The organism is Janthinobacterium sp. ROICE36 (assembly GCF_002869965.1).
Taxonomy (GTDB): domain Bacteria; phylum Pseudomonadota; class Gammaproteobacteria; order Burkholderiales; family Burkholderiaceae_D; genus Janthinobacterium.
Genome location: NZ_PEBS01000003.1, coordinates 1 through 57,671, shown reverse-complemented (window position 1 = coordinate 57,671; position 57,671 = coordinate 1). Strand labels below are relative to the sequence as shown.

50 protein-coding genes and 1 pseudogene (1 of these 51 running past the window's edge) are annotated in these 57,671 nt (G+C 62.4%); 33 read left to right on the top strand and 18 right to left on the bottom strand.

All coding sequences use genetic code 11. The features are described from left to right. The 8 genes from CSZ94_RS02160 to CSZ94_RS02125 all read right to left on the bottom strand — a co-directional run. Window positions 1-116: the 5' portion of a flagellar motor protein gene (locus CSZ94_RS02160; protein WP_102119998.1), read on the bottom strand. 631 nt of this gene lie to the left of the window's left edge; 116 of the gene's 747 nt are visible here — the first part of the coding sequence; the start codon lies at window positions 114-116; the stop codon falls past the left edge of the window. Next, window positions 98-829 carry an RNA polymerase sigma factor FliA gene (locus CSZ94_RS02155; protein WP_102119997.1) on the bottom strand — a complete coding sequence of 244 codons (732 nt, stop codon included), beginning with the start codon at window positions 827-829 and terminating at the stop codon, window positions 98-100. Before CSZ94_RS02155 ends, CSZ94_RS02160 begins: the two co-directional genes overlap by 19 nt. 44 nt (window positions 830-873) lie before the next feature. Next, entirely contained in the window at window positions 874-1,737 is an 864-nt protein-coding gene (locus tag CSZ94_RS02150) for a MinD/ParA family ATP-binding protein (protein ID WP_102120075.1), read from the bottom strand. After that, window positions 1,730-3,058 (bottom strand): flagellar biosynthesis protein FlhF, encoded by a 1,329-nt coding sequence (flhF, locus tag CSZ94_RS02145; protein WP_102119996.1) that lies wholly within the window; start codon window positions 3,056-3,058, stop codon window positions 1,730-1,732. Before flhF ends, CSZ94_RS02150 begins: the two co-directional genes overlap by 8 nt. A 254-nt stretch (window positions 3,059-3,312) precedes the next feature. Then, entirely contained in the window at window positions 3,313-5,409 is a 2,097-nt protein-coding gene (flhA, locus tag CSZ94_RS02140) for a flagellar biosynthesis protein FlhA (protein WP_102119995.1), read from the bottom strand. Then, entirely contained in the window at window positions 5,406-6,590 is a 1,185-nt protein-coding gene (gene flhB, locus CSZ94_RS02135; protein WP_102119994.1) for a flagellar biosynthesis protein FlhB, read from the bottom strand. The genes flhA and flhB overlap by 4 nt, the downstream gene beginning before the upstream one ends. A 139-nt stretch (window positions 6,591-6,729) precedes the next feature. Continuing rightward, the gene (locus CSZ94_RS02130) at window positions 6,730-7,728 is read right to left on the bottom strand and encodes a fumarylacetoacetate hydrolase family protein (RefSeq protein ID WP_102119993.1); all 999 of its coding nucleotides are present in this window, start codon (window positions 7,726-7,728) and stop codon (window positions 6,730-6,732) included. Window positions 7,729-7,816: 88 nt separating this feature from the next. After that, entirely contained in the window at window positions 7,817-8,527 is a 711-nt protein-coding gene (locus tag CSZ94_RS02125; protein WP_102119992.1) for a pseudouridine synthase, read from the bottom strand. Between the two features lie 257 nt (window positions 8,528-8,784). Here CSZ94_RS02125 and CSZ94_RS02120 point away from each other — a divergent pair, with 257 nt between their 5' ends. Beyond that, on the top strand, window positions 8,785-9,165 hold the full coding sequence (locus CSZ94_RS02120; protein WP_102119991.1) for a hypothetical protein: 381 nt from the start codon (window positions 8,785-8,787) through the stop codon (window positions 9,163-9,165). Window positions 9,166-9,543: 378 nt separating this feature from the next. On the opposite strand, the gene CSZ94_RS02115 is transcribed toward CSZ94_RS02120, so the two are convergent. The 4 genes from CSZ94_RS02115 to CSZ94_RS02100 all read right to left on the bottom strand — a co-directional run bounded on the left by CSZ94_RS02115 (window position 9,544) and on the right by CSZ94_RS02100 (window position 12,705). Beyond that, complete coding sequence (locus tag CSZ94_RS02115) at window positions 9,544-10,545, bottom strand: S49 family peptidase (protein WP_102119990.1); 1,002 nt, start codon at window positions 10,543-10,545, stop codon at window positions 9,544-9,546. A gap of 41 nt (window positions 10,546-10,586) precedes the next feature. Continuing rightward, on the bottom strand, window positions 10,587-10,964 hold the full coding sequence (locus CSZ94_RS02110) for a Rieske (2Fe-2S) protein (RefSeq protein ID WP_102119989.1): 378 nt from the start codon (window positions 10,962-10,964) through the stop codon (window positions 10,587-10,589). Continuing rightward, window positions 10,961-11,620: an HAD-IIIA family hydrolase gene (locus tag CSZ94_RS02105; RefSeq protein WP_096237515.1), complete on the bottom strand. Its 660-nt coding sequence runs from the start codon at window positions 11,618-11,620 to the stop codon at window positions 10,961-10,963. Before CSZ94_RS02105 ends, CSZ94_RS02110 begins: the two co-directional genes overlap by 4 nt. A gap of 89 nt (window positions 11,621-11,709) precedes the next feature. After that, window positions 11,710-12,705 (bottom strand): RluA family pseudouridine synthase, encoded by a 996-nt coding sequence (locus tag CSZ94_RS02100; RefSeq protein WP_102119988.1) that lies wholly within the window; start codon window positions 12,703-12,705, stop codon window positions 11,710-11,712. A 696-nt stretch (window positions 12,706-13,401) separates the two neighbouring features. Here CSZ94_RS02100 and CSZ94_RS02095 point away from each other — a divergent pair. The 5 genes from CSZ94_RS02095 to CSZ94_RS27865 all read left to right on the top strand — a co-directional run bounded on the left by CSZ94_RS02095 (window position 13,402) and on the right by CSZ94_RS27865 (window position 22,139). Next, window positions 13,402-16,467: an Rne/Rng family ribonuclease gene (locus tag CSZ94_RS02095; RefSeq protein ID WP_102119987.1), complete on the top strand. Its 3,066-nt coding sequence runs from the start codon at window positions 13,402-13,404 to the stop codon at window positions 16,465-16,467. Window positions 16,468-16,556: 89 nt separating this feature from the next. Continuing rightward, complete coding sequence (gene chrA / locus CSZ94_RS02090; RefSeq protein ID WP_102119986.1) at window positions 16,557-17,903, top strand: chromate efflux transporter; 1,347 nt, start codon at window positions 16,557-16,559, stop codon at window positions 17,901-17,903. 29 nt (window positions 17,904-17,932) lie between these two features. Then, entirely contained in the window at window positions 17,933-19,054 is a 1,122-nt protein-coding gene (gene moaA / locus CSZ94_RS02085; protein ID WP_102119985.1) for a GTP 3',8-cyclase MoaA, read from the top strand. Window positions 19,055-19,116: 62 nt separating this feature from the next. Next, window positions 19,117-20,964 (top strand): molybdopterin molybdotransferase MoeA, encoded by a 1,848-nt coding sequence (moeA, locus tag CSZ94_RS02080; RefSeq protein ID WP_258000730.1) that lies wholly within the window; start codon window positions 19,117-19,119, stop codon window positions 20,962-20,964. A 257-nt stretch (window positions 20,965-21,221) separates the two neighbouring features. Next, entirely contained in the window at window positions 21,222-22,139 is a 918-nt protein-coding gene (locus CSZ94_RS27865) for an MHFG family PEP-CTERM protein (RefSeq protein WP_258000729.1), read from the top strand. 9 nt (window positions 22,140-22,148) lie between these two features. Here the strand turns inward: CSZ94_RS27865 and rmuC are convergent, their stop codons facing one another. Both rmuC and CSZ94_RS02055 read right to left on the bottom strand, forming a co-directional pair. Then, a complete protein-coding gene (gene rmuC / locus CSZ94_RS02060; RefSeq protein WP_102119980.1) occupies window positions 22,149-23,537 on the bottom strand; it encodes a DNA recombination protein RmuC in 1,389 nt (462 codons plus the stop codon). Between the two features lie 4 nt (window positions 23,538-23,541). Beyond that, entirely contained in the window at window positions 23,542-23,937 is a 396-nt protein-coding gene (locus CSZ94_RS02055; RefSeq protein ID WP_102120074.1) for a group II truncated hemoglobin, read from the bottom strand. Window positions 23,938-24,070: 133 nt separating this feature from the next. Here CSZ94_RS02055 and CSZ94_RS02050 point away from each other — a divergent pair, with 133 nt between their 5' ends. From CSZ94_RS02050 to CSZ94_RS02040, 3 genes are read left to right on the top strand one after another with little or no spacing between them, the layout of a single operon-like run. Beyond that, window positions 24,071-25,327, top strand: coding sequence for an MFS transporter (locus CSZ94_RS02050; RefSeq protein ID WP_102119979.1), 1,257 nt, complete (start codon window positions 24,071-24,073; stop codon window positions 25,325-25,327). 23 nt (window positions 25,328-25,350) lie between these two features. Continuing rightward, complete coding sequence (locus tag CSZ94_RS02045; protein WP_180977328.1) at window positions 25,351-25,698, top strand: GIY-YIG nuclease family protein; 348 nt, start codon at window positions 25,351-25,353, stop codon at window positions 25,696-25,698. Between the two features lie 57 nt (window positions 25,699-25,755). Then, entirely contained in the window at window positions 25,756-26,205 is a 450-nt protein-coding gene (locus tag CSZ94_RS02040; RefSeq protein WP_102119977.1) for a MarR family winged helix-turn-helix transcriptional regulator, read from the top strand. A 22-nt stretch (window positions 26,206-26,227) separates the two neighbouring features. On the opposite strand, the gene cqsA is transcribed toward CSZ94_RS02040, so the two are convergent. Beyond that, a complete protein-coding gene (gene cqsA / locus CSZ94_RS02035) occupies window positions 26,228-27,475 on the bottom strand; it encodes an alpha-hydroxyketone-type quorum-sensing autoinducer synthase (protein WP_102119976.1) in 1,248 nt (415 codons plus the stop codon). A gap of 152 nt (window positions 27,476-27,627) precedes the next feature. Between cqsA and CSZ94_RS02030 the strand changes: the two genes are divergently transcribed. Both CSZ94_RS02030 and CSZ94_RS02025 read left to right on the top strand, forming a co-directional pair. Further along, a complete protein-coding gene (locus CSZ94_RS02030; protein WP_102119975.1) occupies window positions 27,628-28,926 on the top strand; it encodes a sensor histidine kinase in 1,299 nt (432 codons plus the stop codon). A gap of 3 nt (window positions 28,927-28,929) precedes the next feature. Further along, on the top strand, window positions 28,930-29,937 hold the full coding sequence (locus CSZ94_RS02025) for a response regulator (RefSeq protein ID WP_102119974.1): 1,008 nt from the start codon (window positions 28,930-28,932) through the stop codon (window positions 29,935-29,937). 8 nt (window positions 29,938-29,945) lie between these two features. Here the strand turns inward: CSZ94_RS02025 and CSZ94_RS02020 are convergent, their stop codons facing one another. Both CSZ94_RS02020 and CSZ94_RS02015 read right to left on the bottom strand, forming a co-directional pair. After that, window positions 29,946-32,477 (bottom strand): ABC transporter permease, encoded by a 2,532-nt coding sequence (locus CSZ94_RS02020; RefSeq protein WP_102119973.1) that lies wholly within the window; start codon window positions 32,475-32,477, stop codon window positions 29,946-29,948. Between the two features lie 27 nt (window positions 32,478-32,504). After that, window positions 32,505-33,536 carry an adenosine deaminase gene (locus tag CSZ94_RS02015; protein ID WP_102119972.1) on the bottom strand — a complete coding sequence of 344 codons (1,032 nt, stop codon included), beginning with the start codon at window positions 33,534-33,536 and terminating at the stop codon, window positions 32,505-32,507. On the opposite strand from CSZ94_RS02015, the gene CSZ94_RS27500 reads away from it, so the two are divergent. From CSZ94_RS27500 to CSZ94_RS01945, 15 genes are all read left to right on the top strand, one after another. After that, window positions 33,535-33,780, top strand: coding sequence for a hypothetical protein (locus tag CSZ94_RS27500; protein ID WP_146009713.1), 246 nt, complete (start codon window positions 33,535-33,537; stop codon window positions 33,778-33,780). The two genes, CSZ94_RS02015 and CSZ94_RS27500, sit on opposite strands and share 2 nt — an antisense overlap. Before the next feature lie 327 nt (window positions 33,781-34,107). Continuing rightward, complete coding sequence (locus CSZ94_RS02010) at window positions 34,108-36,030, top strand: PrkA family serine protein kinase (protein ID WP_102119971.1); 1,923 nt, start codon at window positions 34,108-34,110, stop codon at window positions 36,028-36,030. 73 nt (window positions 36,031-36,103) lie between these two features. Then, window positions 36,104-37,369, top strand: coding sequence for a YeaH/YhbH family protein (locus CSZ94_RS02005; protein WP_102119970.1), 1,266 nt, complete (start codon window positions 36,104-36,106; stop codon window positions 37,367-37,369). After that, window positions 37,369-38,970 (top strand): SpoVR family protein, encoded by a 1,602-nt coding sequence (locus CSZ94_RS02000; RefSeq protein ID WP_102119969.1) that lies wholly within the window; start codon window positions 37,369-37,371, stop codon window positions 38,968-38,970. The genes CSZ94_RS02005 and CSZ94_RS02000 overlap by 1 nt, the downstream gene beginning before the upstream one ends. Before the next feature lie 538 nt (window positions 38,971-39,508). Next, window positions 39,509-40,165, top strand: coding sequence for an energy transducer TonB (locus CSZ94_RS01995; RefSeq protein WP_102119968.1), 657 nt, complete (start codon window positions 39,509-39,511; stop codon window positions 40,163-40,165). A gap of 86 nt (window positions 40,166-40,251) precedes the next feature. After that, complete coding sequence (locus CSZ94_RS01990; RefSeq protein WP_258000727.1) at window positions 40,252-41,181, top strand: MotA/TolQ/ExbB proton channel family protein; 930 nt, start codon at window positions 40,252-40,254, stop codon at window positions 41,179-41,181. Window positions 41,182-41,186: 5 nt separating this feature from the next. Further along, on the top strand, window positions 41,187-41,615 hold the full coding sequence (locus CSZ94_RS01985) for an ExbD/TolR family protein (RefSeq protein WP_102119966.1): 429 nt from the start codon (window positions 41,187-41,189) through the stop codon (window positions 41,613-41,615). Window positions 41,616-41,720: 105 nt separating this feature from the next. Beyond that, window positions 41,721-42,152, top strand: coding sequence for an ExbD/TolR family protein (locus CSZ94_RS01980; protein ID WP_180977327.1), 432 nt, complete (start codon window positions 41,721-41,723; stop codon window positions 42,150-42,152). A 78-nt stretch (window positions 42,153-42,230) separates the two neighbouring features. After that, a complete protein-coding gene (locus CSZ94_RS01975; protein ID WP_102119964.1) occupies window positions 42,231-43,442 on the top strand; it encodes a tetratricopeptide repeat protein in 1,212 nt (403 codons plus the stop codon). A gap of 185 nt (window positions 43,443-43,627) precedes the next feature. Then, window positions 43,628-44,599, top strand: a complete 972-nt coding sequence (locus CSZ94_RS01970) for a bifunctional riboflavin kinase/FAD synthetase (RefSeq protein ID WP_102119963.1) — start codon at window positions 43,628-43,630, stop codon at window positions 44,597-44,599. 81 nt (window positions 44,600-44,680) lie between these two features. After that, the gene (ileS, locus tag CSZ94_RS01965) at window positions 44,681-47,581 is read left to right on the top strand and encodes an isoleucine--tRNA ligase (RefSeq protein WP_102119962.1); all 2,901 of its coding nucleotides are present in this window, start codon (window positions 44,681-44,683) and stop codon (window positions 47,579-47,581) included. Between the two features lie 94 nt (window positions 47,582-47,675). Beyond that, on the top strand, window positions 47,676-48,185 hold the full coding sequence (lspA, locus tag CSZ94_RS01960; protein ID WP_102119961.1) for a signal peptidase II: 510 nt from the start codon (window positions 47,676-47,678) through the stop codon (window positions 48,183-48,185). Between the two features lie 17 nt (window positions 48,186-48,202). Next, a complete protein-coding gene (gene coaBC, locus CSZ94_RS01955; RefSeq protein WP_102119960.1) occupies window positions 48,203-49,423 on the top strand; it encodes a bifunctional phosphopantothenoylcysteine decarboxylase/phosphopantothenate--cysteine ligase CoaBC in 1,221 nt (406 codons plus the stop codon). A gap of 34 nt (window positions 49,424-49,457) precedes the next feature. After that, a complete protein-coding gene (gene dut / locus CSZ94_RS01950; protein WP_102119959.1) occupies window positions 49,458-49,907 on the top strand; it encodes a dUTP diphosphatase in 450 nt (149 codons plus the stop codon). Window positions 49,908-49,917: 10 nt separating this feature from the next. After that, window positions 49,918-51,021: a M48 family metallopeptidase gene (locus tag CSZ94_RS01945; RefSeq protein WP_102119958.1), complete on the top strand. Its 1,104-nt coding sequence runs from the start codon at window positions 49,918-49,920 to the stop codon at window positions 51,019-51,021. Between the two features lie 145 nt (window positions 51,022-51,166). On the opposite strand, the gene CSZ94_RS27860 is transcribed toward CSZ94_RS01945, so the two are convergent. Beyond that, complete coding sequence (locus tag CSZ94_RS27860) at window positions 51,167-51,307, bottom strand: hypothetical protein (protein ID WP_180977326.1); 141 nt, start codon at window positions 51,305-51,307, stop codon at window positions 51,167-51,169. A gap of 100 nt (window positions 51,308-51,407) precedes the next feature. Here CSZ94_RS27860 and CSZ94_RS01935 point away from each other — a divergent pair, with 100 nt between their 5' ends. The 7 genes and pseudogenes from CSZ94_RS01935 to CSZ94_RS28430 form a co-directional block, all read left to right on the top strand. Then, window positions 51,408-52,415, top strand: coding sequence for an XdhC family protein (locus tag CSZ94_RS01935; RefSeq protein WP_102119956.1), 1,008 nt, complete (start codon window positions 51,408-51,410; stop codon window positions 52,413-52,415). 68 nt (window positions 52,416-52,483) lie between these two features. Further along, window positions 52,484-53,401, top strand: coding sequence for a DNA-3-methyladenine glycosylase family protein (locus CSZ94_RS01930; protein ID WP_102119955.1), 918 nt, complete (start codon window positions 52,484-52,486; stop codon window positions 53,399-53,401). A gap of 57 nt (window positions 53,402-53,458) precedes the next feature. Then, window positions 53,459-53,824: a COG4315 family predicted lipoprotein gene (locus tag CSZ94_RS01925; protein WP_102119954.1), complete on the top strand. Its 366-nt coding sequence runs from the start codon at window positions 53,459-53,461 to the stop codon at window positions 53,822-53,824. Between the two features lie 21 nt (window positions 53,825-53,845). Then, a complete protein-coding gene (locus CSZ94_RS01920) occupies window positions 53,846-54,373 on the top strand; it encodes an RNA polymerase sigma factor (RefSeq protein WP_102119953.1) in 528 nt (175 codons plus the stop codon). A gap of 2 nt (window positions 54,374-54,375) precedes the next feature. Beyond that, on the top strand, window positions 54,376-55,149 hold the full coding sequence (locus tag CSZ94_RS01915) for an anti-sigma factor family protein (RefSeq protein ID WP_308410529.1): 774 nt from the start codon (window positions 54,376-54,378) through the stop codon (window positions 55,147-55,149). Between the two features lie 144 nt (window positions 55,150-55,293). After that, window positions 55,294-57,438: a xanthine dehydrogenase family protein molybdopterin-binding subunit gene (locus CSZ94_RS01910; protein ID WP_374703554.1), complete on the top strand. Its 2,145-nt coding sequence runs from the start codon at window positions 55,294-55,296 to the stop codon at window positions 57,436-57,438. Window positions 57,439-57,523: 85 nt separating this feature from the next. After that, window positions 57,524-57,671, top strand: a pseudogene (locus tag CSZ94_RS28430) (IS5/IS1182 family transposase); the annotation flags it as partial.

The window sequence follows — 57,671 nt, the reverse complement described above, 5'->3', positions numbered from 1 at the left end:
ACGATGGCAAAGGCGGCCGGCTGCAACAGGGAGGCCATCTTGCCGCCTTCCAGTGCCTGGCCGACCAGCAGGCCCGCCAGCGCCAGCGCCAGCCCGATTACGCTGGACCAGTCCACGCCTGCTCCCTCAAGGTTGCGCGCAGGCGCGCGACGGCCTGGGTATGCAGCTGCGAGACGCGCGATTCGGAGACGCCCATCACCGCGCCGATCTCCTTCAGGTTCAGCTCTTCTTCGTAATACAGGCCCATGAGTATTTTCTCGCGTGGCGGCAGCGCGTCGATGGCATCGATCACGGATTGCCGGAAATCGGTATCGAGCAGGGATCGCAAGGGGTCGCTGTTCTCGTCCACGCAATGGCGGTCGAGGAAGCTGTCATTGCCATCCGGGTCATGAAAGTCTTCGTAGTACAGCAACTGGTGGCCGCCGCCGTCGCCCAGCATTTCCTGGTAGTCGGGCAGCGACATTTTCAGCAATTTCGCCACTTCCGACTCCGTCGGTGGGTGGCCAAGGCGCTGCTGCAGGGTGCTCATCGCCTCTTCGATCTTGCGCATGTTCTGGCGCATGCTGCGCGGCAGCCAGTCGCTGGTGCGCAATTCGTCGAGCATGGCGCCGCGGATGCGCAGCACGGCATACGTCTCGAACTGCGCGCCATGCGTCTCTTCATAGCGGGTAATGGCGTCGAGCAGGCCGATCATGCCGGCCTGGATCAGGTCATCGACCTCGACCGAAGGCGGCAATTTCGCCTTCATATGGTGCGCCAGACGCTTCACCAGCGGAATGTGCTCCGTCAGCAAATAGTCCTTGTTCGATTTCCCTTTGACCGTGTACATAGGCTGCTTATTGTTTTAACTGCTATCGTGTGCTGATGATGGAATCAGGCGCTGAATTGGTGCAAGCTCCCCGTCTGGTACAAGGTGCCACCGAGCACCGGCGCCGCCGAACGGGCCAGCCGCTCGGCCAGTCCGCGAAACGCCACCGAGGCCCCCGCCAGCGGAAAGGCATCGACCACGCTACGGCCCAGACGCGCCGCGCGGTGCAGATACTCATCGGCAGGCACCGACCCCATCGAGGTCAGTTTCACGGCCAGGTAGCGGCTCGCCGCTTGCGCCATATTATCGTATACCACTTTTGCCTCGGATTCGGAAGCGCCAGTGACCAGAATGCCAAACGGACGGCGTCCCAGTTCCTGGCTCAGGCGCTTGATCAGGCAGTACGCGGCCTTGATCGAGGTGGCGCTGGTCGACACTTGCACCACGATGTCGGACGAGGCCATCAGCGGTACGGGGAAGCAATCGCCCGCGTCGGCCACGACGCCGTCGACCAGCACGATGCCGCTCTGGCGCGCCAGCACTTCAAAAGTCTTGCCCAGGCGGCGCAGTTCTTCCTCGCCCGCATAGTCCATGCTGTCCATCAGATAGTTGCGCGTGCCCAGGCTGGCCAGGCCAAAGCCTTGCGGCACCTGGTGGATAACCTGGTTCAAGGCGCACTGCTGGCGCGCCACGTCGCGCAGGCTGGCACCGTGCGCCAGTCCCAGGCGGGCAGCCACGCCATCGCTGCCGCCGCTGGCGTCGAGCAGCAGCACGTCATTGCCGCCGTAGGCCAGCGAGGCGCCCAGGTTGACCAGCATGGCGCCCTTGTCATCCTGCGGCGTGGCCGAGAGGAACGTCATGACGCGCGGCTGCGGGCCGGCCAGCATGCGGCGCAAGCCTTCGGCCTGGTCGAAATCGAAATTAGCCAAGGTGCACCCCGCGCGCTTCATTGTTGCGGGCAGCCGCCTGCGCCATCAGCAGCGGCAGTTCGGCATCGGAAAACTGCGTCGCCGCCGCATCGCGCTTGAGCTTGAAGGCGCGGTCGATCAGATAGCCGCGGTCGGCCAGGTACAGGTCTTCCGGCACGCGCTGGCCGTTCGACACATAAAACAGGTTCAGCTTCTGGCGGATCACCACGTCAAGCACATTGCCGATCGAGGCCGCCTCATCGAGCTTGGTCATGATGCAGCCGGCCAGGCCGCTGCCCTGGTAGGCGCGCACCACTTCGTTCAAGGTTTCCTGCGTCGCCGTGGAATTCAGGCACAGCAAACGTTTCACATCGGCGCCGGCGCCCGACAGCATGGCCACCTGTTCCGTGACCATCTGGTCGCGCTGGCTCACGCCCACCGTATCGATCAGCACCGTATGCTTGTTTTTCAATTCTTTCAGGGCGATGCGCAAGTCCGCTTCATCCTTCACCGAATGCACCATCACGCCGAGGATCTTGCCGTAAATGCGCAGCTGTTCATGCGCGCCGATACGGTAGGCATCGGTGGTGATCAGGGCCAGCTTTTCCGGGCCATGGCGCATCACGCAGCGGGCCGCCAGCTTGGCCGTGCTGGTGGTCTTGCCGACACCGGTCGGACCCACCAGGGCAAACACGCCGCCCTGCTCCAGCATGGCGTCTTCATTGGCCACAGTATTCAGATTACGGCTGAGGACGGTCTTGATCCAGCGCATGCTTTGCGCGCCATCGAGGCCGGCGGGCAGCTTGTCGATCAGGTAGCGCGCCAGGCTGGCCGAAAAACCGGCGGCCAGCATTTCGCGCAGCACCACGGCTTTTTGCGGCTCGCGCTGCTGCGTCGAACCCCATGAGATTTCCGCCAACTGGGTTTCCATCATGCCACGCATGGCGCGGATTTCATTCATCATGCCGCTCATCTCGGCGGCGGCATTCTCTTTGACGTGCGCCAGCGCGCTGGCCATCATCTGCTGCATGCGGGCCATGTCCACTGGCTCGGAAGTAGCCTGACGCGGCGCGGCCGGGCGTGGCGCAGCCGGGCGCTGGGCCGGGGCGGCCTGACGCTGCGGCGTGGCGAACTGGGTCTGCAACTGGGGACGGGGCTGGGCCATTTCGGACGCGGCCGGCGGCGAGGCCAGCGAAGCGGCATCGTCATTGGCCAGCGCGAGGATTTCCACCACGCCATCGGCCTGGCGATTCGACAGGATCACGGCATCAGGGCCCAGCGCTTCGCGTACCTTGCGCAGCGCATCGCGCGACGAGGCGCCCGTAAATTTCTTCACATTCATGACCGGCCTCCCAAGGCGGGGGTGGCGCAATATTGGCTGAACTGTGTGACCATCGTCGACTCCTGTTGCTTGGGTGCTGTCTTCCTCATGGACACAGATCACCCGGACAGTTTCCATTATTAGCGATGCCTGGAGGAAACGATCGAAGGAACAGGACGGGAAAGTACCCGTTATTCAGTTTGCCAGCAGGAAATTGATGTTTATTTTGACCAAAAGCAAGGGCTGGGGTCAGACCCCGATGCTAATGAAGATAACTATTGCGCGCCCACCAGCGCCGTGACGCGAATGGTCTTGGTTTCCGGCACTTCCGCATGCGACAGCACTTTCAGCTGCGGCAAAGCGCGGCGCAGGAAGCGCGACAGCAAGGCACGCAGCGGCGCCGGCACCAGCAGCACCGGCGTCAGCCCCAGCGCTTCCTGTTGCTGGGCAGCCAGGCCTGCCTGGTGCGCGATGGTATCGGCCAGGCCCGGCTCGATGCCGGCGCCGTCGCCGCCGTTGCCCATGGCTTGCATCAGCAGACGTTCCAGGCGGCTGTCCAGGGTCATCACGGACAGTTCGGCCGCGCCGGGGAACAATTGCTGCACGATGGCGCGACCCAAGGAAACGCGCACCAGCGCCGTCAGGTCGTTCGGGTCTTGCGTATTGACCGTATGCTCGGCCAGGGTCTCGATGATGGTGCGCATGTCGCGGATATGCACGCCCTCGGCCAGCAGGTTCTGCAGCACCTTCTGCAGGGTCGACAGCGACAGCATCTTCGGCACCAGGTCTTCCACCAGACGCGGCGCATCCTTGCCCAGGTGATCGAGCAGCGACTGCACTTCCGCGCGTCCCAGCAGTTCGGAAGCGTGCGAGGTAATCAGATGATTCAGGTGCGTGGCCACCACGGTGCCCGCATCGACGACCGTGTAGCCCATCGATTGCGCCTGGTCGCGCAAGCTGGCGTCGATCCAGGTGGCGGGCAAGCCGAACGCGGGGTCGCTGGTGGCCAGGCCCGGCAAGGTGCCGCTGGCCATGCCCGGATTAATCGCCAGGAACTGCCCGTTGAACGCTTCGCCCACGCCCACTTCCACGCCCTTGAGGGTGATGCGGTAGGCGGACGGTTTCAACTCCAGGTTGTCGCGGATATGCACGGGCGGCGCCAGAAAGCCCACTTCCTGGGCAAATTTCTTGCGGATGCCCTTGATGCGCTTGAGCAATTCGCCGCCCTGCGTCTTGTCGACCAGGGGAATCAAACGATAGCCCACTTCCAGGCCCAGGGTGTCGACGGGCATGATGTCTTGCCAGCTGGCTTCTTCCTGTTCGGGCGCCACGGTGGCTTGCGGCACTTCGGCCGGCTGTTCGGCCGCCGCTTTTTCCTGCCTGCGTTTCTTGCTGATCAGATAGGCGGAGCCAGCCAGCAGCGAGGCCAGCAGGAGGAAGACCATATTCGGCATGCCGGGAATCAAGCCCATGCCGCCGATGATGCCGGCGGTGATGTACAGCACTTGCGGCTTGGCGAACAGCTGGCCCACCAGCTGCGTGCCGATGTCCTGATCGCTGGCCACGCGCGAGACGACGATACCGGCCGCCGTGGAAATGATCAGCGAAGGAATCTGCGCTACCAGGCCGTCACCGATGGCCAGCAAGGTGTAGTTTTTGAGTGCGTCGGCAAAGCCCATGTCATGCTGCAGCAAGCCCACCAGCAAGCCGCCGATGATATTGATGACGGTGACCATGATGCCGGCGATGGCGTCGCCGCGCACGTATTTGCTGGCACCGTCCATGGCGCCATAGAATTCCGCTTCCTGCGCCACTTCCGTGCGGCGGCGGCGCGCTTCGTCTTCGCCGATCAGGCCCGCGTTCAGGTCGGCATCGATGGCCATCTGTTTACCGGGCATGGCATCCAGCGCGAAGCGGGCGCCCACCTCGGCGATACGGCCCGCACCCTTGGTCACCACGGTAAAGTTGATGATCGTCAAAATGATGAACACCACGATACCGACCGTGTAATTACCGCCGATCAGAAAGTGACCGAACGCCTCGATCACTTTACCGGCCGCGTCGGCGCCCGTATGGCCTTCCGTCAGCACCACGCGCGTGGACGCCACGTTCAGCGACAGGCGCAGCATGGTCGACACCAGCAGGATGGTCGGGAACGCCATGAAGTCGAGCGGCTTGACCGTGTACAGCGCCGTCAGCAACACGATGATGGACAGCGCGATATTGAAACTGAAGAAAATATCGAGGATGAAAGCCGGCAACGGCAGCACCATCATCGCCAGCAGCATGATGATGATGATAGGCGCGGCGATGCCTTTGCTGGCGTTGCTGCTCATTCCGCTGAGCCAGGCTGGCAATCTCAGGCCGTTCATGGTGTACCTCCTTTATTCTTGTCTGCTGCGGCTTTGCTCTGCGATGCGGGGTCGAGCGGATCGAGCTCCGGCGGCACGTCGAGTTTTTTCGGCTTGTCGGGCCGCTGGCCGTGGCCACTGCTGTAACTGCGCAGCTGGAACACATACGCCAGCACTTCGGCCACGGCGCCATATAGCGCCGCAGGAATCTCGTCGCCGATGTCCGTGTGCTTGTACAGCGCACGCGCCAGGGCCGGTGCTTCCAGGATGGCGACCTGATGTTCGCCCGCCAGTTCGCGGATCTTCGCCGCCACCTCGTCGATGCCCTTGGCCACCACCTGCGGCGCGCCGCGCGAATTCTCGCCATACTTCAAGGCCACCGCGTAGTGGGTAGGATTGGTCACCACCACGTCGGCTGTCGGTACGTCGGCCATCATGCGGCGGCGTGACATTTCATGCTGCATCTGGCGTATCTTCGCCTTGATCTGCGGATTGCCATCCGACTCCTTCGATTCCTGCTTGACTTCCTGCAAGGACATTTTCATCTTGTTGGCGTAGTGCCACATCTGGTAGGGACCGTCGATGGCGGCGATCAGGCCCAGCGCGCCCACGATCATCAGAAAGGCCGTGATCAGCAGGCTGATCAGATGAGCCGAACCGGCGCGCAAGGATTCGACCGACAGGCCCAGCACGGCGTCTTTCTGATGTTGCATCACCATCCAGGCGACGACGCCGACGACGATGGTCTTGGCGACAGCCTTGAGCAATTCCACCAGCGCATTCTTCGAAAACATATTGCCCAGGCCGCGAATCGGGTTGAGCTTGCCAAAATTGGGGGTAAAGGCCTTGGAACTGAACAGCCAGCCGCCCACCAGCACGGGCGAAGCGAGGGCGACGAGCATGATGGCCAGCGCGTACGGCAGGCAAGTCAGCAAGACCGAGCCCACGTCGTAGCCGATGCGCAACATCATCGCGTCGGGATGGAGGATCTGCTCCCGGTCCAGGGTCAGGCCGGAGACCATGACGGCCGTCAGCCGCCGCACGATGGCGTCGCCGGCAAACCACAGGCAGCAGCCGGACGCCATCAGCACCGTAAACGTGGCCACTTCACGCGATCGCGGAACGTCGCCTTCCTCACGCGCCTGCTCGAGGCGCTTCGGTGACGCGGCTTCGGTCTTTTCTGCGTCGCTGTCTTCCGACATCAATCAACTCCGGTGAAGTCCTGCAGCCCGATTAGGCGCAATACGGACTGGGCATGACGCATTATCGGTTCAATTACCGCAACGCCATCAAGGGAAAAGGAGGGCAATTGCCCTGCATTTCCCTTTGCCTATCAGAAACTTAACGGGACTTGCGCGCTTCGGCTTGCTTTACCGTCTGTTCAATGGCGCCAAACAGGGATTTACCGTCATCAGCCAGCATGTCCAATCGAACAACATCGCCAAACAGCAGGAACGGCGTGCTGGCGACGCCATCGGCGATCATCTCCTGGTTACGTCGCTCAACGATACTGGAAAACCCCTTCTTGACTTCCTTGTTGGCGACGCCGCCCGCGCTGACCACGCTGCCGGCGCGCACGTTGCGCGTCTGGCACAAGTGGGCGAGCAATTGCGGGTAATTGAAGGCCATGTCGGCGCCCGCGTGGGGCTGGCCCGTCAATTTGCCGTTCAGGCTGCAACGCAGGGCGTAATGCACCTTGCCGCCGCGCCAGGCGTCGCCCAGTTCGTCGGGCGTGACGGCCACGGGCGAGCAAGCCATGGCCGGTTTCGCTTGCAGGAAGCCGTAGCCACTGGCCTGCTCGTCGGGCACCAGGCTGCGCAGGGTAATGTCGTTGACCAGCATCAAGAGCTTGATGTTCAGGTGCGCCTGGTCCGGCGTCGAGCCCATGGCCATGTCGTCCGTGATGGCGGCGATGCCCGCTTCGTAATCGATGCCCCACTGCTCATGTGCCAAGGTGATGTCGTCGTGGGCGCCGAGGAAATCGTCGCTGGCGCCCTGGTACAGGCGCGGCGCCTCGCGCAAGTTGGCGGGCGCCTGCAGGCCAGCGGCCTTGCAGGCGCGCTCGATTTGCTGCAGGTACGAGGCGCCAGCCACGCGCAGGCTGCTGCGCGGCAAGGGTGCCATGCAGTTCGCCGTATCGAAGTCGAAGGCGCGATGACCGCGGCCACTATTGATGGTCTGGTACAGCAAGTCCAGCTGGGGCGCGATGAAACTCCAGTCGTCGAGCGCCTTTTGCAGGGTCGAGGCGATGCCATCGGCCAGGTGGGCGGTTTTCAGGTCGCGCGAGACGACAGCCAGCTGGCCGTCGCGCGTGCCATCCTTCAGGGTAGCTAATTTCATGTGCGGGAAACTTCGTCAAATGCAGGCAATGGAGGCTAAAGACGCCAAAAAGCCGGGAAGTCCCCGGCTTTGGCGCTCAGCAAGAGGTTCAGGCCAGCAATGCCAGCTGTTCAGGCGTGAGGTAGCACCACTCGCCTTCGGCAATGCCCAGCGACTCCAGCGTCAGGCTGCCGATGGCGGAACGGTGCAGCGCGCTGCAATGGTTGCCGGCGGCAGCCAGCATGCGCTTGACCTGGTGGTATTTGCCTTGCTCGAGCACGATTTCCAGCTGGAATTCTCCGCGCTGAATGCAAACCAGGGCGGCCAGTGGGGCCGCTTCGTCGTGCAATTGCACGCCAGCCAATAGCTGCGCCACCAGTTCATCGGTCACGGCTTCTTGCGTCGTGGCCTGGTAAATCTTTGGAACGTGACGCTTCGGCGACGATTGTGCATGGATAAATGGCCCATCGTCGGACATCAACAGCATGCCGGTCGTATCGTGGTCGAGCCGGCCGACGGGCTGGACTTCGCGCCAGGTGAACTGTTCCGGCAGCAGGGTCAGCACGCCTGGGTGATGGCTGGGCTTGCGCGAGCATTCGAAGTTGGCGGGCTTGTTCAGCGCCAGGTACAGGTGCGCGCGGACCACCCACTCTTCTTCGAAAACGTGCAGCACCAAGCCTTCGGTCTCGACGGTGGTGCGGTAATTGGTCTGGGTGACGCCATCGATGACGACATCGCCATCCTCGATGAGGGAACGACAATATTTACGGGTGCCAAAACCCTGCGATTGCAGGATGCGGTCTAGGGATAATTTACTCATGGGCGTGACTTTACCAGAAGCGGCTGGCAGCGTGAAGCGGCGGCGCGCGCCGGCAGCAGCTGGCGGTGGAGCGTGCGCCAGCCTTGCGCATGCATAGATATGCCGAAGCACAAGGTGAGATTTCGATATAAATGGCCAATTCCTTTGAGATATATCAAGCGCTCGAAATATCGCATTGATAGACTGAAACTTCGTTAGGAATCCGCCTAATGTACTTTAGGAATTGTGGCAGTCGCCACCCATCATAAGGACATCGTATGAAGCATATCGATACCATCGCCTTACAAGGCAGCATCGCCGACATGCGCAAGCGCATCGCTGTGGAACAGGCGGCCATGCACAAGGTCAGACTCGGCGTGGCGCGCTGGCGCAACGCCCCTGCGCCGCAGGATGCGGACGCGCCGCCAGCGCCATCCCGCCAGACGCGTTGGCATGCTGAGGCGCAATGCCATTTCATGTGCTGGCTGGAACAGGGCGGCTTTGCCCAGGCGGATGCGGATGCGGCAGTCGACAAGGAGAGCGCACCCGCCATGATGGACACGCCGCCAGATAGCCGCAACAGCAGCACAGCAACGGCGCCGGCCCGGCAAGCTGCCATCCCACCCCTGCCCGCACACTGTAACGGCTGTGCCGCCTGAGCGCGCCGTCCTCAAACCAGCCATGCCCTGCCCCCGCATGCCTATATTACCCCCCAGACACGCAGTCACCGCCCGCGCCGCCAGCACACCCAGCGATAACGACGCACAAAAGGAAACGGCGGCATTGCGCCGCCGTTCCCAAGCCCCAACGGGACTTTTGTGAGGAATGTAAATTCACTCAAAACCACATCTGCGATGCGGCGAGTAGTTCCAAGACTTACCAATCAAGTTAGTACTGACAACATAGTTGATATATCGCCCCTCCTTGAAAAGAACTACGCTTTCACTATAGTCCAAGCAGCCCCTTTTTCAAGTCAATTTACCACCTTATTGAAAATCATTCTCGACTGACTTGCCTGCCTGCCAAGAGTGATATCCTCAACGCAATGCCGGTTGTGACTGCTGCACGGCCGCCTTCATGGCGCCGGCGCCCATGGCGGCGCCAAACTTCTTCAGCACCCGTTCCGGCAAGCCTTCATGTTGCGTGTAGTCGACGATGTCTTCCGCCTTGACGACGTCGCGCGCCACGCTGTCGACCGTGCCGAAATCGTCGGCCAGACCCATTTCCACGGCTTTCGCGCCCGTCCAGTACAGGCCGGAGAAGGTATCGGCCGTTTCCTTCAGACGCTTGCCCCGTCCCGCACGCACCACCTCGATGAATTGCTGGTGAATTTCATTGAGCATGCCTTGCGCATACGCCTTGTGTTTTTCGCTCAAGGGGCTGAACGGGTCCATGAAGCCCTTGTTTTCGCCCGCCGTCAGCAAACGGCGCTCGACGCCGACCTTTTCCATCACGCCCGTAAAACCGAAGCCATCCATCAGCACGCCGATGGAACCGACCACGCTGGCCTTGTTGACGTAGATGCGGTCGGCGGCGGCGGCGATGTAATAGCCGCCCGAGGCGCACATTTCATCGACCACCACATACAAGGGCTTGTCAGGATAGCCCTTGCGCAGGCGCTGCATCTCGTCGACGATCATGCCGGCCTGCACGGGACTGCCGCCCGGACTATTAATGTGCAGCACCACGGCCACGGAACCGGCATCGGAAAATGCCTTGTCCAGCGCGGGGATGACGACGGCGGCCGAGCCGCTGCCTTCGGACTCAATGCTGCCGCTGATGTCGATCAGGGCCGTGTGGCGCCCCAGGGTCTCGCTGTCGTCGGCCGTGTTGTAGTCATAAAACACCCACAGGGCGAACAGCACGATCAGCAGGCTGAACACCTTGAAAAAGATGCTCCAGCGGCGGTGCGCGCGTTGCTCTTGCAAAGTGGCAAATACCAGCTTTTCCAGCACGTCGCGCTCCCAGCTCCCCGCAGGGGCGCCGTGGCCGGCGGCTGGCGCGCTGCTGTCCAGCTTGTCGTTCGTGTTATCGCTCATGGTTCACTTTGTTTAAATTGCAATAATGCCTGTACCCGGCATCAGGCCGGCAGCGGCTGGACATACTCATCGGCTTGCCAGTACAGCTGGCCATCGCGCTCGCTCACTGGAATCGGGCGCAAGCGGCCACCCTTGCAGGGACCGCCCGCGCACAGGCCGCTCTCCGGCACATAGATGGCGCCATGCGTCGAACACATCAGGTATAAGCCGCTGGACTCGAAAAACTCGCCCTCGGCCCAGTCCAGTTCGATCGGTACGTGGGCGCAGCGGTTCAGGTAGCCATATGCCTTGCCGCCGCGGCGCACGACAAAGCCGGTGGTCGCTTCGCCACCGGCCGAGACGGGAAAACGCACGCCCTTGCCGCCATCGGCCACCGCATCGGCGGCACAAATGAATACGTAGCCAACATCGCTCATCATGCGTGCTCGCTCAGCCATTGGTGCAGATCGGCCACCGTGGCGGCCGAATACAGGGGATTACAAGCCTGCAACTGCTCCACCGGATGCGCCCCATACTCTACGGCAATACCGGCCGCGCCTGCATTGCTTGCCATCAACAAATCATGACTGGTGTCGCCGATCATCACGGTGCGGCGCATATCCTGCCCCAGTTCGCGCGTCAGCTCCTGCAGCATGGCCGGATGGGGCTTGGAAAACGTTTCATCAGCGCAGCGCGTCGCATCGAACAGCGACAGCAGCTTGACGGCATTCAGCGAACGGTTCAGGCCGACACGGCTCTTGCCCGTGGCGACGGCCAGAAAGTACGCTTGCTGCGAGAGTTCCTGCAGCATTTCCTGCACACCGGGAAACAGGGTCAGCTCATGGTCGCGCGACAGATAGTGATAGCGATAGCGTTCCGCCATGCGCGCATGGTATTTCGGCTCGACATCGGGCATCACCAGCTGCATGGCTTCCTGCAAGCCCAGGCCGATCACATGCGAGGCCAGCAACTCGGTGGGAATTGGCAAGCCCAGGTCTTTCGCCGACGCCTGGATGCACTTGACGATGGTCGAGGTACTGTCTATCAGGGTACCGTCCCAATCGAAGACGATCAGATCAAATTGCTTTCTTGCCATGTTTCCCGACGGCAAAGCCGCCGGCTCCTTGAGAATGAATGATGGCGACTGACTACCTTGTGAGTAGTGTCCCCGCACGCGATGCAGAGCTATCGTGCGGCAACGGCCAATGGTTTGCCCAAGCTTACCAAGAAACGCTCGCATTCGGCAGCCAGCGGCGCATTCAGGGTCACCGTCTTGCCCGTCTCCGGATGCGTAAACGTGATCTGGTGCGCATGCAGGAACATGCGCTTCAGGGCGCCGCGCGTGCTGTCGGCTTTCAACAGGGCACGGTTGAGGGCAAAGTCGCCATATTTATTGTCGCCCGCAATGGGGAAACCGGACGAGGACAGATGCACGCGGATCTGGTGCGTGCGGCCGGTCTTCAATTCCGCTTCCAGCAAGGCGAAGTTGTGATATTTATGCAACAGTGAAAACACCGTGTGCGACGCCAGGCCATCGGCCTGCACGGCCACCCGGCGCTCGCCTTCGGCCGTCGTATATTTATGCAGCGGCAGCTTGATATGCTGGCGCGCATTCTTCCAGTCACCCGCCACCAGCACCAGGTAGCGCTTGTCGGTGGCGCCGTCGCGCATCTGCTCGTGCAAATTGGTCAATGCCGTGCGCTTCTTTGCCAGCAACAACAAGCCGGATGTGTCGCGGTCCAGGCGGTGTACCAGTTCCAAAAACTTGGCGTCGGGGCGCGAAGCGCGCAATTGCTCGATTACGCCGAACGAAACGCCCGAGCCGCCATGCACGGCCACGCCGGCCGGCTTGTCGATGACGAGCAGCTGCGCATCTTCAAAGATGATCGAAAATTCAGCGGCCGGCGCGCCCGTGGGGGCCTTTTCGGCCACGCGCACGGGTGGAATGCGCACCACATCGCCAGCGACGAGACGGTACAACTGATCGATACGGCCTTTATTAACCCGCACTTCTCCCGATCGCAAGATCCGGTAGATGTGGCTTTTAGGCACTCCCTTGCACACTCTTAATAAGTAGTTGTCGATGCGCTGGCCTGCTTCTTCCTCGGCGATCGTTACGAATTGGGCTTGCGGCTGAACCGGGGGTGTTGAAGGGGGAACAACATCTTTTTGACTCTTCATTTACTATGTCTTCCCAGAAATCTCTCTAAGTCCTTCATTTTGAATATATAATTGTTTTTGCTGCGGCCCTGGCTGCTGCGAGTGTAAGAATAAAAGCACATTTTACACAGGGGCGTCTCCACCGGCCTCGCCAAATTGCAAATTCGGTGGAAAAAAATGTATATGCACCATCCCTGCGCGAATCAAGGTTGCACCGTAGTTGTAATCGGATAACGCGTGGAGATGCTGAAGAGAGTGTGGGATTATAAGGATAAGTACCCGTTAGCGCGACTTATCGAGTCGGGCTCGCGGGTTGATGAAGTTGATAACGCTTGCCGTTTTCGCCAAACCCCGTATGCGGCCAAATACTGAGGGTTGTCGATGATAGGCTGAGGCCAAGCCTCGCCATCGCGATCCCTGTAATGAGCCGGCTGACGATTTGGCTCTGAATTTGCTGACCACCTGCATTCTCTGCCCCCGATGTAGTTCATTCTCGTTCGGGCTGTTTCAGATGAGTTGCAGGTGTCCTGTGCACTCGGCATGACGATTGACCTCACCGCGCCTGTTGCGGCCGTAACGTATACCTCGTACGCGTTGTTGCTCCGCACGCTAAGGCATTTCCCCCGCCAACACTCCCGTTCTCGCATATATCCCTGTACTTTCGCCGCTTCCCCGGAAGCGGCTTTGAGATGGCCTACGGGTCGCGGAGTTATAAAAATGAAACGCATGTTGTTTAATGCCACGCAGCAAGAAGAACTGCGCGTAGCGATTGTCGACGGACAAAAACTGATCGACATCGATATCGAGACAGCCGGGCGCGAACAGCGCAAATCCAACATCTACAAGGGCGTCATCACGCGCATCGAGCCTTCGCTCGAAGCGTGCTTCGTCAGCTATGGCGAAGACCGCCACGGCTTCCTGCCCTTCAAGGAAGTTGCCCGCACGTATTTCCGCGAAGGCGTCGACGTACGCAATGCTTCCGTCAAGGAAGCGCTGCGCGAAGGCCAGGAAATCATGGTCCAGGTCGAAAAGGAAGAGCGCGGCAACAAGGGCGCTGCCCTGACCTCCTTCGTCTCGCTGGCCGGCCGTTACCTGGTATTGATGCCGAACAACCCGCGTGGCGGTGGCGTATCGCGCCGCGTGGAAGGTGAAGAGCGCCAGGAATTGCGCGAAACCATGGATAAACTGGACTTGCCTGCTGGCATGTCCGTGATTGCCCGCACCGCCGGCATCGGCCGCAACGTCGATGAACTGCAATGGGACTTGAATTACCTGATGCAACTGTGGCGCGCCATCGAAGGCGCCGGCAAGTCGGCCAACGGCGCTTTCCTGATCTACCAGGAATCGTCGCTCGTCATCCGCGCCATCCGCGACTACTTCCAGCCCGACATCGGCGAGATCCTGATCGACACCGACGAGATCTACGACCAGGCGCACCAGTTCATGAGCCACGTGATGCCCGACATGGTGCACCGCGTAAAACGCTACAGCGACGACGTGCCGCTGTTCTCGCGCTTCCAGATCGAACACCAGATCGAAACGGCGTACAGCCGCACCGTGCCGCTGCCATCGGGCGGCGCCATCGTGATCGACCATACCGAAGCGCTGGTCTCCGTCGACGTCAACTCGGCCCGCGCCACGCGTGGCTCGGACATCGAGACGACCGCCTTCAACACCAACTGCGAAGCGGCCGAAGAAGTGGCCCGCCAGTTGCGTTTGCGCGACTTGGGTGGCTTGATCGTCATCGACTTCATCGACATGGAAGTGGCAAAGAATCAGCGCGAAGTGGAACAGCGCCTGAAAGATGCGCTGCACCATGACCGTGCCCGTGTACAAATGGGCAAGATTTCCCGCTTCGGCCTGATGGAACTGTCGCGCCAGCGCCTGCGCCCTTCGCTGTCCGAAGGCTCGCACGTGACGTGCCCGCGCTGCTCCGGCACCGGACACATCCGCGATACCGAATCGTCCGCCCTGCAGGTGCTGCGCATCATCCAGGAAGAGGCGATGAAGGAAAACTCTGCCACCATCCACGTGCAAGTGCCGGTGGACGTGGGCGCCTTCCTGCTGAACGAAAAGCGCGGCGAAGTACTCAAAATCGAGAACCGCCACCGCATCGCCGTGATCCTGATCCCGAACAAGCATCTGGAAACGCCGCACTACAAGCTGGAACGCATCAAGCACGACGATCCGCGTCTGGAAGACAGCCAGGCCAGCTACAACCTGGCCGAAAGCGCTGAAACCGACATGGCTTACAGCAAGCGCCAGAAGGAAGAAGCCAAGCCGCGCCAGGAAGCCGTCGTCAAGACGATCACCCCTGACCAGCCGGCACCGCTGGTCGAGCGCAAGCCCGTCGAAGCCAAGGCTGCCCCGGTGGCCGCACCTGCCGCACCACAAGGCTTGATCGCCAAGATCATCAGCTTCTTCACCGGCGCCCCGGCCCCCGTGGCACCGGCACCTGCCCCTGTCGCGCCAGTCAAACCGGCCGGTGCCGACCGTGGCGACCGCAACAGCCGTGGCCCGCGTGGCCGTGGTCGCAACGGCAAGCCTGGCCGCGAAGAACGCGAACCGGGCCAGGCCCGTCCAGCCCAGGACGACGCTGCCAAGGAAGCGGAAGCACTGGAAAAGGCGGCCCGTCCGCCACGCCCACCACGTCCGCCACGCGAACCGCGCGAAGCCGGCGAAGCAACGGCGGCACCCCGTGAACGCGGTGAACGTCCGGAACGCGCCGAGCGTCCGGAACGCGCAGAGCGCCCGGAACGTGCCGAACGTCCGCCACGCCAGCCACGCGAAGGCCGCGAACCACGCATCGACAAGACTGTTGTTGCTGAAGTGAAAGCGGATGAACTGGCCCTGCTTGGCGCCAGCGCCAGCGCAGTGCATGTCATCGTGCCGTCAAACGGCCCTGAATCCGACGCCGCACCAACGAGCTTGCTGAAAGCACCGGCGAATGCCGGTCCTGAAGGCGAAGAGATGGAAACCGACGTGGAAGGCGAAGAACCGCGCCGCCGTCGTCGTCGTGGTGGCCGCAACCGCAACCGCCGTGACCGCGAAACGGGCGAGCTGATCGAGTCGGCAAACGGCGAGAACGAAGGCCAGGACGCGCCAGTAATCAGCTTTACGGTCGCTCCGGCGCCGGAAGCTGCCTTTGACGCAGCCCCGGTCGCCGCCGTGGCTGCGCCAGTGGAAGCTGCCATCGTGGCCGACGTCGTGGAAGTGGTGGAAGTGGCCAAGGTCGTGGACATCGCCAAGGTCGAAGAAGCCGCGCCAGTTGCTGAAGTGATCGTACCGGAAGCCAATGTCGAAGCGGCTGCCGCACAAGCTGAACCAGCCGCTGCCGAACCGGCACCCGTTGCCGAGTACAGCTTTGCCGAGCCAGCAGAAGCGGCGCCAGCGGAAATCATCGTCGACGCCGTGCCCGTGGTAGAAGCTGCGCCGCTGGTGGAAGCCAACGCCGTGATCGAGGAAGCGCCAGTAGCTGAAGCAGCACCTGCCGTGGTGGAAACCGCACCCGTGGTGCTTGCTCCTGCACCAGCGCCAGCAGCGGTAGTGGCGCCTGCTCCTGTAGCCACTCCGGCTCCAGCGCCGGTGCCTGCGCCACTGGACTTGAGCGCAGTGCTCGGTTCGGCCGGCCTGACCCTGGCGGCCACCGATCCGGAAAAACTGCGCCTGGCGCAGGAAGCGGCAGCCAAGGCCGTCGCCCCGGTACGCAAGCCGCGCGAACGCAAGCCATTGCCGCCGCAATCGGATGAGCCGTTGATCCAGGTCAACACGCAACGTCCATAAGCGCGCCGGGTTCGCCCAGCCGTCCATGATGAAAGGGGGAGCTCAGGCTTCCCCTTTTTTACATCCACTCTCTTTGCCAGCCAGCCGCCATGCACGAGAACGCCAAACTTCCCCGTCCCGCCCCCGTCAGCCTGCGCGGCGCCTTCTGGTACTGGCTCAAGCTGGGCTGCGTCAGCTTTGGCGGGCCGGCCGGGCAAATCGCCATGATGCATGGGGAACTGGTGGAAAAGCGGCGCTGGATTTCCGAGCAGCGTTTCCTGCACGCCCTCAATTACTGCATGCTGCTGCCGGGGCCGGAAGCGACCCAGCTGGCCATCTACATCGGTTGGCTGATGCATCGCACGCGCGGCGCCCTGGTGGCGGGCCTGCTATTCTTGCTGCCCTCGCTGCTGCTGCTGATCGTCCTGTCCTGGCTCTACATGGCGTATGGCCACGTGGCCGCCATCGCGGGCGTTCTTTACGGCATCAAACCGGCCATCGTCGCCATCGTGCTGGCGGCCGCCTGGCGCCTGGGCCGGCGCACCTTGCGCAGTCCCGGCCTGATCGCCATCGCGGCGGGCGCATTTGTCGCCATCGCCGTGCTACAGCTGCCATTTCCGCTGATCGTACTCGCCGCTGCCCTGCTGGGCATGGCGGGCGGGCGCTGGCTGCCGGCCCACTTTCATGCTGGCGCCACGGGGCATGGCGGCGCGGCCCGCTACGGCGCCGCCCTGATCGATGACGACACGCCCACGCCGCAGCATGCGCAGCTCAGCTGGCCGCGCCTGCTGGCCACCTGCGCGCTGGGCCTGGCGCTGGCCTTTCTCGCCTGGCTGGGCCTGGCGCTACTGGGCGGGATAGACCAGCCGCTGGCGCAGATGGGCGTGTTTTTCAGCAAGGCCGCCCTGCTCACGTTCGGCGGCGCGTATGCCGTGCTGCCCTACCTGATGCAAGGCGCCGTCGACCACTACCACTGGATCACGAGCGCGCAAATGATGGATGGCCTGGCCTTGGGCGAAACCACGCCCGGCCCTTTGATCATGATCGTCGCCTTCATCGGTTTTGTCGGCGGCTGGAGCCATGCCGCAGGCATCGCGGGTGAACAGCTGTGGCTGGCAAGCGTGTGCGGCGCGCTCGTCGCCAGTTGGTTCACCTTCCTGCCTTCCTTCATCTTCATCCTGGCCGGCGCACCGCTGGTGGAAGCGTCGCGCGGCAATTTGCGCCTGAGTGTGCCCCTGACGGCCATCTCGGCGGCCGTGGTGGGCGTCATCGCCAGCCTGGCCCTGTTCTTTGGCCGCCATGTCTTCTGGCAAACAAACCCGCTGCCGCACTGGGACTGGCTGGCCATCGCCATCGCGCTGGCGGCCGGCGTGGCGCTGCTCAGGTTTCAAGTGGGCACCATCAAATTGCTGCTCGCCTGTGCCATCTTCGGCCTCGTGCTATCGTATCTGCCTTGAACGACTTTACGTAAACGGCATCACCTTTCATGGCTGACAAGATCATCTACCTCGCCGAGGCGCGCAATGGGGCACCGGCGATTCCCGCGCAGCTGGAAAACCCCAGCGGCAATGTGGCCGACAGCCTGGGCCGGCCCCTGCACGACTTGCGCATCTCGATTACCGACCGCTGCAATTTCCGTTGCGTGTATTGCATGCCGAAAGACGTGTTCGACAAGAACCACGTGTATCTGCCGCACACGGACTTGCTGTCGTTCGAGGAAATCACGCGCATCGCGCGCCTGTTCGTCGCGCACGGCGTGGAAAAGATCCGCCTGACGGGCGGCGAGCCGCTGCTGCGCAAGAATATCGAAAAGCTCATCGCCATGCTGGCTGCCCTGCGCACGCCATCGGGCCAGCCGCTGGACCTGACCCTGACGACCAACGGGTCCTTGCTGGCAAGAAAGGCGCAAGCGCTGAAGGATGCGGGCCTGAACCGCGTCACCGTGTCGCTCGACTCGCTCGACGACGCCACCTTCAAGCGCATGAACGATGTCGATTTCGCCGTGGCCGACGTGCTGCACGGCATAGCTGCAGCGCACGCGGCGGGCCTGGGGCCCATCAAGATCAATATGGTCGTCAAGGCCGGCATGAACGAGCAGGAAATCGTCCCCATGGCGCGCCACTTCAAGGGCACGCCGTACATCTTGCGCTTCATCGAATACATGGACGTGGGCGCCTCGAACGGCTGGAACTTGCAGGAAGTCATTCCTTCTGCCGAAGTCGTGCGGCGCATAGCCTTGCATATGCCCTTGCTGCCCATCAACCCCAACTACATGGGCGAGACAGCGGCGCGCTGGCGCTACGCGGATGGCAGCGGTGAAATCGGCCTCATTTCCAGCGTCACGCAAGCGTTCTGCGCCGACTGCAGCCGCGCCCGCCTCTCGACCGAAGGCAAGCTCTACACGTGTCTGTTCGCCAACAGCGGCCACGACTTGCGCAGCCTGCTGCGCGGCGGCCGCAGCGACGCGGAAATTTCCTCGGCCGTGGCGCAGCTGTGGCGCGGCCGCGCCGACCGCTATTCGCAATTGCGCACCAGCCAGACGGATTTGACGGGCGGCGCGCTTGAGCACGGTAAAAAGAAAGTGGAAATGTCGTATATCGGCGGCTAAATCGGGCGCGGCCCACACCCGCCGCTGCTACCATGGCGTATGCATCCACATTTTCGCCTCTCATGATCAACAAACACGATATTACCGGCCTGATCCTGGCCGGCGGGCTCGGCACGCGCATGGGCCAGCACGACAAGGGCATGCTACCCCTGCATGGCCAGCCCCTGGCGCGCCACGTGCTGCAACGCCTGGTGCCGCAAGTGGGCCAGCTGGCCATCAGTGTGCACGCCGATGCTGGCGCTTACGCGCGCTTCGGCCTGCCCGTGTGGCCGGACGTGCTGCCTGGCCAGCTGGGTCCACTGGCCGGCTTGCACAGTGGCATGCAGCACGCCAACACGCCCTACCTGCTGAGCGTGCCCTGCGATTCGCCCCTGCTGCCGCCGGACCTGGCGGCGCGCCTGGCCGCCGGCCTGGCCGACAACGATGCCGACCTGGCCATCGCCGTCACCGAAGAGACCGACCCGGCGACGGGAGTGACCGTGCGCCGCCCCCATCCCGTCTTTTGCCTGGTGAAAACATCGGCCCTGCCCCAACTGGACGCCTACCTGGCCGCAGGCGAACGCCGCATGCGCACCTGGCACGGCGACTTGAAACTGACCGAAGTGCTCTTCGAGAACCATGACGCATTCGGCAACATCAATACCCCGGACGAGCTGGCCGCCCTGCAAGCGCAGGGCCTGTCCGTGCCGGTGGCGCAGGCCATCCTGGCCGACAGCGTCACCCCCGTGGCCGAGAGCGAAACCTTGCCGCTGCCGCAAGCGTTCGAGCGCATCCTGGCCGCCGACATCATCTCGCCCATCAGCGTGCCCGCGCACGACAATTCGGCCATGGATGGTTATGCCTTGCACGGCGCCGACCTGGACGGCAGTGCTCCGCTGACGCTGAGCATAGTCGACACCATCCTGGCGGGCCGTCCCGGCACGGTCAGCGTGCAACGCGGGCAATGCGCGCGCATCATGACGGGCGCCGTCATGCCGGACGGCTGCGACAGCGTGGTGCCGCAGGAACTGGTGAGCCAGCTTAGCGAACACGGCATCACTTTGGCGCCGGACTGCATCCGCCCCGGCGACAACCGCCGCTTCAAGGGCGAAGACTTGATGCAGGGCCAGCCAGCCCTGCTGCAGGGCAAGCGCCTGGGCCCGGCCGAACTGGGCTTGCTGGCCTCGCTGGGCATCGCCACGGTGCCCGTGCGCCGCCGCCTGCGCGTGGCTTTCTTTTCCACCGGCGACGAATTGCGCTCGATCGGCGAGCCACTCGCCGCAGGCTGCATCTACGACAGTAACCGCTACACCCTGCTGGGCATGCTGACGCGCCTGGGCTGCGAGGTGCTTGACCTGGGCATCGTCAAGGATGCGCCGCAAGCGCTGGAAGCGGCCCTGCGCGGTGCCTGCGTCAGGGCCGACGTCATCATCACCTCGGGCGGCGTGTCCAGCGGCGCGGCGGATTTTACGCGCGAAATCCTGGCCCGCCTCGGTGACGTCGCCTTCTGGCAGATCAACATGCGCCCGGGCCGCCCCATGGCCTTTGGCCAGATTTCCAGCGGGGGCGACTCGGCCTTGCTGCTGGGCCTGCCAGGCAACCCGGTGGCCGTGATGGCGGCGTTTTATTTCCTCGCGCGCCCGACCTTGCTGCGCATGATGGGCGCCGATGCGGACACGGCCAGCCTGCCCCTGCTGCAAGTGGCGGCGCAAGCGACTATCCGCAAGAAACGCGGCCGCACGGAATACCAGCGCGGCATCGTCGAACGGGGCGCGGACGGCCGCCAGCACGTGCGCGTGACGGGTGCACAAGGCTCCGGCATCCTGCGCTCGATGACGCAAGCCAATTGCATGATCGTGTTGCATGCAGCACAAGGCCACGTGGCAGCCGGCGACCTGGTCGATATCGTGCTGTTCCATGGATTGATGTAAGCCCCCCGTCCTCCCCCTCAACGGCCCGCCTTGCGCGGGCCGTTTGCATTTCCCCCATTGCAATCAATTCCCCGGCGCGGCAAATGTTCACTTATCGAGATAGAAATATTAATCATTTCCCATTAAAACAAATCAATAAACACAACACTAATTGTAATAATTTTATTTATTAGTTGATATTGAAGTTTCTTCGGTGATAACATTCGAACTCATACAAAAAGTTCAATTTTGATATTGTTTTCACGAGGAAAGTAATAATGAGACACCGTTCATGGATCGCGGGCGCCGGCATGCTAGGAGCGGCTTGCCTGCTTGGCATGCTGTCACTGGCGCCGCTGCCCGCCTATGCCAAAGGGGCTCCACGGGCTGACGTACTGGAACACTGCAACTGGAACCGCCCCGGCGTCGACCCGTTCATGGGCGATGTGGTGGCCGCCGTGGACAGGTACACGGACATCGCGCCGCAAGTGCGCGAAGAGTTGAAGGCGCGCATGCGCGCGCGCCAGTATGATGAAATCGTCGTGATCAGCCGCGACGCCATCCGCGGCAAAGGCAATTACAACACGCGCATCAGCGACATGCATTTCGGCCCGGGCCGCGTGTGCCGCAATGTCACGCGTGCAGGTTGGAGCGAGCAGATGCAGGAACGGGGACTCGTGTATTGCGTGCAGGGACAATGTATTCTCGTGCCGACGATCTGCCGCAATGTCAGCCGCATCACGCAGGCGCCCGCGTCGGCGCCGCCGGCGGCAGGCGGTGCAGCTCCTGGCGGCGCCGCACCCGTTGCCGCCGCGCCCGCCGCCCCGGAAGCGGCAGGCGTGCCCCTGATCGACAATCCCGACGCCTTGCGCGGCGGTTCCTTCACGGGCGGCGTCATACCGCCGGCCGTGGCCAGCATGCCCTTCCTGCCCTTCGATTATGTACGTATCGCTGGCGGCAGCGCGCCGCCAGCCGGCATGGGCGGCGGAGGAGGAGGTGGCGGCGGTGGAAGCCTGCGGCCGGACAAGGGCAGCAGCATCATCGTGCCGCCCACCGTGATCCTGCCAACCTTGCCCCCCACCGATATAAGTGTTCTGCCGGCCGTGCCCGAGCCACAGACCTGGGCCATGCTGATGGCGGGACTGGCGCTGGTCGCCTTTGCCTCGCTGCGCCGCAGGCAAGCGCCAGCGGCCTGAACGACAATCCTACTCGCCGTCGCCCGCTTCGCCTGGCAAGCCAGCATCTGCCGTTCCCAGCAGCAAGGCGGCCGCTTCGCCCGGCAAGGCTTCCACGGATTTCAATTTGCGCGCCATCTGCCGGCTGCGCACTTCCGCGCTTTCGATATTCTTCGCCGCCTTTTCCAGGGTCAGCCGGGTTTGCGACAGCACATCGCCGAACTTGCCGAACTCCGTCTTGACGGCGCCCAGCACCTGCCATACTTCCGACGAACGCTTTTCCAGCGCCAAGGTGCGGAAACCCATCTGCAAGCTGTTGAGCAAGGCCGTCAGGGTGGATGGTCCGGCGATGCTGACCCTGTGCACGCGCTGCAATTCGTCAGCCAGTCCCGGGCGGCGCAGCACTTCCGCATACAAGCCCTCCGTGGGCAGGAACAAAATGGCGAAGTCCGTGGTCTGCGGCGGCGCCAGGTATTTCTCGGCGATGGTTTTCGCCTCGCCCCGCACGGCACGCTCCAGCTCGCGGCCAGCCAGGGACACGCCGTCCGCATCGGCCCGCTCGGCCGCTTCGACCAGGCGTTCGTACTGTTCCTTGGGAAACTTTGCATCGATAGGCATCCACACGGGCGGCCCGCCGTCGGAGAGGCCCGGCAGTTTCAGGGCGAATTCCACGCGTGCGCCGCTGCTCGGCACCGTTTCCACGTTCTTTGCGTACTGGTCGACCGTGAGTACCTGCTCCAGCAGCATTTCCAGCTGCACTTCGCCCCACGTTCCCCGTGTCTTGACGTTGGTAAGTACCCGCTTCAGGTCGCCCACGCCCAGCGCCAGCTGTTGCATCTCGCCCAGGCCCTGGTGGACTTTTTCCAGCCGCTCCGACACTTGCTGGAACGAGGCGGAAAGCCGCGTCTCCAGCGTCGCATGGAGTTTCTCATCGACCGTCTTGCGCATCTCTTCCAGGCGCGCGCCATTGTCGGCCTGCAAGTCGCGGATCTTGTTTTCCAGCGTGGCGCGCACTTCCAGCATGCGCTGCGCATTCGATTCCGTCAGCTGGGCCAGGGTTTGATTCGTGCTGTCGGCAAAGCGCGCCAGGCTTTGCGCCTGTTCTTCGCGCCCGACTTTCCCCTGCGCCTGCATTTGCGTGCGCAGGCTGTCGAGCTGTTGCAGGGTTGCCGCCTGGAATTGCGCCAGGCCGGCGGCCAGGTCCTGCCGCGTCGCCTGCGCCGACGCCTGCAACTGCAGCCGCACTTCGCGTTCGACGCGGTCGATGCGTTCCAGGCTTTGCTGCTGGTGCTGCTGCACCAGCGCCAGCGTGGTGGCGCCATCGCCGGCAGCGCCACGCGGACGCAACAGCAGCAAGATCAACAGGACGATGGCGACGGCAGCGGCGCCCAGCAGGCTGTAAAACTCGATTGGGCTCATGGGATCAGTCAGGTTTGTTGCGCATCCAGTCGGCTGTCTGATAGAACGATTCCATCAGGCGCACGCGCAGGGACTCTTCGATGCCCGTGTCTTCCATGGCCCAGGCCATGGCGCGCAACCACTGGTCGCGCTCACTGGTGCCGATGGCATAGGGCAAGTGGCGGGCGCGCAGGCGCGGGTGGCCGAATTTCTCGATATACAAATCCGGCCCGCCCATCCAGCCCGTCAGGAAGAAATACAGCTTGTCGCGCGAACCGTCCGTGGATGGCGGATGCATGACGCGGATGCCGGCAAATTCCGTTTCCAGTTCCATCAAGTCATAAAAACGCTCGACCATTTCGCGCAGCACGGGGGCGCCGCCGATGGTTTCGTACAGGGTGGGGGCAATGGTATCAGTCATGGCCGCCATGATAGCGCAAGCGTCGGCGCGCCACGCGGCCCTGGCTGCCATTGCCACAATAAATGGCAGTATACTTGACTACTCAAGCTTATATCAACTATTATGCCATTTTTAAAACACGGACAAGACGACCATGCCAAGCGCTATCGACACTCCTTTGCTGCGCAATAGCAACTTCCGCTGGCTGCTGGGCGGCGGCCTGGTCTCCATGCTGGGCGACCAGTTCAGCATGCTGGCCCTGCCCTGGCTGGTACTGAGCCTGACCGGCGATAGCCTCAGCCTGGGCATCGCCGTGGCCCTGATGGGCGCCCCGCGCGCCGTGCTCATCTTGTTGGGCGGCACCGTCGCCGACCGTTACTCGCCCCGACGCGTGATGTTGCTGAGCAAATATGCGAACGCCGCCATCCTGCTGGTGCTGACCGGGCTGCTGATGCTGGACCAGGCCAGCCTGGCGCTGGCGTATGCGGCCGCGCTGGCGCTGGGGATCGCGTCCGCCTTCGGCATCCCGGCCGGCACGGCCATTCTGCCGCAGGCCGTGCCGCTGCAATCGTTGCAAAAAGCCAATGGCTTGCAGATGGGCGCGCGCCAGTTGTCCTTGCTGGCCGGCCCCCTGCTGGCGGCGCTGGTGCTCGGCGCTCACGATGGCGCGCAGCAAACCCCCATGGCCGCGCTGGCCGCCGCCTTTGCCATCGATGCGCTGACGTTTCTGTTCTCCGCCTGGACCTTGCGCCAAGTCAGCCTGCGGCCCCTGGCTGTGACGGCGGTGCAAGGCATGTGGCGCGACACGGCGGCGGGCCTGGCCATGGTATGGCGCGACATGCCCTTGCGCAGTTGCTATGCCTACTGGGCAGTGGTGGCGTTCTTTGTCATGGGACCGCTGCAAGTGGCCTTGCCCGTGCTGGCCAGCGAACGCCTGCACGGTGCTGCAGCGCTGGGACTGCTGATGGGCGCGCACGGCGGCGGCACCCTGGCCGGCATGCTCGCATCAAGCCTGGGCGGCGCCTGGCTGCGCCGGCGTTTCGGCGCCAGCCTGCTGCTCGTCGATGCGGTGGTGGGCTGCCTGTTGATGGCGCTGGGACAAATCAGCACAGCCTGGCAAGGCGCAGCCCTGCTGGCGGTCACAGGCATGCTGAGCGGCTACTTGCAGGTCGCCATCTTTACGTGGATACAGCGGCGTGTGGCGCCCGCCATGCTGGGCCGGGCCATGGCCCTGTTCATGGGCATCTTCCTGGGCCTGGCACCGCTGTCGGCGGCGGCCACGGGAGCGCTGCTACGCCAGTTGAGCGTGGGCGAGCTGTTCTGCGGCGGCGGCGCCCTGCTGCTGGCCGCCGCCGTGGCAGCGGCACTCTTCACCGCCATCCCGCGCATCGCCGGAGCAGAAACGCTTTGAACGAACCATTGGAGAAATACAAGATGGACAAGTCACGACAGGCAACATTGAAAGCACACTACCGGCAACAGCCGCCGCCGCTGGGCATCATTGCCCTGCGGCACCTGCCCAGCGGACGGACCTTGCTCGAATGCAGCCGTAACGCGCCCGCCATGCTGAACCGGCACCGCTTCGAACTGAACCTGGGCAAGCACCGCAATGCCTTGCTGCAGGCGGACTGGCGGCGCGACGGCGCGGCGGCCTTTTCCTGCGAGATCATCGACAGCGTCAGGCTGCTTGATGATCCCGCCTTCGATGCGGACGCCGAGCTGGCTGCCCTGCTGGCGCTGCACTGCGCACAGTGGCTGGAACAGGGCCAGCCACTGTATTGAGCAGGATTGCTTTACACTTGCGCACTCAAGCACTGCGCAGTCAACACAAAGAAAACCATGAACGATCACACTCCCCCGTCGCCGGACAGCGATGGCGCGCTGGACTTTTTCCTGCGCCTGGCGCGCGCCCAGGCACTCATCGTGCGCCGCTTCGACAGCGCCCTGGGCAATGTGCATGGCCTGAGCTTCAGCGACTATCAATTGCTGTATCAGCTGCAGCGCGCACCCGGTGCGCGCCTGCGCCGCATCGACCTGGCAGAACGCCTGGCGCTGACGGCCTCGGGCGTCACGCGTTCCTTGATGCCGCTGGAAAAAATCGGCCTGGTGGCGCGCCAGGCCGATGTACGCGATGCCCGCGTCGGCTATGCCGTGCTGACTGCCGCCGGCCAGGAATTATTGGAACATGCCAGCGCCACCGCGCATGCGGTGGGCCGCGAATTGCTGCAGGATGCACCGGCAGAGCAGCTGGCAGCGCTATCGGCCATCCTGGGCCGGCTGGCCGGCTGACACCGCCAGCCCGCGCCGCCGCTTACACGAGCGCCAGCTTGCGCAGACGCCGCGTCGATGGCCAATGTTCCATGCCCGCTTCGGCGCGCACTGCCGCGCAGGCGGCCAGCAGCCTGGCGATGCCTGCCTCGTCGAGTCCCGCATTGAGGGTAAGGCGCACGAGGGCGCGGTTCTTCGCCGTCGCCGGGGCGCAGAACATGGCGCCGTAAATGCCCTGCCGCTCCAGCGCCTGGCGCAGGGCCAGGGTGGCCGGTTCGCCGCCCGCTTCCAGCGCCACGATCTGCTCCGTGCCATCGCTGACGTTGTAGCCGAGCGCGCTCAAGCCCTCGCGCACCTGCAGCGTGTGGCGCCGCAAGGTCGCGCGGCGCGCGTCGGCGGCCATGATGAAATCGAGCGCCGCGTCCAGCCATGCCAGTTCGTGGGCCAATAGGCAAGAGCTGAAGATGGCAGGGCGCGATTCTGACAAGAAATAGCCCTTGAAGCGGCTGGAACAACTGATGAAGCCGGCCCGTCCCGCGAAGGCCTTGGCCAGCGATGCGGTGCGGAAATGCACGCGGTGGCCCAGGCCCAAGGCCTCCACCAGGCCCGCTCCGTGCGGGCCATGCGTGCCCAGTGAATGGGACTCGTCGACCACCACCACGCAGTCGCTGCGCTCGGCAATCTCCAGCAGTTCCAACAGCGGCGCCAGGCTGCCGTTGGTACTGTACAGGGCATCGACGACGATCACGCCGCGGCCATGTTTTTCCACTTGCCGCCGCAGGTGCGCCATGTCGTTGTGCAAGAAGGCGACGGCCTGGGCCTGCGCCGACAGCACGCCTTCCCACAGCGAGGCATGGGCTTGCATATCCAGGTAGACGGGGATGCCGGGGCCGGCGATACACTGCAGCAAGCCGACATTGGCCGCCATGCCGGACTGCGCCAGGATGCCGTCCTCGCAGCCCATGAAGCGGGCCAGCCGGCTTTCCAGACGGTGCTGTTCGCTGCCTTCCTGCAAGTACACGGCCGACATCAGCAGGCCGCCCGCATTCGCCTGCAGGGAAGCCACCTGGGCCGCCACCAGCGCCGGCTCGGCGGCGATGGAAAGATAGTCATTACCCGCCAGAAAAATGGCATGGGCGGGGGTCGGTTGCCAGGCATGGGGATGCTGGCCGCCCAACAGTTTTTCAATGCGCGTGATGTGATGCGCATCCATGCGCCGCACGATGTAGTCGGGCAGGCAGTGTTCGGCACGGTCGAGGGATGGGGCGTGCAGGCTGGTAGCGATAGTCATGGGTTTTCTCCTGGGGTAAGGTTGGCTGCGGATTAAAGCCTTGACCGTGTTGCCAACCCATCCATTGACGTATATCAATGTCTGGCGAGATAACCGTACAAGCAAGAAAAATTACGCGATGATCATGTTCTGAAGAGGATCAAGGTAGAGTCATGACGCAGCGATGGCAAGGAGGATGGACACACTGGCGCAGGCGCCTGCTCCATTCGCTGCTACATGAACGCGTGCCGCATGAAAACCTGGCCAGCCGCGTCGCCATGCTGGCCGTCGTGGGCACGGTGGCAATGCCGCTGTACTATCTGCTGTGGCAATTTTTTTTCCCACAAGCCTATGAAAACCTGACCCTGCGCCTGACAGGCGTGGGCATCTGCGTGGCCGGCCTGTTTGCGCGCCGCTTCTCGGTCCGCTGGCTGTCGCGCTACCTGCTGTTCGCGCTCAGCTACATCCTGCCCTTCTTCTTTAGCTTCATGTTTCTGATGAATCATGCCTCGTCCATCTGGAGCCAGTCGCTGCTGATCGGCCTGGTGGTGCTGTTTCATTTCGACACGAGACTGGCCTGCCGCGCCTACCTGATCGGCACGGGCGCCGCCTGCCTGGCCGTCATCCTGCAAGGGGAAGGCGCCTACCTGCTGCAGCGTGAAGTGCTGCAGCAATTGCCCGTGCACTGGTTCACCATCGCCGCGCTGTCCGTGGTGAAGGTAGGCAGGAAGGTGCTGGAACGGGAACGGCTGGCGGGCATGGCGGCCGGGCTCGGTTCCGTGGCGCACGAACTGCGTACGCCGCTGACCAGCGTGGAAGCGAATGTGCGGGGCATGCGCCGGCTGCTGCCGCAGCTGGCTGGCCAGGCGGACGACATACCGCCGCTGCAGGATGCCCTGTCGCGTATCCAGTTCGAAGTGCGCCACATGCAGCACATGATCGATTTGTTCCTGATGAGCGCCAGTGCCGTGAACCGCAACCTGCAGCCCAGCCAGACGCTCCCGATGCTGGCGATGGTGGACGCCGTGCTCAAGCGCTACCCGTTTACCGGCAAGCTGCAGCGGGCCAGCGTCACGGTGGATGTGCGCGCCGACTTCCAGTTCGCCGGCCAGGACGAACTGTGCGTGGTGATCCTGCTGAATCTGCTGAGAAATGCGCTGAAAGCCATCCAGCGGGCCGGCAAAGGCCGCGTGCGCATCATCATCGACGGCGCCCGCCCTGTGCCCAGGCTGCTGTTCATCGACACGGGCTGCGGCATCGCGAAGAACCGCCTGCCGTTGATCTTCGAGCGTTTTTATTCCTATCCCGTGCATAACGGCAGCGGCATCGGCCTGGCACTGTGCCGGCAGATCGTCACCGCCTGGCAAGCGCGCATCCGCTGCGTATCGCGCGAGCATGCCTATGCGATCTTCATCCTGGAATTTCCCCAGCCCCTGCCTGCCCGCTTCCAACCCTCTTCTCCCGCAAGGTGACGCATGCAACTGCCCGTCTACACCCATCCGACCCTGACCGTATTGATCGACGACAGCGATTCCTTCCTGAAAAGCCTGGCGTTCCAGCTCGATCCCGGCCTGGCGCGCAAGACTTTCCACGACACCAGCAGCGCGCTGCACTGGCTGCGCCACAGCACGCAACTGGGCGAAACGCCGCTGCACGTCAATTTCGACACGCAAAACCTGCCGCCCGACCAGTGCAATGTGGCACTCGATCTCGAACGCATCTGGCGCATCAGCGGCCAGGCACAGCGCTTTGCCGTGCCCTCCGTACTGGTGGTCGATTATTCGATGCCGCAGATGAATGGCCTGGAATTCTGCCAGGCCGTGCGCGACTTGCCGTGCAAGAAGATTTTATTTACAGGGGCGGCCGATGAAAAAGTCGCCGTGACAGCTTTCAACCGGGGCTTGATCGACCGCTACATCAAGAAGAGCGACGACGATGCGCTCGATATCCTGGAACAGGAAGTCCATGCCCTGCAACGCGAATTCTTCCTGCAGCAGTCGGACACCGTGCGCGACTTGCTATTGCTGCACGACTATGCTTTCCTGCAAGACGAAGCCTTGGCCGCAGTTGTGCACGAGCTGTGCCAGCACCATGGCTTCGTCGAGTTTTACATCTTTCCCAATCCCAGCGGCATCCTCTTCTTCACGCGCGATGGCCGCGCCAAGCTGATGATCATCGAAACGGAACGCAGCCTGCACACGCAGTACGAAATGGCGCGCGACAGCGACGCACCGGAGTCCTTGCTGCTGGCCCTGCTGGAAATGCGCGTGATCCCGTATTTTTCGGACGCCGACAGCGATGGCATGTATGCGGCGCACATCGGCGAAAACTGGTTCCGCTATTGCGCCGCGCCCACCATCTGCCTGGGCCGTGTGACGTATTTCTGGGCCCTGTTCGACGTGCCGCCGCACCAGCTGGGGCAGCCGGTCATGTCCTACGCGCAATTTCTGCGCGCGGGCGCGGGCGACAGCGTCAACGCGTAGTAGACAACTCAGCCTTCCCGCAAGGTTTGCAGCGGTGGATGTTTCAAGACATTGCGCAAGCCCAGCCAGCCGCCGGCGATCGCGCACAGGGCGCCGGCCAACAGGCCGAAGGCCCACACGCCCGGTGCGAAGCTCCAGGCGAACTTGAACTGGTACGTGGCCAGGGCCCAGCCCATGGCGGCCGCGCCCGTGGCCGCCAGCAAGCCGGCCAGGGCGCCGACGAGCGAGAATTCGATCAGCTGCTCCTGCGCCAACTGGCGCCGCGTGGCGCCCAGCGCCCGCAGCAGTCCCGCTTCGCGCGTGCGCTCTTCCTGCGAGCCCATCAATGCCGCATACAGCACCAGCAAGCCCGACGCCAAAGTAAAGGCAAACAGGAATTCGACGGCCGTGACCACCTGGTCCAGCACGCCCTGGATTTGCTTGAGCACGCCGCCCACGTCCACCACCGTCAGGTTCGGGTAATCGCGCAGCAAGGCGTTGCCCAGGTCCGCCTGCGCCGGCGGCAAGTGAAACGCCGTGATCCACGTCTGCGGCGTGTCCGCCATGGCGGCCGGATTGATGATGACAAAGAAATTGACGCGCATCGAACCCCATTCCAGCTTGCGTAAACTGGTGATGGCCGCTTCGACGCTCTGGCCGGCGATGTCGAAGCGCAGCTTGTCACCCAGTTTCAGCTTCAGGGTCTTGGCGATGCCCTCTTCCACCGACGCCTCAAACGGCGCACCGGCCGCATTGCTGAACCACTTGCCGGCCACCAGCTTGTTTTCCTCCTGCATGGTAGCCATCGTCGAGAGGTTGAATTCGCGGTCGGCCAGGCCCTTGGCGCGGTCGTCCTGGTAAGTTTCTTCCGTGATGGCCTTGCCATTCACGGCCACCAGGCGCCCGCGTATCATCGGATACAAGGGCGCGTTGGCCACGCCGGCCTGCGCCAGGCGCGCGGCGATCGGGTCTTTTTGCTCGGGCAGGATATTGATCATGAAGCGGTTCGGCGCGTCCGGCGGCGTGGCGTTGCGCCAGGCCAGCATCAAGTCGCCGCGCACCACCGTCAGCAACAGCAAGGCCATCAGGCCCAGGGCCAGCGACACCACCTGGATGACGGTGGCGCCCGGACGACGCTGCAAGGACGTGACGGCGAAGCGCCAGCCCTGGTGATTGAAAACGCCGCGCAAGGATTTCAGCGACTTGATGCCCAGCCAGCCGCACAGGGCGAACACGGCGAAGCCAGCCAGGAAGCCGGCCGCCGTCAGCAGCGCCAGTTTCACGTCGCCCGCCTGCCACAAGAGCAGCACGACGAAGGCGGCGATGCCCAGGCCGTAGGTCGCCAGGGCCAGCGCCTGCGGCGGCTCCTGTTCGCGGCGGATCACCCTGTTATGCGGAACATTGCGCAACTGCAAAATCGGCGGCAGGGCAAAGCCCAGCAGCAACAACATGCCGGTGGCCACGCCCTGCAGGGCGGGCAGCAGCGAGACGGGCGGCAAGTCGCTCTGCACCAGCTTGCCCAACAGCTCCAGCAACACCAGGTGGCCACCGAAGCCCACCATCACGCCGACTACGCTGCCGGCCAGACCGACGAGCAGGAATTCGATCACGTACATGGCCGTGACCTGGTTTTGCGTCAGGCCCAGGCAGCGCAGCATGGCGCAGGCATCCAGGTGGCGCAGCATGAAGCGGCGCGCCGCCATGGCCACGGCGACGGCCGCCAGCATCGCCGACAGCAAGCCGACCAGCGACAGGAAACGGTCGGCGCGGTCCAGCGTCGACTGCATCTGCGGGCTGCCCGATTCCAGCGATTCGATGCGCACGCCCTTGATGGCCTGCGTCTTGATCTGGCTTTCCAGCCAGGCTTGATATTGCGCAAGCTCGGCCGCCCTGGCCGGCGGCGCCGACAGCAGCAAGCGGTACGATACGCGCGAACCGTTCTGCACCAGCGCCGTGGCGGCCAGGTCGCTCAAGGGCAGCATCACGCGCGGCGCGAAGTTCAGGAAGGAAGCGCCGCGGTCCGGTTCGGAGGCGATCAGTTGCGTGACGGTAAAGGCCTTGTCGCCCAGTGTCAGGGTGTCGCCCAGCCTGGCGTTCAGGCTGGACAGGATGGCCGCATCGACCCACAGGGTGCCCGCTGCCGGCACCTGGTCGGTTGGCCGTCCCACGGCATCCTGCGCTTCGCTCAGTGCGGTGGTGATCTTCAGCTTGCCCCGCTGCGGGTAGCCGGGCGAGACGGCCTTGATGGACGCCAGTTGCGACGTCGACTGCTCGCCCTCGCCCGCCTGCGCCATGCTGGGAAAGGTCACCGTGTCGGCCAAGGTAAAACCGCGCTTCTGCGCTTCCGCGCGCCAGGCCGCATTGACGGGCTGGTCGGCGCTGATGACCAGGTCGGCCCCCAGCAACTGGTGCGCGTCGCGGTTCAGGCCCGCGCGCAGGCGGTCGACGAAGAAGCCGACGGCCGACAGGGCCGCCACGGCCACGATCAGCGCGACGAGCAGGAAACGCAATTGCCCGGCGCGCCAGTCGCGGCCGGTCATTTTCAGGGAGAGGCGGAGCATGGTCGGCGGGTCTTTATGAACGTTTATTTACAGCGCCGCGCCGTGGGCGGCGGCGTGCCGGGCGAAATACGCATCGACTGTGGCAAGAAACGCGTCTTTCTGCGCCTGCGACAGGAAGGCGGCGATGAAACCGTTGCGCGCCAGGCGTTGCGCGTGGGAAAGGCCCAGCGGCAAGGCATCGAAAATGGCGTCGAAATTGTCGTTCATGTAGCCGCCGAAATACGCGGGATCGTCCGAGTTCACCGTCACCAGCAGGCCCGCGTCGAGCAGTTGCACCAGGTTATGGTCATGCATCTGGTCAAACACGCGCAGTTTGGTATTCGACAGCGGGCACACGGTCAGCGCGATTTGTTCGCGCGCCAGGCGAGCCGTCAGTTCTGCGTCTTCCAGGCAGCGCACGCCATGGTCGATGCGCTCGACGCGCAAATCGTCGAGCGCCGTGCGGATGTAGTCTGGCGGGCCTTCTTCGCCTGCGTGGGCCACCAGGTGCAGGCCCAGCGCGCGACAACGGGCAAACACGCGCGAGAATTTCTCGGGCGGGTTGCCCACTTCCGAGGAATCGAGGCCGATGCCGATGAATTTGTCGCGGTGCGGCAGCGCGTCTTCCAGGGTCTCGAAGGCTTCTTCCTCGCTCAGGTGCCGCAGGAAGCACAGGATCAGGGCCGCGCTGACGGGGCTGTCCTGGCAGGCGCGATGAATGCCATTGATCACGTCGGCCATGGCCACGCCGCGCGCCGTGTGCGTTTGCGGGTCGAAGAAGATTTCCGTGTGCAAGACGTTATCGGCTTCGGCGCGGCGCAGATAGGCTTGCGTCATGTCATAGAAATCCTGCTCTTTCAAGAGCACGCTTGCGCCAGCGTAATAAATGTCGAGAAAAGACTGTAAATCCGTAAAAGCATAGGCGCTGCGCAAGTGTTCTACCGATTCATAGCCCAGCGGCACGCCATTGCGCTCGGCCAGTGCGAAAATCAGTTCTGGCTCCAGCGAGCCTTCGATATGGATATGCAGTTCGGCCTTCGGCATGCCGCGGACGATCGCGCGCAATTGGGAGTTCATCATGGGTGTTCCTTATAGGGTGACGATAAAAGTGCTGGCACGCGCACGCGCGGCGCGCAGGGCCATCAGACATGCAGGCATCTTAGCGCAAGATGGCCGGCCTCACCGGCGCCCGGCCGCCATGGCACTGGCAGCGGCGACGGCATGGCCGGCACCGGCACGCGCTGGCGAATTGTCGTATGATGGATTAAAAGATACAAAAAAGTTCATAGAAATCGATGAAAAATTTGATGATTTATCCAATTAAATCAACAATTTACAAACAAGTATTAAGGATATACCGACATATCTTTTGACTTCCTGATCCTTTAGAGCAATAATAAATTTCATGGGGTAACGGTAGGTGCAACAAGCGCGATCAACAGTGAAAAAAAGCCGGCTGGACACGTCAGCGCACGGCATCAAGCGCCAGTTTTTTGGTCCGGGCAATCCGGACTCGCAAAGACAGCCGGGCTTGAAACAACAATAAAAATCGGTACGGGGTACAGGAAAAGTTCAGACGGCAAGCCCAGGCGAGTGCCAGGCGGGCGGCCATGGTGACTGGCAGTACAGGTTTACATTAAAGGACATTGACATGACCATTTTTGATAACTATGCAGCACGCTACGAGCGCACCCGCGAAGAGGAAATGTCGCTCACCGAATACCTGGCCCTGTGCAAGGAGGACAAGCTGACCTATGCCAGCGCGCCCGAACGCATGCTGGCCGCCATCGGCGAGCCGCAACTGATCGACACGCGCAACGATACGCGCTTGTCGCGCATCTTCGCCAACAAGGTCATCAAGCTCTATCCCGCTTTCCGCGAGTTCTACGGCACCGAGGAAGTGATCGAGCAAGTGGTCTCGTATTTCCGCCATGCAGCGCAAGGCCTGGAAGAACGCAAGCAGATCCTGTATCTGCTGGGGCCGGTCGGCGGTGGCAAGTCGTCGATCGCGGAAAAGCTCAAGTCGCTGATGGAACATGTGCCCTTCTATTGCCTGAAAGGCTCACCCGTCAACGAATCGCCGCTGGGCCTGTTCAACGAGCAAGAAGACGGCACCATCCTGGAAGAGGATTACGGCATCCCGCGCCGCTACCTGCGCAACATCCCCAGCCCGTGGGCCGTCAAGCGCCTGCATGAATACAATGGCGACATCAATCAGTTCCGCGTCGTCAAGCGCTACCCGTCCGTGCTGAAGCAGATCGCCATCTCGAAAACGGAGCCCGGCGATGAAAACAACCAGGATATTTCCTCGCTGGTGGGCAAGGTCGACATCCGCAAGCTGGAAGACTACGCCCAGGACGACCCGGACGCCTACAGCTATTCGGGCGGCCTGTGCCTGGCCAACCAGGGCTTGATGGAATTCGTGGAAATGTTCAAGGCACCCATCAAGGTCTTGCACCCCTTGCTGACGGCCACGCAGGAAGGCAATTACAAGGGCACGGAAGGTTTTGGCGCGATTCCGTTCGACGGCATCATCCTGGCGCACTCGAACGAGTCGGAATGGAAGACCTTTAAAAACAACCGCAACAACGAGGCCTTCCTTGACCGTATCTATATCGTCAAGGTGCCGTACTGCCTGCGCGTGACCGATGAAATCAAGATCTACGACAAGCTGGTGGCCAATTCCTCGCTGGTCAAGGCCCCGTGCGCGCCCGGCACCCTGCGCATGATGGCGCAATTCGCCATCCTGTCACGCCTGAAAGACCCGGAAAACTCCAGCATTTTCTCGAAGATGCTCGTCTACGATGGCGAAAACCTCAAGGATACGGATCCGAAAGCCAAATCCATGCACGAATACGTCGATTACGCGGGCGTGGACGAGGGCATGAATGGCTTGTCGACGCGCTTTGCCTTCAAGATCCTGTCAAAAGTGTTCAACTTTGACAATTCCGAAGTGGCCGCCAATCCCGTGCACTTATTATATGTACTGGAACAGCAGGTCGAGCGCGAGCAGTTCGCGCCGGAACTCGAACAGCGCTACTTCTCCTATATCAAAGAGCACCTGGCGCAGCGCTATGTGGAATTCATCGGCAAGGAGATCCAGACGGCTTACCTGGAAAGCTATTCGGAATACGGGCAAAACATTTTCGACCGCTATGTGACGTTTGCCGATTTCTGGATACAGGACCAGGAATACCGCGATCCGGACACGGGCGAAAGTTTCGACCGCGAATCGCTGAACAATGAACTCGAGAAGATCGAGAAGCCGGCGGGCATCTCCAATCCTAAGGACTTCCGCAATGAAATCGTGAACTTCGGTCTGCGCGCGCGGGCGTCGAACGGCGGCAAGAATCCTGCCTGGACCAGTTATGAAAAGTTCCGCACCGTGATCGAAAAGAAAATGTTTTCGAATACGGAAGAGTTGCTGCCCGTGATTTCCTTCAATGCCAAGGCCAGCGCCGACGATGCCAACAAGCACGCCGACTTCGTGGCCCGCATGGTGGAAAAAGGCTATACGGCCAAGCAGGTACGCCTGTTATGCGAATGGTACTTGCGCGTACGCAAGTCATCCTAGCGCGGACAGCGGAGGCGCGCTCCCGCCCGGCGACTGGCGGGAGCGCGCATGACGAGAGGCAAGGAGGCACCCTTTGACATACCTCATCGACAGGCGCTTGCAAAGCAAGAATAAATCCGCCGTCAACCGCGACCGCTTCCTGCGGCGTTACAAGGGCCAGATCAAGGATGCCGTGGGACGCGCCATCAAGGGGCGCTCGATCACGGACGTCGAGAATGGCGAAAAGGTCAGCATCCCCGTCAAGGACGTGGGCGAACCCTCGTTCGGCCACGCGCATGGGGGCGTATGGGAAGTGGTCAATCCCGGCAACAAGGAATACCTGAAGGGCGACCAGATCGCCCGGCCGAAAGGCGGTGGGGGCGGGCGGGGCAAGGCAGGCAATAGCGACGAGACGACGGAAGACGACTTCATCTTCGAATTGTCGCGCGAAGAATTCATGAATTATTTCTTCGAGGACTTGGAATTGCCGCACATGGTGAAAACCCAGCTGACGGCCACCACGGAATTCAAGAACCAGCGCGCCGGCTACAATATGTCGGGCACGCCATCGAACATCCATGTGCTGCGTTCCCTGCGCGGCGCGCTGGGGCGGCGCATCGCCGTGGGCGGCGGCGCCCGCAAGCAACTGGCAAGGGCCGAGGAAGACCTGGCTACCCTGCTGCACGAAGGCGTGCCCGACAGCGACCCGCTGGTGGTGGAACTGCGCCGCCTGATCCACCACCTGCATACGCGCTTGCTGGCAATTCCCTTCATCGACCCGTTCGACTTGCGCTACAGCAACCGCATCAAGGTGCCCAAGCCCATGACGCAGGCCGTCATGTTCTGCATCATGGACGTCTCCGGCTCCATGGACGAATCGCGCAAGGACACGGCCAAGCGCTTCTTCATCCTCTTATATCTGTTCCTCAAACGCGCCTACGACAAGATCGAGGTCGTTTTCATCCGCCACCATACGGCGGCGGCGGAAGTGAACGAGCATGAATTCTTCAATTCGCGCGAATCGGGCGGCACCGTGGTGTCTTCCGCCCTGCACTTGCTCAACACCATCATCGACGAGCGCTATGGCGCCGGGCAATGGAACAGCTATGTGGCGCAGGCGTCCGACGGCGACAACTGGGACAACGATTCCGTGCTGTGCCGCCAATTGCTGATCAACACCATCCTGCCCAAGGTGCAGTACTACACCTATGTCGAGATCACGGACGGCCCGCAGCAAAACCTGTGGGAGCAATATGCGGGCGTGCTCGACCATCATGCCCATTTCGCCATGCAAAAGATCGTCACGCCGGCCGATATCTACCCGGTCTTCCGCGAACTGTTCAAAAAACAGGTGAAATGATGAGTGCAGCCTTTGACCGCGCCAGCAACACCCCGGGCGAACCGTTCGTGCGCCTGCGCCACCCGAACGCGCTGCCCGAGCAATCGGAATGGACGTTCGAGCTGATCGAGCAAATCCACGAGGAAATACGCCGCGTGGCGAAACAGTTCGGCCTCGATACCTATCCGAACCAGCTGGAAATCATCACGGCCGAGCAGATGATGGATGCCTACACCTCGGTCGGCATGCCTGTCTCTTACAACCATTGGTCGTTCGGCAAGCATTTTCTTTCCACCGAGAAAAGCTACAAACGGGGCCAGATGGGCCTGGCCTACGAGATCGTCATCAACTCGAACCCGTGCATCGCCTATTTAATGGAGGAAAACAGCCTGACCATGCAGTCGCTGGTGATCGCGCATGCGGCCTATGGCCACAACTCCTTCTTCAAGGGCAACTATCTGTTCCGCGCCTGGACGGATGCCGATGCCATCATCGACTATATGGTGTTTGCCAAGAATTACATCGCCGAATGCGAGCAGCGCCATGGTGTCGATGCGGTGGAATTGCTGCTCGACTCTTGCCACGCCATCCAGAACTATGGCGTGGACCGCTACAAGCGCCCGGCGAAACTGTCGATGGCGAAGGAATATGCGCGCCAGAAAGAGCGTGAAGCGTATGTGCAGTCGCAGATCAACCAGCTGTGGCGCACCCTGCCCCGGCGTGAAGATGACGAGGACGAAGACGATCAGCGCAAGGCCGCCCCCCGCTTTCCGCCCGAACCCGAGGAAAACCTGCTGTACTTTATAGAGAAGTACGCGCCGCTGCTGGAACCGTGGCAGCGCGAGATGGTGCGCATCGTGCGCAAGATTTCCCAGTATTTCTATCCGCAGCGGCAAACCCAGGTGATGAACGAGGGTTGGGCCACCTTCTGGCACTACACGATATTGAACCAGTTATATGACGAAGGCGTGGTGGGCGACGGCTTCATGATGGAGTTTCTGAAAAGCCATACCAACGTGGTCTATCAGCCGCCCATCGACAGCCCCTACTACAGCGGCATCAACCCGTATGCGCTGGGTTTTGCCATGATGAGCGACATCCGCCGCATCTGCGAGCATCCGACCGACGAAGACCGCGCCTGGTTCCCCGACATCGCCGGCAGCGACTGGCGCAAGAGCTTGGACTTTGCCATGCGCAATTTCAAGGATGAAAGCTTCATCGCCCAGTATTTGTCGCCGCGGCTGATCCGCGAATTCCATTTCTTTGCCGTGCTCGACGACGACAAGAATGAAAAACTGGCCGTTTCCGCCATCCACGACGATGCCGGTTACCGTTATGTGCGCCAGCAGCTGGCCGAACAGTACAACCTGGGCAACCGCGAGCCGAATATCCAGGTCTGGTCCGTCAATACGCGCGACGACCGCGCATTGACCCTGCGCCACACGCAATTCCTGCGCCGTCCGCTGAACCAGCAGGCCGCCGAAGTGCTCAAGCATGTGGCACGGCTGTGGGGCTTCGATGTGCACCTCGATACGGTCGATCCGCAGGGCGTCGTCCTGGGCACCCTGAATTGCCGGCGCGAGAAGCGCAACCGGCGCGACGATGCACCGGCACGGCCATAAGTAATCTTATTGATAATTATTTTGGCAAGAATATAAGCCCATCCTATGCCTCCATAGGAATTCCGTATGGCCTGGCGACGTCGAAACGTCCGCCAGGAAGGTCTTTTTTGACCTGGGTGAAGTACCTTTCGCACCCGATTGGTGCGTGCCCATGACTAAGTGGTCTGGTACCGAGGTAAAATATTTCCATAAGGAAATATTTTTCTCCAAATTTAGCGGTTTCCATATTGAATATCACGAAATATAATTCCGCCATATGGGCACATCGGAGAACTTAGCAGTGGTCGCCGAAAACGGCTGCAAAAAACCGATAAGACCGCCTTTTTTTATGTCCGAAAGCGTGCAAAGATGACATAAGCAAGTACGTTTTCAGGGCGCAAAAGCGCCAAAAATTTAACCGGTTTTAGGCGTTAAAAATCTGTGTAAAATAAAGAATTCGTATGTATAATTCGGCGACGTCCCGGATACGGCTGGAGCTTTGTGTCGTCATTTTGGGGTTCAGTTGCAAGACAAGAGATGGTATTTGGAGAAAGCAGGCATGAATTTTTCGAACGAGAAAAGTCCCAAGAACTACACAGGCATCACTGTCGTTGTCCTGCTGCACGTTCTCGCGGCTTACGGGATCGCGACGGGCTTGGGCAAACGGTTGGTCACCAAAATGATGGAACCGGTTGAAACCAAGATTATCGAGGAAGTCAAACCGCCTCCACCGAAGGATCTTCCACCGCCACCACCGCCGCCAGAAATGAAGGCGCCACCGCCGCCATTCATTCCGCCAGTCGAGGTGAACGTGCAGCAGCCGCCACCACCGCAAAACGTGATTGCAAATACGACTGCGGTGAAGCCAGCCACGACTGTATTGGCGCCGCCAGCACCGCCTGCACAGCCTACGCCAACTCCTGGACCAGCCAAATCGGTGCGTACACCGGCCGTGGTTGACTTCAGTGTCTGCGAAAAACCGGCTTATCCAAAGTCGTCGCAGCGCAATGAGGAAACCGGCGTGGTGACGCTGTCGTTCCTGATCGGTGTAGACGGCAAGGTCGCTGATTCGAAGATCGTGAAGTCCAGCGGCTTCAGAGACCTGGATAAAGCCGCGGTGCAAGGTATCAGCCGCTGTACATTTAAGCCGGCAACAGTTGACGGTAAGGCCGAACAAGGCTGGCAGCAAATGCAATACGTTTGGTCGCTGGATTAATACCCGAGACAGTTATCCCCTGTCTCACACTATGATTTCGTTGTCATTACGTTCAGCGATCTGTTATTTTTAATTTTGGAGGAAGCATGTTTAAGAATACCCGTTTGTCCGCATTTTTTGCCGCGGTTCTGTTGTCCGTTACCGCTACTACCGCTCTGGTAGCAGCTCCGGCATTCGCTGACGCGCCAGCATCGGCTGCCGCTTCGGCTCCTGCGGCAGACGCTGCACCAGCACCAGTTGCCGCAGATGCAGCCGCTCCAGCAGCAGACGCAGCAGCTCCAGCCGCCGATGCAGCCGCTCCAGCCAAAACCGAAGAAGTGCACAACCCGTTCGGCCTGTCCGCAGTATGGGACGGCGGCTTCGTGCCACGCGCTACCCTGATCATCCTGTCCATCATGTCGATCGGCAGCTGGTACATCATCATCACCAAGCTGATCGATCAAATGAAGATCTTCAAGCAATCTAAAGAAGCCGCTTCCAAATTCTGGAAAGCGCCTTCGATCGCTGCTGGCTCGGCAACCCTGAGTGAAGGTTCGCCATTCCGCTTCATCGCTGAATCGGGCACCAAGGCAACCGCGCACCATGACGGCGCCCTGCTGGAACAAATCGATCTGTCGACCTGGGTGACGATGTCGATCCAGCGCGCTTCGGACAAAGTCCAATCGCGTCTGCAAGATGGCCTGTCGTTCCTGGCAACCGTTGGTTCGACCGCACCGTTTATCGGTCTGTTCGGTACCGTTTGGGGTATTTACGGCGCGCTGACCGCTATCGGCATGACCGGTAACGCATCGATCGACAAAGTTGCAGGTCCAGTTGGTGAAGCCCTGATCATGACCGCTTTCGGTCTGCTGGTCGCCGTTCCTGCCGTTCTCGGTTACAACTGGCTGGTGCGTCGTAATAAAACCGCAATGGAAGACATCCGCTCGTTCAGCGCCGACGTTCACTCGGTTCTGGTTTCCGGCGTCATGTCGACCAGCGAAGCTGGCCGTGCTGCCGGCGCTAAAAAGATCGGATAAGAATCATGTCGATGTCCGTCGGCTCCGACAACGGAGATGAAGATCAAGTAATGTCAGAAATCAACACGACGCCGCTCGTCGACATCATGTTGGTTTTGCTGATCATTTTCTTGATTACGAGTCCGGTTGTCCTCAAGCTGCAGAAAATCGATCTGCCGATTGAGGCCAATCAAGCCCTGCAAACCAAACCAGAGAACGTTAACATCGTTGTTAACAAGGACGGCGAGATTTACCTGGGCCAGACCAAACTGAAAGACACGAACGAACTGTTCGATTATCTTAAAGTTGAAGCAGTGAAAGTACCGCAGCCGGAAGTACACGTTCGTGGCGACCAAGAAACACGCTACGAATCGATCGGCCGGGTTATTTACACGACCCAACGTGCCGGGATCCAGAAGGTTGGCTTCATCACCGAACCACCTGACAAGGGCTGATAGCAACTGGCAGCGGCGTCCCGGCAACTCGGGGACGCCACTGCCGGAAGCTGACCGGGCGGCAGTTTCGCCCGGTGCTTCGTTGGACTTCTTAAAGGAAACACTATGAGTATGAATGTCGGTTCGGGAAGCGCAGCAGGCGCGGATCCGGAACCAATGATGGAACTGAACATGACGCCCCTCATCGACGTGATGCTGGTGCTGATTATCATGTTGATCATCACGATTCCTAAGCAAAACCACTCGGTGAACTTGAACATGCCGGTCGGCACCCCGCCGCCACCGACAACCGAACCAGTGGTCGTCACGATCGATGTCGATTTTGATGGCACGATCCTGTGGGACAATCAGGTCGTTCCTGACCGCGCTTCGCTGGAAGCCAAGCTGAGCAACGTTGCTGCGCAAGCAGATCAGCCGGAAGTGCATTTGCGTCCGAACAAGCTGGTGGAATATAAAGTCGTCGCCGGTGTGATGGCGTCGGCGCAGCGTCTGGGCGTGACCAAAATCGGTCTGGTCGGCAACGAGCAATTCCAGTAAGCTACAGCAATCAGGTTCTCTTTACATCCGAATAGGCAGGACTTCCTGCCTATTCGCTTTTTACTGAAAGACTTTCTCATGTCCAAGTTTCGTCTCGCTCATCTCGGCCTCGTCATGGCCGCTATCGGTTTTACCGCAGCAACTCCCGTAATCGGCCTGGGCTCGCTGGCATACGCCGCAGACACCGTGCGTGCCGAAGTGGGCAAGCCACTGCAAGAAGCGCAAAAACTCGTTAGCAGCGGCAAAAACAAGGAAGCGCTGGCCAAGCTGCGCGAAGCTGACAACGTCAGCAACAAGACCGCCTTTGAAAGCTATCAGATCGAGCGCGTGCGCGCCTCGGCCGCTGCTGCCGCCGGCGATAACGGCGCCGCCATCAAGGCTTTTGAAGCCGTCATCAATTCCGGCCGCCTGAGCGCCGCCGAAGCCCCCAAATTCACGCAAGCGCTGGCAGGCATGTACTACCGCGCCAAGGACTGGCCCAATACCATCACCTGGATCAAACGTTCGCTGAAAGACCGCGAAGACTCGCAGATGCGCGAACTGCTGATCCAGACCTACTACGTCAGCGGCAACTACGCCGAAGCGGCCAAGGAACTGCAAGCGCGCGGCGGCAACTCGGAAGGGAGCCTGCAAATGCTGGCCAACATCCAGTTGAAGCAAAACGACAAGGCCGGCTACGTGGCCACCCTGGAAAAACTGGCCTCGGCTTATCCGAAAACCAGCTACTGGGCTGACCTGCTGAACCGCGTTTCGGGCAAGCCTGGCTTCTCGCAACGCCTGGGCCTGGACGTCCAGCGCCTGCGCCTGGCCAACGGCCTGTTCACCAAGCCGTCCGAATACATGGAAATCAGCCAACTGGCCCTGCAAGCGGGTAATCCTGGCGAAGCGTTGAGCATCATCGAGCAAGGCTACAAAAAAGGCGTGCTGGGCACCGGCGCCGATGCCGCCCGTCACCAGCGCCTGAAAGACCTGGCCCTGAAAACCCAGGCTGACCTGAAAGCCAGCGCGGCCAAGTCGGAAGCGGAAGACGTGAAGAACAAGGACGCCGACAGCTTGAGCAAGCTGGGCTTCGCTCTGGTGTACGATGGCCAGACCGACAAGGGCCTGGGCTTGATGAACGACGCCGTGAAGATGGGCACCGCCAAATATGCGGAAGAAGCCAAGCTGCATCTGGGCATCGCCTACCTCCACGCAGGCAAGAAAGCCAACGCATCGACTACGCTGAAAACTGTCAAGGGTACCGATGGCGCGGCAGACCTGGCACGTTACTGGATACTGATGAATAAATAAGACGACATCTCAGGATAGGTCGGGCAGCTAGTCGAGTGCCACAAAAAAGCGTTGCCAGCACACTTGCCGGCAACGCTTTTTATCATTTCAGCAGTGAAATTGCCCCTGCGCCCGCCCTGCCGGGTGTGCATCCCTGAAACAGTCCGTATAATCCCCCTTTTGGCACAGTTTTTCATCAGATTCCTATGAAGGTATTCCGCGGACTTCCCAATGCCCATGCACGAGCGCCTTGCGCTCTGACCATCGGCAATTTTGACGGTGTCCACATCGGCCATCAAGCCTTGCTGGCGCGCGTGCGCGGCGCGGCGACCGAACTCGGCATTGAAGCGGCCGTGATGACGTTCGAACCGCACCCGCGCGAATTTTTCGCGCAGCGCGCGGGCGACCTGTCCAAAGCCCCGCAGCGCATCGCCAACTTGCGCGACAAGCTGCAATCGCTGGACGACGCCGGCATCGACCGTGTCGTCGTCGAACACTTCAGCGCCCAGTTCGCCGCCTTGACGCCGCAGGAATTCACGCAAAAAGTCCTCGTCGACGGCTTGCACGTGAAATGGCTGATGGTCGGCGACGATTTCTGCTACGGCGCCAGGCGTGCCGGCGACGTGGCCATGCTGCAGGAAGCGGGCCGCGAATACGGTTTCCATGTGGAAACTTTGCCGACCGTCATGAATGGCAGCACGCGCATCTCCTCGTCCGCTGTGCGCCTGGCCCTGGCCGCCGGAAATTTCCCCCTGGCCACGCAGTTGCTGGGCCACCCTTACGCCATTTCCGGCCATGTCATCCACGGCCAGAAACTGGGCCGCACCCTCGGCTTCCCCACCTTGAACCTGCGCGTGGCGCACCGCCCCGCCCTGTCCGGCGTCTTCATCGTGCAAGTGCACGGCCTGGCGTTGCAGCCGCTGCCCGCCGTGGCCAGCCTGGGCGTGCGCCCTACCGTCGACGACAGCGGCCGCGTCTTGCTGGAAGTGCATCTGTTTGATTTCAATCAATCCTGTTACGGCAAGCTGGTCCGCGTGGAGTTTTTGGAAAAGCTGCGCGACGAAGAAAAGTATGACGACTTGCCGACCCTGACGGCCGCCATCGAGCGCGACTCGAACCAGGCGCGCGCCTATTTTGAGCAGCGCAGCGGCGCCATTACCGCCACCGACCGAATTTGACGCCGGCCAACTCCGCTGCCTGGCGGCACTTGCCGCCACAAACCCGCTGCAAAAATATACTCCATACCATTAAAGAAGAATATGTCCGATCAAAACAAGCCCGCCACGCCCAAGCAGAACAAGAAGCCTGAAAGTAAATACCCGGTCAACATGACGGAAACCCCGTTCCCGATGCGCGGCGACATGGCCAAGCGTGAGCCGCAATGGGTACAGCAATGGCAAGACAAGAAGATTTACGAGCGCGTGCGCAAAGCTGCCGCCGGCCGTCCGAAATTCATCCTGCATGACGGTCCGCCGTACGCGAATGGCGATATCCACCTGGGCCACGCCGTCAACAAGATCCTGAAAGACATGGTCGTCAAGTCGCGCTCGCTGTCCGGTTTCGACGCGCCATATGTACCTGGCTGGGATTGCCACGGTATGCCGATCGAGATCCAGATCGAAAAACTGCATGGCAAGAACCTGCCGACGGCCGACGTGCTGGAAAAGGCCCGCGCCTATGCCAACGTGCAGGTCGAGCGCCAGAAAAAAGATTTCATCCGCCTGGGCGTGCTGGGCGAGTGGGACAACCCGTATCTGACCATGGCGCACGGCAATGAAGCCGACGAATTGCGCGCGCTGGGCAAGCTGCTGGAAAAAGGCTATGTCTACCGCGGCCTGAAGCCCGTCAACTGGTGTTTCGACTGCCAGTCGGCGCTGGCCGAAGCGGAAGTGGAATACGCGGAAAAGCGCGATCCTGCCATCGACGTGGGATTCAAGTTCGCCGAACCGGAAAAATTGGCGGCTGCATTCGGCCTGCCATCGCTGCCGACGGAGAACGGTTTCATCGTCATCTGGACCACCACGCCGTGGACCATCCCGTCGAACCAGGCGCTGAACGTACACCCGGAAGTCAAATACGCGCTGGTGAAAACCGAGCGCGATGGCCAGCCGCAGCTGCTGATCCTGGCGCAAGACCTGGTCGTGGCCAGCCTGGCGCGCTTCAAGCTCGAAGGCACGACGATCGCCACCTGCGACGGCGCGGCCCTGGCGGGCATCAGCTTCCGCCACCCGCTGCATGCGGCGGACGCTTTCTATGACCGTCTCTCGCCGCTGTACCTGGCCGAATACGTGACCACGGAAAGCGGCACGGGCGTGGTGCACTCGGCGCCAGCCTATGGCCTGGACGACTTCATCTCGTGCAAGGCGCACGGCATGAAGGACGACGACATCATCAAGCCCGTCATGGGCGACGGCAAGTTCGCCTCCACCCTGCCCCTGTTCGGCGGCATGAGCATCTGGGAAGCGTCGAAACCGATCTGCGCCGCCCTGAAAGAAGCGGGCGCCCTGTTCGAAGTCAAGATGTTCGACCACAGCTACATGCATTGCTGGCGCCATAAGACGCCGATCATCTACCGCGCCACCTCGCAGTGGTTCGCCGGCATGGACGTGACGCCGAAGGACGGCGGCGCGACCCTGCGCGAGACGGCATTGAAAGGCATCGCCGACACCGAGTTCTTCCCTGACTGGGGCCAGGCGCGCCTGCACGGCATGATCGCCAACCGCCCTGACTGGACCCTGTCGCGCCAGCGCCAGTGGGGCGTGCCGATGGCCTTCATCGTGCACAAGGAAACGGGCGACCTGCATCCGCGCACGCCGGAACTGCTGGAGCAAGTGGCCAAGCTGATTGAGAAGAACGGCATCGAAGCATGGCAGGCGCTGGACTTGCAAGACCTGATCGGCGACGAAGCGGCCATCTACGCCAAGAACAAGGACACGCTGGACGTGTGGTTCGATTCCGGCGCCACGCACCAGACGGTGCTGGGCGGCCCGCAAGGCCACGGTTCGCACTCGACGCAGCTGCAATTCCCGGCCGACCTGTACCTGGAAGGCTCGGACCAGCATCGCGGCTGGTTCCACTCGTCCCTGCTGGTGTCGTCGATGCTGAACGGCCGTCCACCGTACAAGGCCCTGCTGACGCACGGTTTCACGGTCGATGGCGAAGGCAAGAAGATGTCGAAATCGCTGGGCAATACTTTGGCGCCGCAAAAGATCTCGGACACCCTGGGCGCGGACATCCTGCGCCTGTGGATCGCCTCGACCGATTATACGGGCGAGCTGTCGATCTCCGACGAAATCCTGAAACGCGTGACCGAATCGTACCGCCGCATCCGCAACACCCTGCGCTTCCTGCTGGCCAATACCTCGGACTTCAATCCGGCCACGGACGCCGTGCCGGTGGCGGAGATGTTCGAAATCGACCGCTATGCGCTGGCCAACATGGCCTCGCTGCAAACGCAGATCGAAAACAACTACGCGCGCTACGAATTCCACCCGGTCGTGTCGAAGCTGCAAACGTACTGCTCGGAAGACCTGGGCGGCTTCTACCTGGACATCCTGAAGGACCGTTTGTACACTTCGGGCTTGACGTCGCACGCGCGCCGTTCGGCGCAGACGGCCCTGTGGCATATCACGCAAAGCCTGCTGCGCCTGATGGCCCCGGCCCTGTCGTTCACGGCCGAAGAAGCCTGGGCCGTCTTCGCCGGTGCAGAGGCGTATGCCGCCAGCGATGAAACCATCTTCACGCAAACCTGGTGGCAACTGCCGCAAGTGTCGGATGCCGCCGACCTGCTGGAGAAATACACGGCCCTGCGCGCCGTGCGCACGGACGTGACGAAGCAACTGGAAGACTTGCGCACCTCGGGCGCCATCGGTTCCTCGCTGCAGGCGGAACTGACGATCAAGGCCGCGCCGATGAAGTACAAGCTGTTGACGACCCTGGGCGAGGACTTGAAATTCGTCTTCATTACCTCGCAGGCAACGGTAGCCGAAGTGGCTGACGAAGCGGCCGAGGAAGTGCTCGTGGCCGCGTCGACGGCGCCGAAGTGCGAGCGCTGCTGGCACTACCGCAGCGACGTGGGCACGGATGCCGCCCATGCTACCCTGTGCGGCCGCTGCGTCAGCAACCTGTTTGGCAAGGGCGAGGTTCGCCGCTACGCTTAAAACGCTGCGGGGCGGGAATTCATACCCGCTCCCGACCGCTTCCCACCGCCGCTGCCCGCAAGAGTAGCGGCGGCTTTATCTTCCCTGGAAAAATATGGCCACTAAAAACCGTTTTTCATCGAAATCGTCCTCTTCATCGTCGCTGGTACCCTGGCTGGGCATTGCCGCCATCGTCATCCTGTTCGACCAGATCACCAAGATCACGATCCTGAAGACCTTCCGCTATGCGCAGGAGATGGTCATCACCTCGTATTTCAATCTGGTGCTCGCGTATAACAAGGGCGCCGCGTTCAGCTTCTTGTCCGACCAGGGCGGCTGGCAGCGCTATTTCTTCACCGCCATCGCCCTGGCAGCAGCCATCTACATCATTTATCTGCTGAAAAAGCACGCCGGCCAGCGCATGTTCTGCTGGGCCCTGGCGCTGATCCTTGGCGGCGCGCTGGGTAACGCCATCGACCGCCTGATCTACGGCCATGTGGTCGACTTCCTCGACTTCCACTGGAAAAGCTGGGGCCATTTCCCCGCCTTCAACATCGCCGACAGCGCCATCTGCATCGGCGCGGCCCTGTTCATCATCGATGAACTACGCCGGGTAAACAAATAAACACGCAGGAGAACGGCATGGAATTGTCCGGCAAAAAAATCGTCCTGGGACTCTCGGGCGGCGTCGCCTGCTACAAGGCGGCGGAACTGTGCCGCGCGCTGACCAAGTCTGGCGCCTCGGTGCAAGTGGTGATGACGGATGCGGCCAGCCACTTCATCACGGCCGTGACGATGCAGGCGCTGTCGGGCCATCCCGTGCACACCAGCCAGTGGGATGCGCGCATAGCCAACAACATGGCGCATATCGATTTGACGCGCCACGCCGATGCCATCCTGATCGCACCGTGTTCGGCCGATTTTCTGCGCAAGCTGGCGCACGGCGTGTGCGACGACTTGCTGTCGACCCTGTGCCTGGCCCGCCCCGCCCACCTGCCCCTGCTGGTGGCGCCGGCCATGAACGTGGAAATGTGGCAGAACCCGGCCACGCAGCGCAATGTGCAGCAGCTGCGCGACGACGGCATCAAGTTATTTGGCCCTGCGGCCGGCGAACAGGCCTGCGGCGAAGTTGGCCTGGGCCGCATGCTGGAACCGGAACAGCTGCTGACGGAGCTGATCGCCGCGTTCCAGCCGAAAGTCCTGGCGGGCAGGCGCGTGCTGGTCACGGCCGGTCCCACCTTTGAAGCCATCGACCCCGTACGCGGTATCACCAATCTGTCTTCGGGCAAGATGGGCTATGCGGTGGCGCGCGCGGCGCGCGAAGCGGGCGCCGAGGTGCTGCTTATTTCCGGTCCGACGGCCCTGGACGCGCCGTTCGGCGTGTGCCGCATCGATGTGCAAAGCGCGCAGCAGATGCATGATGCGGTACTGGCCCACGTCGACGGCCAGCATGTCTTCGTCGCCGTAGCCGCCGTGGCCGACTGGCGCGTCGCCAACGCCAGCGAACAGAAGATGAAAAAGCAGGCCGACGGCTCAGTGCCCGAACTGCAGTTCGGGCAAAATCCCGACATCCTGGCCACCGTGGCGGCACGCACCAACCTGGCCGGCTATCCCTACTGCGTGGGCTTTGCCGCCGAATCGGAAAACCTGGTGGAATTCGGTTCGACCAAGCGCGAGAAAAAAGGCATTCCCTTGCTGGTTGGCAATATCGGCCAGAACACCTTCGGCCAGGACGACAACACCATCATCCTGTTCGATGAAGAAGGCCATACCGTGCTGCCGCGCGCCTCGAAACTGAACCTGGCGCGCCAGCTGATTTCCGAAATCTCGAAGCGAATCGCCAAGAATTCGCTACTCAAGTAACCCTTTATACGACTTAGCTCAGTTAATCAGATTCATGAAAAATATCGACATCAAGATCCTCGACGCCCGCATGCAAGAACTGTTGCCGGCCTACGCCACGCCCGGCAGCGCCGGACTGGATCTGCGCGCCTGCATAGACGAAGCCATCACCATCGAAGCGGGGCAGACGGTGCTCATTCCCACCGGCCTGGCGATCCACATCGGCGACCCCTCGTATGCGGCCATGATTTTGCCGCGCAGCGGCATGGGCCACAAAAACGGCATCGTTTTAGGGAATCTGGTAGGCTTGATCGACTCCGATTACCAGGGTCAGCTGATGGTATCGACCTGGAACCGGGGCCAGAGCGCATTCACGCTCAATCCCATGGAACGCCTGGCACAACTGATTATCGTGCCGGTGCTGCAAGTGGGCTTTAACGTCGTCGAGGAATTCGGCGACAGCGAACGCGGTGCTGGCGGTTTCGGCAGCACCGGCAAACATTAAGGATTTTCTTATGCCAGGTTTCCGCCATCTGATCCCAGCCCAGACTTCGCTGCGCCGATTGGCCACTCCCCTCTTGTTGGCCGGCGTGGCCATTCTGGCCGGCTGCACCACGCCGACGACGAATGTCAGTGGCCCGTTCAACGTCGTGCCGGCGCCCGACGCGCCGGCACTGACGGCGCAACAGAAGGCGGCGCAGGAAGACCTGGTGAAGATGGTGGCGCTGCAGGACCGCCTGTCGAAAGTCTCGGCGCCCCTGCTGATCAACAATGCGGACCTGTGCAAGACGTACGCGCGCAACCTGCTGGGCTTCACGGCGCAGAACAAATACTCCTACCCGGGCATCTATGCAGACGCGGCGCAGGCTGCGCTCGGCTACGGCGAACAGATGCAGGTCTCGGGCGTGCTGCCTGGCAGCGGCGCCGCGCGCGCCGGCTTGCGCAGGGGCGATGGCTTGCTGGCCGCCGAAGGCAAGCCGCTGCCCTCCGGTCCCAAGGCCGAAGGCCCGTTCGGCGCCATCGTCGGTCCGCTGGCCTCCAAGAGCGCCAGCCTGAACATGACCATCGCCCGCGACGGCCAGCAACAGGACTTGAAGATTCCCGTCACACGCGCCTGCGCCTTCCGCGTCGCCCTGGGCAATGCGGACAATATCAACGCGTATTCGGACGGCGCGCGCATCATGCTCACGCGCGGCATGGTCAATGCGGCGCAAAACGACGAAGGCATCGCCTTCGTCATCGCCCGCGAAATGGCGCACAACATCCTCGATCACGCGCGCAGCCAGCGCACGGCGGGTACGGCCGGCAGCATCATCGACAGCCTGGGCGCCGTGCAGCCCGACGTCTCAATGCTGACGGGCGCCGCCGGCATCAAGGCCATGCCGCAGGAACTCGACGTGCAAGCCGACACCCTGGCCATCTACCTGCTGGCGCGCGCTGGCTACAATGTCGACAACGCTGCACGCTTCTGGCAGCGCCTGGCCACGCAAGTGCCGGCCACGGTGGCCAACGGCTACACGGCCCTGCATCCGGGCACCAACTCGCGCATGGCGGCCATCAACCGCGCCGTCACGGACGTGCGCGCAAAGCAGGCGGCAAAAAAGCCGCTCAAGCCTTAGAACGCCTACCATAACCTACTGCGCGTCGCGCTTTGCGGTCTGCGATGCTCACTGTGCTCAAGCACAGTTGCGCTTCTCGGCCACAAATCGCTGCCGCTCGCTACGGTTCTGTCAGACGTTCTTCAACCTGATGCAGCAGGTTTGCTCAGGCGCCCGGGAAGTTCGGGAAGTAGGTGCCCATGATCCAGGTCAGGGCACCGCAGAACACCACGGCTAAAAACAGGACAACGAGCAGCTTGCCGAACTTGGGAATACCCTCTTCTTGCGTCTTGACTTCATTTGACATGAAAATTCTCCGCAGGGTGGTGGAACCGGTAGTATATCCACAATCTTGAATAGTATTCCATACTTTGCCGCAAACATGCGGCATCCAACTCTCGCGGCCCATGGACAGCATCGACCTTGAAGTTCTGAAAACCAGCGCCGCCTGGCTCGCCGCCGGCCACCGCTGCGAACTCGTCACCGTCGTCAAGACCTGGGGCTCCAGCCCCCGTCCCGTGGGCGCCACCCTGGCCATCTGCGACGATGGCACGGTGGTCGGTTCCGTTTCCGGCGGCTGCATCGAGGATGACCTGATCGACACCGTCCGCGTGCACGGCATCGTGCGCACGCAGCCCGACATCGTCAGCTACGGCATCAGCGCCGATGAGGCGCACCGCTTCGGCCTGCCCTGCGGCGGCACCATCGAACTGGCCATCGAACCGCTGCATGCAGGCAGCGGCGTGGCCCAACTGCTGGCGCGCCTGGAAGCGCATGAACTGGTCGAACGCCGGCTCGACCTACACAGCGGCGCCGTCACCCTGCACACCGCCGTGCCGGGCGCCGTGCTGGCCCGGGAAGGCGCGGTACTCACCACGCAGCACGGCCCGCGCTGGCGTTTGCTGATCATCGGCGCCAGCCAGCTGTCGCGCTTCGTGGCGCAAATCGCCACGGCCATGGATTACCACGTCATCGTCTGCGACCCGCGCGAAGAATACCGGGGCGGCTGGAACGTGCCGGGCGTGCCGCTGCTGCACGCCATGCCCGACGATCTGGTGCTGGAATTAAAGCTTGACAGCCGCAGCGCCGTCGTCGCCCTCACGCACGATCCCAAGCTCGACGACCTGGCCCTGATGGAAGCACTCAAATCTCCTGCCTTTTACGTGGGCGCCATCGGCTCGCGCGCCAACAATGCAAAGCGCCGCGAGCGTCTGCTGCAGTTCGACGTCAGTGCCGGGCAGCTGGCGCGCCTGCATGCGCCCATCGGCCTGTACATCGGCAGCAAGACGCCGGCCGAAATCGCCATCTCCATCCTGGCAGAACTGACGGCCGTGAAAAACGGCGTGCCCGAGGCGCTGCAGATCCAGCATGCGGCCGCCTTGACGCCGCCTAACCCGGACCTCTGCGTGCGCTGAAGTCTGAAAGCAAGAAACAAGATGCGCCAGGGGCGCGCCCCTGCTACCTTCCCTGACTTTGGCCCACCATGACCCTGCTGCACTGGACGCTCCCCCTGCCCGCCGGCTACCGCCGCGACAATGTCATCGCCTTCCACAGCCGTGATGCGCAAGGCGTGGCGGAACAGGTCACCGCGACAGGCTTGCGCAAGGGCATCCTGCTGGCCGGCGTGCCTGTCGTGCTGGATGTGGCGTTCACGGACGCTGCGGCCGTCTGCCAGGCCGAGATCGACGGCAGCGCCAGTGGCGATCTGCAAACGCCGCTGCACGGCGTCTTGCTCAACATCCTCGGCCTGCGCATCGATCCGCAGCCATTCGCCCAACTGGCCGCCGGCGACCCGCTGCTGGCGCCTTTGATTCGCCTCAACCCGGGCTTGCGCATCGTGCAATCGGCCAGCCCCTTCGAGGCGCTGACCTGGGCCATCATCGGCCAGCAGATCAACCTGTCGTTCGCCATTTCACTGCGCCGCACCTTTATCTTGCAGGCGGGGCGCCAGCACGGCAGCGGTTTGTGGTGCTACCCGGAGGCGCGCGACGTGGCAAGGTTGTCGATGGAAGAACTGACCAGCCGTAAATTCTCGCGCGCCAAGGCGGAAACCGTGCTGCGCCTGGCGCATCTCGTCAACGACGGAGAGCTGTCGCTTGAGCTGCCGCAGTCCGGCGACGTGGCAGCCATTTCGCAAGCGCTGCTGGCCGTGAAGGGCATCGGCCCCTGGACCGTCAACTACGCGCTGCTGCGCGGCTACGGCTACGCCGACTGTTCGCTGCACGGCGACGTGGCCATCCGCGCCGCCCTGCAAAAGCTGCTCGGCGAGGAGGTAAAACCGGACATGGCGCGCACGGAACAATGGCTGCGCCAGTACGCGCCGCACCGCACCATGGCCGCCGCCCACCTGTGGGCCAGCCTGCATGCACCGGAAAAAAATAATGCGCCAGAACGGGAATAAACGGCGGGTGGTCAACGTCTATCCCTTGCAAGCCCCACAAACCACAAGGAGACCATCATGCGCTTTACCACTATCGCCACCCTCGCCGCCCTGCTTTCCGCCCCGCTGGCCTTCGCCGCCGACGTCATGCCCGCCAACGGCATGCTGGTCAACGCCACCGGCATGACCGTGTATATGTTCGACAAGGATGTCGCCGACAGCGGCAAGAGCGCCTGCAGCGGCGGCTGCCTGGTTGCCTGGCCTGCCGTCATCGCCACCGACGCTGCGCCCGCCGCCCCGTATGGCAGCATCAAGCGCGAAGACAACGGTGCCATGCAGCTGACCTACAAGGGCAAGCCCTTGTACCTGTACAAGGAAGACAAGAAGCCGGGCGACGTGGCCGGCGACAAGTTCAAGAACGTGTGGCACGTCGTCAAGCCGTAAGCCTCCCTTCCCGCCCCGACGATGACCACGCCAGAGGACAGCGGCCAGCTGCAAGCCTGCCTGCCCGGCCTGCGCCGCTATGCGCGCGCGCTGGTGGGTGCCCTGCATGCGGACGACTTGGTGCAGGACACCGTGGAGCGGGCCTGGCGCAGGCTGGATCAATGGCAGCGGGGCAGCGACATGCGGCCCTGGCTGTTCTCCATCATGCACAACCTGCACGTGGATCAGCTGCGCCGCCCCGGCCTGGCACTGCAGGAGCTGGACGACGACAGCGTGCTGCCCGCCCCGGAGCGCGCGCCGGGGCAAGCCATCGCCATCGGCGAAATGGATGCGGCGCTGGCCCGTTTGCCGCTGGGACAGCGCGAAGTAATCCTGCTGGTCGCGCTCGAACAAATGCCGTACGAGCAGGTGGCGTCCACGCTGGACATCCCCGTCGGCACCGTGATGTCGCGACTGTCGCGCGGGCGCGATAAACTGCGCACCCTGCTCGATGGTCGCCCTGCCGGCAGCCAGGGCAGCGGCCCTCCCATCCTGAAAGTCGTGAAATGACAATGCAAGCCATCAGCGAAGCGCAATTGCATGCCCTGGCCGACGACGTCTTGCCGGAAGAGCAGCGCGCGGCCATCGATGCCTACCTGCGCGCGCATCCGCAAGACGCTGCCAGGGTCGCCGCCTGGCGCGAGCAAAACCGGCAATTGCGCGCCCTGTTTGATCCTCTGCAGCAGGAAGCCGTGCCGCCGGCGCTGCTGCAGGCGGCGGCCCCGCCGGCCGCCAACCATGGCTGGTACCGCCCCGCCATGCAGGCGGCAGCGGCCGTCGTGCTGGTGTTCGCTGGCGGCATGGGCGGCTGGCTGTTGCGCGGCAGCGTGACCACCGGCGCCAACCCGATCTCCCTGGCGCGCAGCGCCGCCATCGCCCATGCCGTCTACACGCCAGAAGTGCGCCACCCAGTGGAAGTGGGGGTCGAACGAGAGGCGCACCTGGTGCAATGGCTGTCGAAACGCCTGGGCAGCACCTTGCAGCCGCCCGCGCTGTCGCCGCTCGGCTACCACTTGATCGGCGGGCGCCTGCTGCCCGGCGATGGCGACGGCCCCGTGGCGCAGTTCATGTACGAAGAGGGCACTGGCAAACGCCTGACCCTGTACGTGGCCAAGGAACGGGCCGGCAGGCAGGAAACAGCCTTCCGCTACACGCAGGAAAAGGACCTGGGCGTGTTTTACTGGATCGATGGCCAGATGGGCTACGCCCTCTCGGCCAAGCTGCCGAAAGCCGAGTTGGGCAAGATCGCCGACGCCGTGTATGCGCAGCTGGAACAGCCGCGCTGAAGCAGGCCGGTTGGTGCTACCATCCCATACTGATGCACTCATGCGTATGTCGGATGGCCGTCGCGCTTCGCCGCACCATCACCCACTTCGCCTGCGCGGCGCAACTGGCTCAAGGCCGCCGGCGCGCTGGCCGCTCTGAGCCTGGTGGCCAGCCCTTCCGGCCTGGTGATGGCGGCCGACGCCGTCAAATACGGCGGCGACAAGATGGCCGGCGGCGTGGTCGACGACACCCTGGTCTTCCTGTCGATCGGCGCCGACGGCATCGTCACCATCGTGGCGCGCCGCTCCGAAATGGGCCAGGGCATCCGCACCAGCCTGCCCATGGTGGCGGCCGATGAACTGGGCGCCGACTGGGCGCAGGTGCGCGTGCAGCAGGCGCCTGCCGACGAGGCGCGCTACGGCAGCCAGGATACGGACGGCTCGCGCAGCATGCGCCACTCGTTCCGCGCCATGCGCCACGTGGGCGCCACGGCGCGCCTGATGCTGGAAACGGCAGCCGCCGTGCGCTGGGACGTGCCTGTAACGGAAGTCAAAGCCGCCAACCATGCGGTCGTGCATGCGGCCAGCGGCCGCTCTCTGTCGTTCGGCGCCCTGGCCGAAGACGCTGCCAAACTGCCAGTGCCGCCGCGCGCGCGCATCCGCCTGAAAACGGCCGGCGAGCTGCGTTATATAGGCCAAAGCAGCACGCGCGGCATCGACTTGCATGACATCGTCACTGGCAACACCCACTTCGGCATCGACACGCGCCTCGATGGCATGGCGTATGCCGTCATCGCCCGTCCTCCCGTATTTGGCGGCAAGCTGAAAAGCGTGGACAAGACGGCGGCCCTGAAGGTGCCTGGCGTGCTGCGCATCGTTGAACTGGCAGGCAGTCCGCCGCCTGCCATGTTCAACCCATTGAGCGGCGTGGCGGTCATTGCCAGCAACACCTGGGCCGCCATCAAGGGCCGCGAAGCGCTGGTGATGGAATGGGACGATGGCCCGAATGGCAGCTACGATTCGAAGGCTTTCCGCAAGACCCTGGAAGCGGCCGTGCGCCAGCCGGCCAGCCCGGCGCGCGACCAGGGCAAGACGGTGGCCACCCTGGCCGCCGCCACCGTGCGCATCGCCGACGGCAAGGCCGAAGTGTGGGCCTGCGTGCAGGCGCCGCAAGCGACGCGCAGCAACGTTGCCAAGGCCCTGGGTCTGGCGTATGACGACGTGACCGTCCACGTGACCCTGCTGGGCGGCGGCTTCGGGCGCAAATCGAAACCCGATTTCGCCGTCGAAGCGGCACTGCTGTCCAAAGCCATGGATGGCGCACCCGTCAAGCTGACGTGGACGCGCGACGACGATCTGCAGCACGACTATCTGCACACGGTATCCGTCGAACGGCTGGAAGCGTCGTTCGACGCCAGAGGCATGCCGACGGCCTGGCTGCACCGCACGGCTGCGCCCACCATCACCTCGACCTTTGCCGTCGGCGCGAACAAGCAGGCGCCGTTCGAGCTGGGCATGTCGGCCATCAATGTGCCGTATGCGATTGCGAACATCCGCGTCGAAGTGTCGGAAGTGCCGGCGCATACGCGCATCGGCTGGTTCCGTTCCGTCTCGAACATCCCGCACGCGTTTGCCATCCAGTCGTTCACGGCCGAACTGGCGCATGCAGCGAAAAAAGATCATCGCGACTACCTGCTGGATTTACTCGGGCCGGCGCGCAAGATCAACCCGGCCGACCTGTCCGATGGCTGGAACTATGGCGCAGACCCGGCGAAGTATCCGGTCGACATCGGCCGCATGCGCCACGTGATCGAGCTGGCCACTGCCAATGCGGGCTGGGGCCGCAAGCTGCCCAAGGGACGAGGACTGGGCCTGGCCGTGTCCTACAGTTTCGTCACCTATGTGGCGGCCGTGATCGAGGTGGAGATCAACGCGGCCGGTGAAGTCAGCGTGCCCAGGGTCGATATCGCCATGGATTGCGGACCGCAGATCAACCCGGACCGCGTGCGCTCGCAGATCGAAGGCGCCTGCATCATGGGCCTGTCGCTGGCCATGAGCGGCGAAATCAGTTTCAAGAATGGCAGAGTCGAGCAAAGCAATTTCCACGACTATGCCGTGCTGCGCGCCGCCGATGCACCGCACGTAATCCACACGCACCTGGTGCCGGGCACCCTGGACATGGAGCTGGGCGGCGTAGGCGAGCCGGCCACGCCGCCCATCGCGCCGGCCCTGTGCAACGCCATCTTCGCCGCCACGGGCAAGTGCATCCGCGCCCTGCCCGTCGGCATGCAGCTGGCGAAAAAGGCTTAGCAGGGTGTTGAATTAATCGCCGTGCCCGTCAACCATCACGGGCCGGTAAACGTTGTTTCATCAGCCCCACTTTCCCACCGCCATCATGCGCAAGACCGACGTCACCCAGCACTCTCTGTACAGTTACCGCTCGTTGGAGGAACGCATCCCGGATGCGCATCCCTTGCGCAAATTGCGAGTACTGGTCGATGCCATCCTGGCCAACATGAACGATGATTTCCAGGCGCTGTATT

Excerpts from the sequence above, each read along its gene's own strand:
- CSZ94_RS02155 (WP_102119997.1), bottom strand. The coding sequence starts at position 829 with ATGTACACGGTCAAAGGGAAATCGAACAAGGACTATTTGCTGACGGAG.
- flhF (WP_102119996.1), bottom strand. The coding sequence starts at position 3,058 with ATGAATGTGAAGAAATTTACGGGCGCCTCGTCGCGCGATGCGCTGCGC.
- flhA (WP_102119995.1), bottom strand. The coding sequence starts at position 5,409 with ATGAACGGCCTGAGATTGCCAGCCTGGCTCAGCGGAATGAGCAGCAAC.
- flhB (WP_102119994.1), bottom strand. The coding sequence starts at position 6,590 with ATGTCGGAAGACAGCGACGCAGAAAAGACCGAAGCCGCGTCACCGAAG.
- CSZ94_RS02130 (WP_102119993.1), bottom strand. The coding sequence starts at position 7,728 with ATGAAATTAGCTACCCTGAAGGATGGCACGCGCGACGGCCAGCTGGCT.
- CSZ94_RS02125 (WP_102119992.1), bottom strand. The coding sequence starts at position 8,527 with ATGAGTAAATTATCCCTAGACCGCATCCTGCAATCGCAGGGTTTTGGC.
- CSZ94_RS02120 (WP_102119991.1), top strand. The coding sequence starts at position 8,785 with ATGAAGCATATCGATACCATCGCCTTACAAGGCAGCATCGCCGACATG.
- CSZ94_RS02115 (WP_102119990.1), bottom strand. The coding sequence starts at position 10,545 with ATGAGCGATAACACGAACGACAAGCTGGACAGCAGCGCGCCAGCCGCC.
- CSZ94_RS02110 (WP_102119989.1), bottom strand. The coding sequence starts at position 10,964 with ATGATGAGCGATGTTGGCTACGTATTCATTTGTGCCGCCGATGCGGTG.
- CSZ94_RS02105 (WP_096237515.1), bottom strand. The coding sequence starts at position 11,620 with ATGGCAAGAAAGCAATTTGATCTGATCGTCTTCGATTGGGACGGTACC.
- CSZ94_RS02100 (WP_102119988.1), bottom strand. The coding sequence starts at position 12,705 with ATGAAGAGTCAAAAAGATGTTGTTCCCCCTTCAACACCCCCGGTTCAG.
- CSZ94_RS02095 (WP_102119987.1), top strand. The coding sequence starts at position 13,402 with ATGAAACGCATGTTGTTTAATGCCACGCAGCAAGAAGAACTGCGCGTA.
- chrA (WP_102119986.1), top strand. The coding sequence starts at position 16,557 with ATGCACGAGAACGCCAAACTTCCCCGTCCCGCCCCCGTCAGCCTGCGC.
- moaA (WP_102119985.1), top strand. The coding sequence starts at position 17,933 with ATGGCTGACAAGATCATCTACCTCGCCGAGGCGCGCAATGGGGCACCG.
- moeA (WP_258000730.1), top strand. The coding sequence starts at position 19,117 with ATGATCAACAAACACGATATTACCGGCCTGATCCTGGCCGGCGGGCTC.
- CSZ94_RS27865 (WP_258000729.1), top strand. The coding sequence starts at position 21,222 with ATGAGACACCGTTCATGGATCGCGGGCGCCGGCATGCTAGGAGCGGCT.
- rmuC (WP_102119980.1), bottom strand. The coding sequence starts at position 23,537 with ATGAGCCCAATCGAGTTTTACAGCCTGCTGGGCGCCGCTGCCGTCGCC.
- CSZ94_RS02055 (WP_102120074.1), bottom strand. The coding sequence starts at position 23,937 with ATGACTGATACCATTGCCCCCACCCTGTACGAAACCATCGGCGGCGCC.
- CSZ94_RS02050 (WP_102119979.1), top strand. The coding sequence starts at position 24,071 with ATGCCAAGCGCTATCGACACTCCTTTGCTGCGCAATAGCAACTTCCGC.
- CSZ94_RS02045 (WP_180977328.1), top strand. The coding sequence starts at position 25,351 with ATGGACAAGTCACGACAGGCAACATTGAAAGCACACTACCGGCAACAG.
- CSZ94_RS02040 (WP_102119977.1), top strand. The coding sequence starts at position 25,756 with ATGAACGATCACACTCCCCCGTCGCCGGACAGCGATGGCGCGCTGGAC.
- cqsA (WP_102119976.1), bottom strand. The coding sequence starts at position 27,475 with ATGACTATCGCTACCAGCCTGCACGCCCCATCCCTCGACCGTGCCGAA.
- CSZ94_RS02030 (WP_102119975.1), top strand. The coding sequence starts at position 27,628 with ATGACGCAGCGATGGCAAGGAGGATGGACACACTGGCGCAGGCGCCTG.
- CSZ94_RS02025 (WP_102119974.1), top strand. The coding sequence starts at position 28,930 with ATGCAACTGCCCGTCTACACCCATCCGACCCTGACCGTATTGATCGAC.
- CSZ94_RS02020 (WP_102119973.1), bottom strand. The coding sequence starts at position 32,477 with ATGCTCCGCCTCTCCCTGAAAATGACCGGCCGCGACTGGCGCGCCGGG.
- CSZ94_RS27500 (WP_146009713.1), top strand. The coding sequence starts at position 33,535 with ATGGGTGTTCCTTATAGGGTGACGATAAAAGTGCTGGCACGCGCACGC.
- CSZ94_RS02015 (WP_102119972.1), bottom strand. The coding sequence starts at position 33,536 with ATGATGAACTCCCAATTGCGCGCGATCGTCCGCGGCATGCCGAAGGCC.
- CSZ94_RS02010 (WP_102119971.1), top strand. The coding sequence starts at position 34,108 with ATGACCATTTTTGATAACTATGCAGCACGCTACGAGCGCACCCGCGAA.
- CSZ94_RS02000 (WP_102119969.1), top strand. The coding sequence starts at position 37,369 with ATGAGTGCAGCCTTTGACCGCGCCAGCAACACCCCGGGCGAACCGTTC.
- CSZ94_RS01995 (WP_102119968.1), top strand. The coding sequence starts at position 39,509 with ATGAATTTTTCGAACGAGAAAAGTCCCAAGAACTACACAGGCATCACT.
- CSZ94_RS01990 (WP_258000727.1), top strand. The coding sequence starts at position 40,252 with ATGTTTAAGAATACCCGTTTGTCCGCATTTTTTGCCGCGGTTCTGTTG.
- CSZ94_RS01985 (WP_102119966.1), top strand. The coding sequence starts at position 41,187 with ATGTCGATGTCCGTCGGCTCCGACAACGGAGATGAAGATCAAGTAATG.
- CSZ94_RS01980 (WP_180977327.1), top strand. The coding sequence starts at position 41,721 with ATGAGTATGAATGTCGGTTCGGGAAGCGCAGCAGGCGCGGATCCGGAA.
- CSZ94_RS01975 (WP_102119964.1), top strand. The coding sequence starts at position 42,231 with ATGTCCAAGTTTCGTCTCGCTCATCTCGGCCTCGTCATGGCCGCTATC.
- CSZ94_RS01970 (WP_102119963.1), top strand. The coding sequence starts at position 43,628 with ATGAAGGTATTCCGCGGACTTCCCAATGCCCATGCACGAGCGCCTTGC.
- ileS (WP_102119962.1), top strand. The coding sequence starts at position 44,681 with ATGTCCGATCAAAACAAGCCCGCCACGCCCAAGCAGAACAAGAAGCCT.
- lspA (WP_102119961.1), top strand. The coding sequence starts at position 47,676 with ATGGCCACTAAAAACCGTTTTTCATCGAAATCGTCCTCTTCATCGTCG.
- coaBC (WP_102119960.1), top strand. The coding sequence starts at position 48,203 with ATGGAATTGTCCGGCAAAAAAATCGTCCTGGGACTCTCGGGCGGCGTC.
- dut (WP_102119959.1), top strand. The coding sequence starts at position 49,458 with ATGAAAAATATCGACATCAAGATCCTCGACGCCCGCATGCAAGAACTG.
- CSZ94_RS01945 (WP_102119958.1), top strand. The coding sequence starts at position 49,918 with ATGCCAGGTTTCCGCCATCTGATCCCAGCCCAGACTTCGCTGCGCCGA.
- CSZ94_RS27860 (WP_180977326.1), bottom strand. The coding sequence starts at position 51,307 with ATGTCAAATGAAGTCAAGACGCAAGAAGAGGGTATTCCCAAGTTCGGC.
- CSZ94_RS01935 (WP_102119956.1), top strand. The coding sequence starts at position 51,408 with ATGGACAGCATCGACCTTGAAGTTCTGAAAACCAGCGCCGCCTGGCTC.
- CSZ94_RS01930 (WP_102119955.1), top strand. The coding sequence starts at position 52,484 with ATGACCCTGCTGCACTGGACGCTCCCCCTGCCCGCCGGCTACCGCCGC.
- CSZ94_RS01925 (WP_102119954.1), top strand. The coding sequence starts at position 53,459 with ATGCGCTTTACCACTATCGCCACCCTCGCCGCCCTGCTTTCCGCCCCG.
- CSZ94_RS01920 (WP_102119953.1), top strand. The coding sequence starts at position 53,846 with ATGACCACGCCAGAGGACAGCGGCCAGCTGCAAGCCTGCCTGCCCGGC.
- CSZ94_RS01915 (WP_308410529.1), top strand. The coding sequence starts at position 54,376 with ATGCAAGCCATCAGCGAAGCGCAATTGCATGCCCTGGCCGACGACGTC.